The sequence below is a fragment of the Microbispora sitophila genome (assembly GCF_014892245.1).
In the GTDB taxonomy this organism is placed as follows: Bacteria; Actinomycetota; Actinomycetes; order Streptosporangiales; family Streptosporangiaceae; genus Microbispora; species Microbispora siamensis.
In genome coordinates this window covers 114,699-171,257 of sequence record NZ_JADBGC010000017.1, presented here as the reverse complement: position 1 = coordinate 171,257, position 56,559 = coordinate 114,699, and the positions used below count along the sequence as shown (strand labels likewise).

The 56,559-nt window shown below is 72.9% G+C and carries 50 protein-coding genes and 3 pseudogenes (2 of these 53 running past the window's edge); 32 read left to right on the top strand and 21 right to left on the bottom strand.

What is annotated here, in order from left to right; all coding sequences use genetic code 11:
- Both IL992_RS29315 and IL992_RS29310 read left to right on the top strand, forming a co-directional pair.
- Nucleotides 1–200: the end of an MFS transporter gene (locus IL992_RS29315; protein WP_193206590.1), read on the top strand. The gene continues 1,114 nt to the left of window position 1, outside the view; the window shows 200 of its 1,314 coding nt (coding positions 1,115–1,314); its start codon lies off the left edge, out of view; it ends in the stop codon at nt 198–200.
- Entirely contained in the window at nt 187–882 is a 696-nt protein-coding gene (locus IL992_RS29310) for a nitroreductase family protein (protein ID WP_193206589.1), read from the top strand. Before IL992_RS29315 ends, IL992_RS29310 begins: the two co-directional genes overlap by 14 nt.
- 30 nt (nt 883–912) lie before the next feature.
- Here the strand turns inward: IL992_RS29310 and IL992_RS29305 are convergent, their stop codons facing one another.
- Together IL992_RS29305 and IL992_RS29300 are read right to left on the bottom strand one after the other, a co-directional pair.
- A complete protein-coding gene (locus IL992_RS29305; protein ID WP_193206588.1) occupies nt 913–1,350 on the bottom strand; it encodes a hypothetical protein in 438 nt (145 codons plus the stop codon).
- 193 nt (nt 1,351–1,543) lie between these two features.
- Entirely contained in the window at nt 1,544–2,572 is a 1,029-nt protein-coding gene (locus IL992_RS29300) for an aminoglycoside phosphotransferase family protein (protein WP_226873965.1), read from the bottom strand.
- Nucleotides 2,573–2,689: 117 nt separating this feature from the next.
- Here IL992_RS29300 and IL992_RS29295 point away from each other — a divergent pair, with 117 nt between their 5' ends.
- Nucleotides 2,690–3,844 carry an RtcB family protein gene (locus tag IL992_RS29295; protein ID WP_193206587.1) on the top strand — a complete coding sequence of 385 codons (1,155 nt, stop codon included), beginning with the start codon at nt 2,690–2,692 and terminating at the stop codon, nt 3,842–3,844.
- Here IL992_RS29295 and IL992_RS48550 read toward each other — a convergent pair.
- Nucleotides 3,832–4,770 carry a cytochrome P450 gene (locus IL992_RS48550; RefSeq protein WP_319018900.1) on the bottom strand — a complete coding sequence of 313 codons (939 nt, stop codon included), beginning with the start codon at nt 4,768–4,770 and terminating at the stop codon, nt 3,832–3,834. The genes IL992_RS29295 and IL992_RS48550 overlap by 13 nt on opposite strands.
- Before the next feature lie 68 nt (nt 4,771–4,838).
- Here IL992_RS48550 and IL992_RS47860 point away from each other — a divergent pair, with 68 nt between their 5' ends.
- Nucleotides 4,839–4,964 carry a hypothetical protein gene (locus IL992_RS47860; protein WP_264295111.1) on the top strand — a complete coding sequence of 42 codons (126 nt, stop codon included), beginning with the start codon at nt 4,839–4,841 and terminating at the stop codon, nt 4,962–4,964.
- A 219-nt stretch (nt 4,965–5,183) separates the two neighbouring features.
- Here IL992_RS47860 and IL992_RS29285 read toward each other — a convergent pair whose 3' ends face one another.
- Nucleotides 5,184–6,332 (bottom strand): cellulose binding domain-containing protein, encoded by a 1,149-nt coding sequence (locus IL992_RS29285; protein ID WP_193206586.1) that lies wholly within the window; start codon nt 6,330–6,332, stop codon nt 5,184–5,186.
- A 153-nt stretch (nt 6,333–6,485) separates the two neighbouring features.
- On the opposite strand from IL992_RS29285, the gene IL992_RS29280 reads away from it, so the two are divergent.
- A complete protein-coding gene (locus tag IL992_RS29280; RefSeq protein WP_193206585.1) occupies nt 6,486–7,499 on the top strand; it encodes an NAD-dependent epimerase/dehydratase family protein in 1,014 nt (337 codons plus the stop codon).
- A 12-nt stretch (nt 7,500–7,511) separates the two neighbouring features.
- On the opposite strand, the gene IL992_RS29275 is transcribed toward IL992_RS29280, so the two are convergent.
- Nucleotides 7,512–8,789 carry a hypothetical protein gene (locus IL992_RS29275; protein WP_193206584.1) on the bottom strand — a complete coding sequence of 426 codons (1,278 nt, stop codon included), beginning with the start codon at nt 8,787–8,789 and terminating at the stop codon, nt 7,512–7,514.
- A gap of 198 nt (nt 8,790–8,987) precedes the next feature.
- On the opposite strand from IL992_RS29275, the gene IL992_RS29270 reads away from it, so the two are divergent.
- From IL992_RS29270 to IL992_RS29255, 5 genes are all read left to right on the top strand, one after another.
- A complete protein-coding gene (locus IL992_RS29270) occupies nt 8,988–9,476 on the top strand; it encodes an alpha/beta hydrolase (protein WP_226873964.1) in 489 nt (162 codons plus the stop codon).
- A gap of 21 nt (nt 9,477–9,497) precedes the next feature.
- On the top strand, nt 9,498–9,677 hold the full coding sequence (locus IL992_RS46660) for an alpha/beta fold hydrolase (RefSeq protein ID WP_226873963.1): 180 nt from the start codon (nt 9,498–9,500) through the stop codon (nt 9,675–9,677).
- A 140-nt stretch (nt 9,678–9,817) separates the two neighbouring features.
- Nucleotides 9,818–10,462 (top strand): glycosyltransferase family 2 protein, encoded by a 645-nt coding sequence (locus tag IL992_RS29265; RefSeq protein ID WP_193206583.1) that lies wholly within the window; start codon nt 9,818–9,820, stop codon nt 10,460–10,462.
- Nucleotides 10,459–11,112 (top strand): TIGR04282 family arsenosugar biosynthesis glycosyltransferase, encoded by a 654-nt coding sequence (locus IL992_RS29260; RefSeq protein ID WP_193206582.1) that lies wholly within the window; start codon nt 10,459–10,461, stop codon nt 11,110–11,112. Before IL992_RS29265 ends, IL992_RS29260 begins: the two co-directional genes overlap by 4 nt.
- On the top strand, nt 11,109–11,720 hold the full coding sequence (locus tag IL992_RS29255; protein WP_319018899.1) for a methyltransferase domain-containing protein: 612 nt from the start codon (nt 11,109–11,111) through the stop codon (nt 11,718–11,720). The genes IL992_RS29260 and IL992_RS29255 overlap by 4 nt, the downstream gene beginning before the upstream one ends.
- A 60-nt stretch (nt 11,721–11,780) precedes the next feature.
- Here the strand turns inward: IL992_RS29255 and IL992_RS29250 are convergent, their stop codons facing one another.
- The 3 genes from IL992_RS29250 to IL992_RS29240 all read right to left on the bottom strand — a co-directional run bounded on the left by IL992_RS29250 (nt 11,781) and on the right by IL992_RS29240 (nt 16,799).
- A complete protein-coding gene (locus tag IL992_RS29250; protein ID WP_193206581.1) occupies nt 11,781–12,779 on the bottom strand; it encodes an MBL fold metallo-hydrolase in 999 nt (332 codons plus the stop codon).
- On the bottom strand, nt 12,776–14,023 hold the full coding sequence (locus IL992_RS29245) for a M24 family metallopeptidase (RefSeq protein WP_193206580.1): 1,248 nt from the start codon (nt 14,021–14,023) through the stop codon (nt 12,776–12,778). Before IL992_RS29245 ends, IL992_RS29250 begins: the two co-directional genes overlap by 4 nt.
- 79 nt (nt 14,024–14,102) lie before the next feature.
- A complete protein-coding gene (locus tag IL992_RS29240; protein WP_193206579.1) occupies nt 14,103–16,799 on the bottom strand; it encodes a helix-turn-helix transcriptional regulator in 2,697 nt (898 codons plus the stop codon).
- A gap of 237 nt (nt 16,800–17,036) precedes the next feature.
- On the opposite strand from IL992_RS29240, the gene IL992_RS29235 reads away from it, so the two are divergent.
- Nucleotides 17,037–18,506, top strand: a complete 1,470-nt coding sequence (locus IL992_RS29235; protein WP_193206578.1) for a DUF2079 domain-containing protein — start codon at nt 17,037–17,039, stop codon at nt 18,504–18,506.
- 9 nt (nt 18,507–18,515) lie between these two features.
- Here IL992_RS29235 and IL992_RS29230 read toward each other — a convergent pair whose 3' ends face one another.
- Nucleotides 18,516–19,259 (bottom strand): AraC family transcriptional regulator, encoded by a 744-nt coding sequence (locus tag IL992_RS29230; RefSeq protein ID WP_193206577.1) that lies wholly within the window; start codon nt 19,257–19,259, stop codon nt 18,516–18,518.
- Nucleotides 19,260–19,334: 75 nt separating this feature from the next.
- On the opposite strand from IL992_RS29230, the gene IL992_RS29225 reads away from it, so the two are divergent.
- Entirely contained in the window at nt 19,335–20,492 is a 1,158-nt protein-coding gene (locus tag IL992_RS29225) for an MFS transporter (RefSeq protein ID WP_319018898.1), read from the top strand.
- 22 nt (nt 20,493–20,514) lie between these two features.
- On the opposite strand, the gene IL992_RS29220 is transcribed toward IL992_RS29225, so the two are convergent.
- Nucleotides 20,515–21,519, bottom strand: coding sequence for a UbiA family prenyltransferase (locus IL992_RS29220; RefSeq protein ID WP_319018897.1), 1,005 nt, complete (start codon nt 21,517–21,519; stop codon nt 20,515–20,517).
- A gap of 118 nt (nt 21,520–21,637) precedes the next feature.
- On the opposite strand from IL992_RS29220, the gene IL992_RS29215 reads away from it, so the two are divergent.
- The 9 genes from IL992_RS29215 to IL992_RS29175 all read left to right on the top strand — a co-directional run bounded on the left by IL992_RS29215 (nt 21,638) and on the right by IL992_RS29175 (nt 32,307).
- Nucleotides 21,638–22,705, top strand: coding sequence for a type III polyketide synthase (locus IL992_RS29215; protein ID WP_193206576.1), 1,068 nt, complete (start codon nt 21,638–21,640; stop codon nt 22,703–22,705).
- 14 nt (nt 22,706–22,719) lie between these two features.
- Nucleotides 22,720–23,280 carry an isoprenylcysteine carboxyl methyltransferase family protein gene (locus IL992_RS29210; RefSeq protein ID WP_193206575.1) on the top strand — a complete coding sequence of 187 codons (561 nt, stop codon included), beginning with the start codon at nt 22,720–22,722 and terminating at the stop codon, nt 23,278–23,280.
- Nucleotides 23,277–24,368, top strand: a complete 1,092-nt coding sequence (locus IL992_RS29205; protein ID WP_193206574.1) for an NAD(P)/FAD-dependent oxidoreductase — start codon at nt 23,277–23,279, stop codon at nt 24,366–24,368. Before IL992_RS29210 ends, IL992_RS29205 begins: the two co-directional genes overlap by 4 nt.
- A gap of 241 nt (nt 24,369–24,609) precedes the next feature.
- Entirely contained in the window at nt 24,610–25,332 is a 723-nt protein-coding gene (locus tag IL992_RS29200) for a sensor histidine kinase (RefSeq protein ID WP_193206573.1), read from the top strand.
- A 355-nt stretch (nt 25,333–25,687) separates the two neighbouring features.
- On the top strand, nt 25,688–28,303 hold the full coding sequence (lanKC, locus tag IL992_RS29195) for a class III lanthionine synthetase LanKC (protein WP_193206572.1): 2,616 nt from the start codon (nt 25,688–25,690) through the stop codon (nt 28,301–28,303).
- Nucleotides 28,304–28,310: 7 nt separating this feature from the next.
- Entirely contained in the window at nt 28,311–28,439 is a 129-nt protein-coding gene (locus IL992_RS29190) for a SapB/AmfS family lanthipeptide (RefSeq protein WP_193206571.1), read from the top strand.
- Between the two features lie 61 nt (nt 28,440–28,500).
- A complete protein-coding gene (locus IL992_RS29185; protein WP_226873962.1) occupies nt 28,501–28,638 on the top strand; it encodes a SapB/AmfS family lanthipeptide in 138 nt (45 codons plus the stop codon).
- A 124-nt stretch (nt 28,639–28,762) separates the two neighbouring features.
- Nucleotides 28,763–30,508 carry an ABC transporter ATP-binding protein gene (locus tag IL992_RS29180; RefSeq protein ID WP_193206570.1) on the top strand — a complete coding sequence of 582 codons (1,746 nt, stop codon included), beginning with the start codon at nt 28,763–28,765 and terminating at the stop codon, nt 30,506–30,508.
- Complete coding sequence (locus IL992_RS29175; RefSeq protein ID WP_193206569.1) at nt 30,505–32,307, top strand: ATP-binding cassette domain-containing protein; 1,803 nt, start codon at nt 30,505–30,507, stop codon at nt 32,305–32,307. Before IL992_RS29180 ends, IL992_RS29175 begins: the two co-directional genes overlap by 4 nt.
- Here IL992_RS29175 and IL992_RS29170 read toward each other — a convergent pair.
- The 4 genes from IL992_RS29170 to IL992_RS29155 form a co-directional block, all read right to left on the bottom strand.
- On the bottom strand, nt 32,209–32,853 hold the full coding sequence (locus IL992_RS29170; RefSeq protein ID WP_319018896.1) for a response regulator transcription factor: 645 nt from the start codon (nt 32,851–32,853) through the stop codon (nt 32,209–32,211). The two genes, IL992_RS29175 and IL992_RS29170, sit on opposite strands and share 99 nt — an antisense overlap.
- 202 nt (nt 32,854–33,055) lie before the next feature.
- The gene (locus tag IL992_RS29165) at nt 33,056–33,982 is read right to left on the bottom strand and encodes a hypothetical protein (protein WP_193206567.1); all 927 of its coding nucleotides are present in this window, start codon (nt 33,980–33,982) and stop codon (nt 33,056–33,058) included.
- A gap of 170 nt (nt 33,983–34,152) precedes the next feature.
- On the bottom strand, nt 34,153–35,040 hold the full coding sequence (locus tag IL992_RS29160; RefSeq protein ID WP_193206566.1) for a hypothetical protein: 888 nt from the start codon (nt 35,038–35,040) through the stop codon (nt 34,153–34,155).
- A gap of 109 nt (nt 35,041–35,149) precedes the next feature.
- A complete protein-coding gene (locus tag IL992_RS29155; RefSeq protein WP_193206565.1) occupies nt 35,150–36,991 on the bottom strand; it encodes an AMP-dependent synthetase/ligase in 1,842 nt (613 codons plus the stop codon).
- 207 nt (nt 36,992–37,198) lie between these two features.
- Between IL992_RS29155 and IL992_RS29150 the strand changes: the two genes are divergently transcribed.
- On the top strand, nt 37,199–38,677 hold the full coding sequence (locus IL992_RS29150; protein WP_319018895.1) for a peptide MFS transporter: 1,479 nt from the start codon (nt 37,199–37,201) through the stop codon (nt 38,675–38,677).
- 3 nt (nt 38,678–38,680) lie between these two features.
- On the opposite strand, the gene yczR is transcribed toward IL992_RS29150, so the two are convergent.
- Nucleotides 38,681–40,114, bottom strand: coding sequence for a MocR-like transcription factor YczR (gene yczR, locus IL992_RS29145; RefSeq protein ID WP_193206563.1), 1,434 nt, complete (start codon nt 40,112–40,114; stop codon nt 38,681–38,683).
- Nucleotides 40,115–40,178: 64 nt separating this feature from the next.
- On the opposite strand from yczR, the gene yczE reads away from it, so the two are divergent.
- The 5 genes from yczE (at nt 40,179) to IL992_RS29120 (ending at nt 47,933) form a co-directional block, all read left to right on the top strand.
- The gene (gene yczE, locus IL992_RS29140) at nt 40,179–40,817 is read left to right on the top strand and encodes a membrane protein YczE (protein WP_193206562.1); all 639 of its coding nucleotides are present in this window, start codon (nt 40,179–40,181) and stop codon (nt 40,815–40,817) included.
- On the top strand, nt 40,814–41,350 hold the full coding sequence (locus IL992_RS29135; protein WP_193206561.1) for a hypothetical protein: 537 nt from the start codon (nt 40,814–40,816) through the stop codon (nt 41,348–41,350). The genes yczE and IL992_RS29135 overlap by 4 nt, the downstream gene beginning before the upstream one ends.
- Nucleotides 41,351–41,379: 29 nt before the next feature.
- Nucleotides 41,380–43,158 carry a glycoside hydrolase family 15 protein gene (locus IL992_RS29130; RefSeq protein ID WP_193206560.1) on the top strand — a complete coding sequence of 593 codons (1,779 nt, stop codon included), beginning with the start codon at nt 41,380–41,382 and terminating at the stop codon, nt 43,156–43,158.
- A gap of 282 nt (nt 43,159–43,440) precedes the next feature.
- Nucleotides 43,441–45,888 (top strand): metallophosphoesterase, encoded by a 2,448-nt coding sequence (locus tag IL992_RS29125; protein ID WP_193206559.1) that lies wholly within the window; start codon nt 43,441–43,443, stop codon nt 45,886–45,888.
- 260 nt (nt 45,889–46,148) lie between these two features.
- Nucleotides 46,149–47,933, top strand: a complete 1,785-nt coding sequence (locus tag IL992_RS29120) for a glycoside hydrolase family 15 protein (protein ID WP_193206558.1) — start codon at nt 46,149–46,151, stop codon at nt 47,931–47,933.
- Nucleotides 47,934–48,026: 93 nt separating this feature from the next.
- On the opposite strand, the gene IL992_RS46655 is transcribed toward IL992_RS29120, so the two are convergent.
- Nucleotides 48,027–48,335, bottom strand: coding sequence for an ATP-binding cassette domain-containing protein (locus IL992_RS46655; protein ID WP_449843670.1), 309 nt, complete (start codon nt 48,333–48,335; stop codon nt 48,027–48,029).
- 279 nt (nt 48,336–48,614) lie between these two features.
- Nucleotides 48,615–49,085 (bottom strand): transporter substrate-binding domain-containing protein, encoded by a 471-nt coding sequence (locus tag IL992_RS47855; protein ID WP_264295110.1) that lies wholly within the window; start codon nt 49,083–49,085, stop codon nt 48,615–48,617.
- A 2-nt stretch (nt 49,086–49,087) separates the two neighbouring features.
- On the opposite strand from IL992_RS47855, the pseudogene IL992_RS49055 reads away from it, so the two are divergent.
- From IL992_RS49055 to IL992_RS49040, 4 genes and pseudogenes are all read left to right on the top strand, one after another.
- A pseudogene (locus IL992_RS49055) lies at nt 49,088–49,413 on the top strand (FadR/GntR family transcriptional regulator).
- Nucleotides 49,414–49,471: 58 nt separating this feature from the next.
- Nucleotides 49,472–50,212: pseudogene (locus IL992_RS49050) on the top strand (gamma-glutamyltransferase); the annotation flags it as partial.
- A 25-nt stretch (nt 50,213–50,237) separates the two neighbouring features.
- Nucleotides 50,238–50,972: pseudogene (locus IL992_RS49045) on the top strand (gamma-glutamyltransferase); the annotation flags it as partial.
- A 28-nt stretch (nt 50,973–51,000) separates the two neighbouring features.
- Nucleotides 51,001–51,642 carry a sulfite exporter TauE/SafE family protein gene (locus IL992_RS49040; RefSeq protein ID WP_193206555.1) on the top strand — a complete coding sequence of 214 codons (642 nt, stop codon included), beginning with the start codon at nt 51,001–51,003 and terminating at the stop codon, nt 51,640–51,642.
- Nucleotides 51,643–51,851: 209 nt separating this feature from the next.
- Here IL992_RS49040 and IL992_RS29085 read toward each other — a convergent pair whose 3' ends face one another.
- Together IL992_RS29085 and IL992_RS29080 are read right to left on the bottom strand one after the other, a co-directional pair.
- The gene (locus tag IL992_RS29085; protein ID WP_193206554.1) at nt 51,852–52,460 is read right to left on the bottom strand and encodes a TetR/AcrR family transcriptional regulator; all 609 of its coding nucleotides are present in this window, start codon (nt 52,458–52,460) and stop codon (nt 51,852–51,854) included.
- A 255-nt stretch (nt 52,461–52,715) separates the two neighbouring features.
- Complete coding sequence (locus IL992_RS29080) at nt 52,716–54,587, bottom strand: amidohydrolase (protein ID WP_193206553.1); 1,872 nt, start codon at nt 54,585–54,587, stop codon at nt 52,716–52,718.
- A 134-nt stretch (nt 54,588–54,721) separates the two neighbouring features.
- Here IL992_RS29080 and IL992_RS29075 point away from each other — a divergent pair, with 134 nt between their 5' ends.
- Entirely contained in the window at nt 54,722–54,886 is a 165-nt protein-coding gene (locus IL992_RS29075; RefSeq protein ID WP_193206552.1) for a hypothetical protein, read from the top strand.
- Nucleotides 54,887–54,939: 53 nt separating this feature from the next.
- Here the strand turns inward: IL992_RS29075 and IL992_RS29070 are convergent, their stop codons facing one another.
- The gene (locus IL992_RS29070; protein WP_193206551.1) at nt 54,940–55,833 is read right to left on the bottom strand and encodes a GNAT family N-acetyltransferase; all 894 of its coding nucleotides are present in this window, start codon (nt 55,831–55,833) and stop codon (nt 54,940–54,942) included.
- 160 nt (nt 55,834–55,993) lie between these two features.
- Nucleotides 55,994–56,559, bottom strand: the 3' portion of a protein-coding gene (locus IL992_RS29065; protein WP_193206550.1) for an SDR family oxidoreductase. The gene runs 334 nt beyond the window's last position; 566 of the gene's 900 nt are visible here — the last part of the coding sequence; the start codon falls outside the window, past its right edge — the gene reads right to left on this strand; the stop codon is at nt 55,994–55,996.

Below are 56,559 nucleotides of genomic sequence, written 5' to 3'. Positions count from 1 at the left end.
CCGGGCTCAGCGTCACCGCCGGGATCGCCAGCCCCGTCATCACCGGATGGCTGCTGGACCGAGCCGCCACCCCGCAGGCGGGCTACACGACCGCCTTCCTGCTCAGCGGCATCCTGCTCGCCCTCGCCGGAGCCCTGTTCGCCCTTCTGGTCCACCCCGAACGCGACCGCCACACCAGGAGTGACCATGTTCCAGCCTGAAATCCCCCACGACCGCGGCCCGCTGAACCTCACCCCGGACGAACTGCTCAGCACGACCCGCGCGGTACGCCGCAGGCTGGATGTGACCAGACCGGTCCCGCGCGAGGTGCTCCTCGACTGCACCCGCCTGGCCCAGCAGGCCCCCAGCGGACGCAACCGGCAGCGATGGGACTTCGTCTTCGTCACCGACCCCGACCGGCGACGCGCCCTGGCCGACCTGTGGCGACGCGGCCTGACCAGCCCCGCCGCGCCGCAGGCCCACCAGGGCCCCAGCCGCCACGACTTCACCGCCGAGGCGGGCTGGCACGCGATCGCCGACAGCCTGCGCCACCTGGTCGACATCCTGGACCAGGTGCCCGTCCTGCTGGTGCCCTGCATCCGGGTGGGATCGCGGGCAGAGCTCGACGATCCGGCGACGCAGGCCGGCACCTGGGGCTCGGTGCTGCCCGCCGTGTGGAGCTTCATGCTGGCCGCACGCAGCCGCGGGCTCGGTACCGTATGGACCACACCGCACCTCAACTACGAGCGCCAGGCGGCCACACTGCTCGGTCTGCCGTACGAGACGACCGTCCAATGCGCGCTCATCCCCGTCGCCTGGACGATCGGCACCGAATTCAAACCCGCCCGCCGCGTCCCGGTCACCGAGGTCGTCCACTGGAATCACTGGCAGAGCGCTCAGTAGGCGGACGTGGCCCCGCACCCCGCACCCGGGTCAGATCCACCCCAGCAGGACCCAGCCGAGCGCGGCCAGGGTGAGGACCTTCACGGCCTCCAGCGCCACGTAGTACAGGTGCGCCCTCGACCTGTGCCGCGCCGGGTCCTCGCCGGACAGGACGCGGTCGGACCTGCGGTTCAGCGGCGGGCGTACGACGGCGATCTGGATCATCAGGACGGCCGCGGCGACCGCCGTGAGCGCGACCGCGGCGGTGGCGGGTGATCCGGTCGCGACCGCCACGATCACGACGACCGCCAGCACGGCCTCGGCGGCGTTGAGCGCGCGGAAGACGAGCCGGCCGATGCCGAGGCCGATCGGGACCGTCACCCCCGGCGCGCGGAACTTCAGGGGCGCCTCCAGGAAGGAGATCGCCAGCACCATCCCGAGCCAGACGAAGGTGGCCGCGCCGCCCACGGCGGCCGAGGCGGGGTTCATTCTCGCTCTCCTCTCGGGCACGCGAAACCGGCCGGGCGCCCCGGGCGAGTCGTCCCGCCGGTCACGGCTTGCGCCGTCGCCCTCGCCCAGGGTTCCACGCGTCCTGCCCGGTTCCCGATTCAGGGTGACGTGCCGACGGGACCTCGTCAGCAGGACCGCGGGCAGGCGCCCGATCGCGGGCGCGGTCGCCGGGTCATCTCCAGCCGGTCCGCCGCCGCAGCCAGGCCAGCGCCGTCCGGCCCTGCGCGATCTGGAACGCGCGGAGCGTGGGCAGGCCCGGCGGCGAGGGGAGGCTTCCGCGCTGCAGGAAGAAGCCGGTCACGGCGGCCAGGACCGCGGTGACCGCGTCGCCGTCCGCCTTCGCCGCGACCGGGTGGCCGTCGAAGACCTCGGCCGGCGGCGGCCCGCCCTGCATGGCCACACTCGGGAGCATCCCGAGCAGGTCGAACCACGGGGCGGCCAGGCACGCCCAGGGCCAGTCCACCACGTACACGCGTCCGTCCTCGGTGAGCAGCAGGTTGTCGGCCCGGAGGTCGGCGTGGGCCAGCGTGTCGCCCTCCACCGCCCGGTCCCAGGCCGCCTCCAGCTCCGCCAGCCGGTCCAGGTGCCGCCGGGCCCACGCGGCATCGGATCCGTCCACCGTGAGGCCGTCCGGGCCGGCCGCCAGGCGCCGCCATCCCCGGTACTCCTCCGCGAGCCGCTCGGCGGCCGGCGGCACGGCCACGGGCGCGGGGGTGAGCGACTCGGCCAGCTCGGCGATCGCGCCGAGCACGAGGTCCAGCTCCGCCGGAACCCAGGGCTGGGCCGGCGACCGTCCCTCGACGTCCTCGAACAGCAGCACCACCCAGCCGTCCTCGTCGAAGGACGCGAGCAGCCGGGGCGCGGGCGCCGTGGCCGGCAGCGCGGCGGCCACCCGGGCCTCCGCGCGGTGGATGCCGGGGCTGACCGGGTTCGGTTCGGGTCCGACCGCCTTGACGAAGGCCCTGCCGCCGCCCGCGAGCCGCAGGCGGGCGGCCACGCCCGGGGAGAAGCCGCCGGGCTGGGTGACGGCCTCGGTCACGCGGTCCCCGAGGTGTGTCTCGACGGCCAGCCGCAGGTGCGCGGGCACCGCGGTCCACGGCAGTCGTACGCCTCCGGCGGGCGGGGGCGGGTCGTCCTCGCCGCCGCGGCGCCGCCGCTCCTCCTCGTCCTGCCCGCCGGGGTCACGGGAATCGTCGCTCATTTCGGCATGATGGGCGGCGAGCGGGTAGGGCGGCAAACGAGTTTCCGCGCGATATTCGGTTGGGATTCCCGCCCGGTGCGCGGCACAGTGGATCTCGACCGAGGAGGAGATCCAACCATGCCGAAGCACATCGCCCCGAAGGTGCTGTCCTGGGCGAGCGAGATCGACGACGGGACGATCGATCAGGCCGCCCGGGCGGCGCGCCTGCCGTTCGTGCCCGGTCACGTCGCGCTCATGCCGGACGCGCACGTGGGCATCGGCGCGACGGTCGGCTCCGTGATCCCCACGGAGGGCGCGATCATCCCGTCCGCCGTCGGCGTGGACATCGGCTGCGGCATGGTCGCGACCGAGACCACGCTCACGGCCGCCGACCTGCCCGACTCGCTCGACCCGCTGATGCGGCTGGTGGAGCGCCGCATCCCGGCGGGCGTGGGCAAGGGGCACGACGACCGCGCGGTGGACCGCGCGCTCGGTGAGCTGGGCCGGCCGCACACCGCGCTGACACCCAAGCAGGAGAACACGGTCGCCTGCCAGTTCGGGACCCTCGGCTCGGGCAACCACTTCGTGGAGGTCTGCCTCGACGAGCGCGACCGGGTCTGGACCGTGCTGCACTCGGGCTCGCGCGGGATCGGCAACCAGCTCGCCACCGCGCACATCAACGGCGCGAAGCGGCTCATGCGGCGCATGGAGATCGGGCTGGAGGACTACGACCTCGCCTACTTCACCCAGGGCACTCCGGAGTTCACCGCCTACATCGAGGACATGCTGTGGGCGCAGCGCTACGCGATGGCGTCGCGGGCGCGGATGGACAGGGTGCTGAGCGAGGCGCTGTTCCGCGTCGTCGGCACCGGCACGCGGGTCCGGACGATCAACTGTCACCACAATTTCACCCAGATGGAGACCCATCAGGACAAGGAGCTGTGGATCACCCGCAAGGGCGCGATCAAGGCGGACACCGGGGACGAGGGCGTGATCCCGGGCTCGATGGGCACCCGGTCCTACATCGTGCGCGGGCGGGGCAACCCGCTGTCGTACAACTCCTGCTCCCACGGTGCGGGGCGCAGGATGTCGAGGAGCCGGGCCAAGCGTGAGCTGTCGCCGGCCTCGCTCAGGGAGGCGATGCGCGGCCGGACCTGGAACTCCGACCGGGCCGCCGCCCTGGTCGACGAGCACCCCGAGGCGTACAAGCCGATCGACCAGGTCATGGCGGACCAGAAGGACCTCGTCGAGGTCCGGCACACGCTGCGCCAGGTCTTCAACTACAAGGGATGAACGGAGGGGCGCCGCCGTTCCGCCCCCACGGGCTCGCGGGGCACGGCCGCGCCTGCCGGACGCAGGACGAAACCGCTCGCCACCCGGGCCGGGATCCGGTACGGCGAGATGGTGAGGTCCTGCTCCGGCACCGTGTAGTCCAGCCCGGCCAGCCGCGGCGCGAGTGCCTCCAGCAGGCCCACGGTGACCGGCTCGCCCGGGCACCGGTGCCCGGCCGCCGGGTCGCCCCCGCCCTGCGGGATCAGGTCGTACGGGCCGATCTCCCGCCCCATGAAACGTCGCGGGTCGAACGCGCACGGGTTCGGCCACAGCGCCGGGTCGTGGTTCTGGCCCCAGACGTCGAGCAGCACGAGCCAGTCGGCCAGGATCTGCTCGCCCTTCCAGGTGAGGTCCTTGACGGCCTTGCCCGCCACGAACGGCGCGAAGGGATAGAACCGCCGCACCTCATGCGCGAACGCCTCGGCGTACGTGCCGTCGGTGTCCTCGGCCAGGCGGACGCGGTTGACCGGCCAGCAGTGCAGCGCGTGCGCGGCGAACGTGACGAACCAGCTCACGGCGACGGTGGGGCGCACCAGGTTGAGCAGTTCGACCGCCGCGATCCGGGGCGCGAGCGACTCGCCGTCGGGCTCCCGGTGGCGGGCGGCCACGGCGAGCGCCGAGGTGTCCGGCACCCGCAGGGCTCCGCGCCGCACGTCCTCGACCAGTCCCGCCAGCCACGCCTCGCGGCGCCTGCGGGCGGCGCGGGCCCGCCAGTGCCGGGCGCCGGGTGACCCGAAGCCGTCGACCAGCGCGACGAGGTCGGCGGCGAGGGGCCCGATCTCCTCCTCGGTGAGCGGGATGCCCGCCCACCGGCACGCCCCCCGGGTGATGACGCGGGCGGCCTCGTCGAAGAGCACGACGTGTCCCCTGTCCGGCCACGTCGCCACCGCAGCGTCCCACGCCGGCGGTGGTCTCGCCCACCAGGGCGGCGACGCTTTCCGGCGTCATCAGGGACATGAACATGTCCTTGCGCGCCCGGTGCGCGGCCTGGTCGAGCGTGTGCACCGCGCCGTGGCCGAACAGCGTGCTCTTGATCGGCTCGGGCAGCGCGGGCGCCCGCTGGACGTGGTTGTCGTCGTAGAAGAAGCGGACGGCGTCCGGTCCGCGCAGCACGACGGCGCGCTGGCCCATCAGCCGGGTGTGGACCATCTCTCCCTGGGTCTCCCGCCAGCGGGCCGGCAGCCAGGCGTAGCCCTCGAGCAGCAGGAGCAGCGTGGTGTCGAGCAGCGGCATACCGTCCTGCCTGCCCCGATTCGCCCCTCGAAAACGGCCTGGCCCGCGGCCCGGTCGGGTGGGGCGGTCAGCCCCGGATGCAGGCGCCGCCGTTCAGCGTGAAGCCGGTGGGCTCGGGGTTGGCGCCCGTGGAGGTGCCGGTGAAGCCGATCTGCAGGGACGCGCCGGCCTGGATCACCGCGTTCCACGGCGTGTTCGCGGCGGTGACGTCCTTGCCGGACTGGGACCAGGTGGCCGACCAGCCGCTGGTGATCTTCTGTCCCGCGTCGGGGAGGACGAAGCGCAGCGTCCAGCCGTTCATCGCCGTCTGGCCGAGGTTGGTGATCGTCACGGTGGCCGTGAAGCCGCCGCCCCAGGGCCACCAGTCGTACTTGATCTTGCAGCTGACCGGGGGCGGCGTGTACGGCGGGAAGCCGCCCGACGCCACCGTCGTCACCAGGTCGGACGGCAGGCTGAGGTTGCCCGCGGCGTCCTTGGCCACGACGAAGTAGACGTACGACTGACCGGTGACGAGGTTGCCCTCGGTGAAGTACCGGGCGGTGCCGGAGGCCGTGCCCGCCCGCGTCCAGCCCGTGTCGGTGCGCCGGTAGACGTCGTAGCCGGTGACGCCGACGTCATCGGTGGACGGCGTCCAGCAGAACGACGTGCCGCGGAAGTCCGGCAGGCAGTTCGCCAGCATCCCGGCCGGCTTGGTCGGCGGGGTCGTGTCGCCCGTGCCGGGGCTCGGCGAGACGGACATGCCGGTGACCGCCGTGGTGCTGAACGGCGCGGTGGGCGGGCTGGTGTTGCCGTCGGCGTCCTTGGCCACGATAAAGAAGGTGTAGGTGCGGCCGATGGTCAGGCCGGTGATCACGGTAATCGTGGACGTGGTCGAGGTCGCCTTCACGAAACCGTCGGGCGTGAGGCGGTAGACCTCATAGCCGGTGACACCGACGTCGTCGGAGGACGCCGTCCAGCACAGGCCGACCACGCCCTGCGGCGTGCCGCCCGTGGGCAGGGGCGGCGGGCAGGGCCGCACCTCCCCCGGGGTCGTGGGCGTGCCGGCGGAACCGGTCCCGGTCGGCTGCGGCGACGGTTCACCCGCGGAGGCGGAAGCGGCGTATGCCGTCGTCACACTCGTCGCGAGGACGGGCGGCGCGGCGAGGTTGGCCGCCAGCAGCGCGGCGGCGACGGCGCCCGCCGCGGTCCACGCGGCCGGCCACGACAGTCTGGACAAGAGCCACCCTCCGGGACGACGATCCGCCGACGGCATCGCCCGGATCATCGGTCGCCGGGGCGGGCCCGTCAACTCCGCCGCGCGCCTCCGCGCCGGTCGTCCCGTAAGGAATATGAAACTTTCAGCGGGGCGGGCCGTTGTTACCGTCACGGAATGAAGATCGTGGTCACCGGCGCGGCCGGTTTCATCGGGAGCCGCGTCGCCGGCCTGCTGCGGGACGCCGGGCACCAGGTGCGGGGATTCGACCTGCGCGGCGGCGAGGACGTCACGGCCGGTGACGTGCGGGACGAGCACGCCGTCGGCCGCGCCCTCGACGGCGCCGACGCCGTCGTGCATCAGGCGGCCAAGGTCGGCCTCGGCGTCGACGTGCGGGACCTGCCCGCGTACGTGTCGGTCAACGCGCTCGGGACCGCGGTGCTGCTCGCCGCGATGGCGCGGCACGGGGTCGCCCGGCTGGTCCTGGCGTCGTCGATGGTGGTCTACGGCGAGGGCGTCTACGACTGCGCGGAGCACGGCCGCCTGCGCCCCGGCCCCCGGGCCGAGGAGGACCTGGCCGCGGGGCGGTTCGAGCCGCCGTGCCCGCGCTGCGGGCGGGCGCTGACACCGGGGACGGTCGACGAGGACGTCCCGGCCGATCCGCGCAACGCGTACGCCACGAGCAAGCTCGCCCAGGAGCACCTGGCGGCCAACTGGGCCCGCGAGACCGGCGGCGCGGCGGTCGCCCTGCGCTATCACAACGTGTACGGCCCCGGCATGCCGCGCGACACTCCTTACTCGGGCGTGGCCGCGATCTTCCGGTCCGCGCTGGAGGCCGGGCGGGCGCCGCTGGTGTTCGAGGACGGCGGCCAGCGCAGGGACTTCGTCCACGTCGGGGACGTCGCGGCGGCCAACCTCGCCGCGCTTCACGCACTGGAGTCCGCCCCGCCCGGGCGGCTTCGCGCGTACAACGTGGCCAGCGGTGAGCCCCGCACGATCGGCGACCTGGCGGGCGCGCTGAGCGCGGCGCGGGGCGGGCCGGCCCCCGAGGTCACCGGCCGCTACCGGCTCGGCGACGTGCGGCACATCGTGGCCTCCCCGGACCGCGCCGCCGCCGACCTCGGCTTCCGGGCCCGGGTCCGCTTCGCCGACGGCATGGGCGAGTTCGCCCACGCCCCGCTGGCCGGCTGACATACGACCCGTTCACCAGGGCGACCGGACGAACCCCTGCAGCAGCAGGCCTGACACCGCCTGCACGGCGAGCAGGCGGCGGTCTCCCGCACGCCCGGCTGCCGTACGCCCTGCCGCCGCGGCGACCCACAGGGCGTACGGCAGCCAGATCCGCTCCACCTCGCCCCGGGTGACGCCGCTGACGTCGAGGGCGAGCACCGCGGCCAGCGCCGCCACGGGCAGGATCCGCTCCCCGGCCCGCCCCGCCGCCACCAGCCCGACGGCGGTGGCCGGCCCGGTCACCAGGGCGAGCACGGCCAGGTCGGCGACCAGGAAGTACAGGTACGGCCGGGCCGCGCCGGGGTCGGCCGCCCACTCGGCGTGGGTGGCGAGCACTCCGGCGGGCCACCAGAACCCCCCGGCGGCGAACAGGGCGCTCACCGCCGCCATCCCGGCCAGGCAGGCGGCCAGGGTCGTACGCGGCACCTCCGCGGCGACCGCCGCCACGAGGGGGACGAGCAGGTAGGGCACCAGACCGTAGCTGAGGTAGGGCAGCGCGCCCAGGGCGAGCCCCGCGCCGAGGCCGAGCGCCACCCGGCCCGCCCGGCTCCGCGCGCCGAGCACCAGCAGCGCCGTCCCCCACGCCCCCACCCCGGCGAAGAACGCGTCCATGGTCGTCGCGATCCACACCGCGGCCGGGCACAGGGCGAGGTAAGGCAGCGCCCGCCTGGCCGCGTCCTCCCCCGCCACGCGCCGTACGGCCAGCCCGATCGCGATCGTGGCCGAGCACCCGGTCACGACCACGAGGACGGCGGCCCAGAACGGTCCCGGCAGCCCGGCGGCCGCCAGCGCCCACAGCACCAGCACCGGCAGCGGCGGATGGCCGCGTACATGTGTGGGGTAGGCAGGCAGGTCGCGGGTGAATCCGGCGAGCCAGCCGAGGGGGTCGTCGCCCACGGCGCCGAGCCCGGCCAGATATTCCTGGGGGTGGGTGAACGGCCACGCCAGCCCCTCCCCCGACACGGCCAGCAGGACCGTCCACGCGAGCGACGCGGCGAAGGCCGCCGCCAGTGCCGCGCGCATCGGCAGGTGCGCGGTCAGCCGGGGCAGCGCGGGGACCGCGACCGCGGCGAAGGCCGCGGCAGGAAGCAGTGCGAGCGTGGGCAGGCGCGCCAGCGCGTGCAGCGGCGGGAGATGGTCGATGCGCAGCACCCCGCGGGCGTGCAGCAGACCGCCCACCGCGAACGCGCCCGCCACCAGCGCCGCCCAGGCCGCCAGTGCACGCCGTCCCTCGATCGACCGTGCCGTCACGACCGACACGGTAGGCGCGCCGAGCCGCTCTCCCGGTCCCGTGGACGGCCCCGTAGTCACTTCGTAAGAACTGTGCGGCCCCTCCGTCGAACGGATAACGGTCACGTCCGGACGCTGCGCGGCGGCCGGTGGCCTGCGGTCGAAGTGAGACGCAGGCGGCTGGACGAATGGAACAACAACGCGGGAGGATCCTGTTCGATGGCGACCTACGTACTGATCCACGCCGCGGCGGTCGATTCCTGGTATTGGGGACCGCTCTCCGCCGACCTGCGCGACCGGGGCCACGACGTGGTGGCACCGGACCTGCCGTGTGATGACGAGTCGGCCGGGCTCGTGGAGTACGCGGACACGGTGGTCGAGGCGATCGGCGGGCGCACCGATCTGGTCGTCGTCGCCCACTCGTTCGGTGGCTTCACCGGCCCGCTGGTATGTGACCGGGTGCCGGCCGACCTGCTCGTGATGCTCCAGGCTCAGATTCCGGCTCCCGGCGAATCGCCGGGCGAATGGTGGGGCAACACCGGCTACGGGGCGGCACGGGAGGAAGCCGACCGGCGCCGAGGCGTCGCGGGCGGCACGGAGGAGGACACCTTCTCCCTCGTGCTGCACGACACCCCGGCTGACCTGGCCACCGAGTTCGTGGCCGCGCACCAGCGCCACCAGGCGCCTACCCCGTTCGGCAAGCCCTGACCGCCGGCCTCCTGGCCGGGCGTGCCGACCAGGTTCCTGCTGGCCTCCGACGACCGCTTCTTTCCGGCCGAGTTCATGCGCGGGATCGTCGCCGGGCGTCTCGGGTTCCAACCGGACGAAATGCCTGGTGATCACTGTCCGATGCTCGGCCACCCGAAGGAACTGGCCGACCGCCTCGAGGCGTACCGCACCGGGCTCTGACCAGCCCGCTCCCTTCGCGGCGAGACCCTTTGATCATGGAGCGTTCCGTTTCGGAAACCGCCCGCCTGGCCCTGGCGCGGGGCGCAGGCGTAGTCACTTCGTAAGAACTGGGCGGTCCCTGCGGCCCTAGCTTCTGCGGCATGCAGATCGATGTGGTGCTTCCCTGCCTCGACGAGGCGGCGGCGCTGCCCTGGGTGCTCGGCCGGATGCCGGACGGCTGCCGCGCCATCGTGGTGGACAACGGGTCCACCGACGGGTCGGCGGAGGTCGCCGCCCGGCACGGCGCGCTCGTGGTGACCGAGCCCACGCCGGGGTTCGGCGCCGCCTGCCACGCGGGCCTGGCGGCCGCGACCGCCCCCGTCGTGTGCTTCATGGACGCCGACGCCTCCCTCGACCCCCGGCAGGTGCCGTACGTCGCGGAGGGGGTGGTGAGCGGCGCCGCCGACCTGGTGCTGGGCCGCCGCAGGCCCGTCACCGGATCGGCGTGGCCCGCGCACGCCCGGCTGGGCAACCGGGTGCTCGCCTGGCGGCTGCGCCGCCGCACCGGCGCCCCGCTGCACGACCTCGGCCCCATGCGGGCGGCCCGCCGTACGGCGCTGCTCGCCCTGGGCCTGCGGGACCGGCGGTTCGGCTATCCGCTGGAGATGGTGCTGCGGGCGAGCGAGGCGGGCTGGCGCATCGGCGAGGTCGAGGTCGACTACCTGCCGCGGGTGGGCCGCTCGAAGGTGACGGGCACCGTACGCGGCACCGTGCGGACCGTCCGCGACATGTGGCGGGCGGCGTGAAGACCAAGGCCACGACGCAGATCGTCGTCATCGCGAAGGCGCCCGTGCCGGGGGCGGTCAAGACCCGGCTCACGCCGCCCTACACCGCGCGGGAGGCCGCCGCGCTCGCGGAGGCGGCGCTGCGCGACACGCTGTCGGCCGTCGCCGCCGCCCCCGCCGCGCGCCGGGTGCTGGCCCTGCTCGGCGAGCCGGGGCCCTGGCTGCCCGAGGGGTACGACGTGGTCGCGCAGCGGGGGGACGACCTGGCCGCCCGGCTGGCCGCCGCCTTCGCCGACGCGTGGGCGGCCCTTCCCGTCCCGGTCGTGCTGATCGGCATGGACACCCCGCAGGTCACCCCCGCTCTGCTGGCCGAGGCGGGGCGATCGCTGGGCGGGCACGAGGTCGTGGTCGGCCCGGCCGCCGACGGCGGATTCTGGCTGCTCGGGCAGCGCAGGCCCGACCCCGCCCTGCTGGCCGGGCTGCCGATGTCGCGGCCGGACACCGGGGCGCTGCTGCTGGAGCGGATCCGCGCCGCGGGCGTGCGAGCCGCCCTGCTGCCCGAGCTGACCGACGTGGACACCGCCGCCGACGCACGCGCGGTGGCCGCGCGGGTTCCCTCCTCGCGGTTCGCGGCGACGCTGGCGGCCCTCGGCGCGGACGTCCCCGCGTGATCGGCCCCCTCTACGCCGAGTCGCTGGACGGCGCGCGGGTCGAGGTCGAGTCGGCCGACGGCAGGACATGGCCGCTGGAGGCATGGCGCTGGCTCGACGGCGCCGAGGGGGACGAGGCCATGCTCGCCCGCTGCGCCGACCCCACCCTCGACGTGGGCTCGGGGCCGGGGCGGCTGACCGTGGCGCTGACGAGGCGCGGCGTGCGGGCGCTCGGCATCGACGTCACCCCCCGGGCCGTACGGCTCACCCGCCTGGCCGGCGGGCGGGCCCTGTGCCGCGACGTGTTCGGCCACGTGCCCGGCGCCGGCCGCTGGGGCACCGTGCTGCTGGCCGACGGCAACATCGGCATCGGCGGCGACCCGGACGCCCTGCTGCGGCGGGTCCGCGAGCTGCTGCGGCCCGGCGGCGAGGTCGTCGCCGAGCTCGATCCGCCCGGCGCCGCGACCCGCACCGAGCGGGTCCGCCTTCGCCGGGAGGGCAGGGTCACCGGATGGTTCGCCTGGGCGCGGGTCAGCGCGTCCGGCATCGGGCCGCTCGCCCGGCGCACCGGCTTCCGCCCGGTGGAGGTGTGGACCGAGGCCGGACGCTGGTTCTCCGTCCTGCGCTGAACCGCGTACGGCGACCGTTCGCCCCCGGGTCATCCGATCGTGCCGCCTCGAAAGACCGGTTCAGGAACGGGTGTAGAGACGGTAGGCGGCCAGGATGTTGAGCCGGTGCAGGTTCCGGCACAGGTCGAGCATGCCGCGCCGGGCCGCGTCCTGAGGGATGCGATACCGCGCGAGCGCGGCGGACAGCTCCGGGTCCAGGCCCTCCGCCCACGGGTCGGTGCACGCCTCCGTGGTCTCCTCCACGGTACGGCCCGCCTCCACGGCTCCGAGCACCTCGTCATGCAGCCGCTCGAGATAGGCGAGCAGCGCGTCGATGGCCGCATGCCCGTCCCCGGAGGGCCCGTGACCCGGCACGATGGTCACCAGATCGGGCAGCGCCTCCTTCATCCGGCGGAGGGTGCCGATGTACGGCTCGGGACCGCCCTGCAGCAGCATGTGGGCGATGCCCGCGTGACACAGGAGGTTTCCCGTCCAGGCGACGCGGGCGTCGGGCACGTACACGACCGTGTCGCCGGGCCCGTTCCCGGGGCCGAAGTGCCACAGCTGCACGGCTCGCCCGCCCAGGTCGATCTCAGCGAAGCCGTCGAACACGAGGTCGGGAGTGCGCCATCGGGTCACCGTGTCGAAGAGCGCCTCGTCGCCGTACATGTTGCCCGACCTGACCTGCTTCTCGTAGTCGAGGTCGGTCATGTTCTCCTTGTTCTGCCGCGACGACACGATGACGGTGCCGGCAGGGAACGCCATGTTCCCGAAGGTGTGGTCACCGTGGTAGGTGGTGTTGACCAGGAACCGCAACGGCCGGTCGGTCAGCTCGGTGACCAGCCCCAGGATCCGCCCGGACACCTCCGGGGTGATTCCCGCGTCCACGACGAGGGCGGCGTCGCGGCCGGCGACGAGCCCGTTGTTGTCCTTGGGCGGAATGGCCGCCATGAGCGCGTGGACGCCGTCCGCGAGGGTATGAGGGATCAGCCGCAGGCCCGTGGGCGAGAGGTTCGGCCCCGCGTATCCGCTCGGCCGCTCGGCGAGCTCGCGTTCCGGAATGTGCGTCGTCTTGTTCATCCCTCGCTCCTCAGCAGGCGGGCGGTGAAGGGGTTGAGCTCGATGGGGCCGTCCTCGCCGATGACGACGGTGCCGCCGAGATTGGTCAGGCGACCGCCGATGACGGCGTTGGGTTCGAAGGCGAAGGTCATCCCGGGCATCAGGGGGAGCTGGCCGCCCATGGTCGGCAGGTCGAACAGCCGGCCGTACCGCGCCGCCTCGGGCAGCCCGCGCAGGCCGGCGCCGAAGCCGCCGACGGGGCCCATCGGATTGAGCGTGTGCACCAGCGGGTGGACGTTCCACGCGCCGGCGTCGCGCAGCGGCCCCTGCATGGCCTCCACCAGGTCGCCGAAGATGGTGCCCGGACGCGCCGCGGCCAGACCGGCTTCGTAGCTGGCGCGGGCCACCTTCGCCCCGGTCTCGATGTCCGGGTGCGGCTCGCCCACGGCGATGGCCACCTGGTGCTGGGTCTCCTTCATCCCGAAGCGGCAGAACACCTCGGCCATGACGACGTCGCCCTCCTCGACGACGCGCGGCGCCTGGGGCCGGTAGGACCAGGGGGGCGGGCCCCAGGAGACGAAGCCCGGCCCGGACGACAGCAACATGCCCGGGGCGGCCAGGCCGCGCCGGAACGCCACCGCCATGCCGGCCGCGTAGATCTCCGCCTCACTCACCCCCGGCCGGGCGGCCTCCAGCATGGCCTCGGCCATCGCGTCGCCCGTCTCGGCCGAATACCGGATGACCGCGAGTTCCTCCTCCGACTGCCGGATGGTGGCGAGCAGGTAGTTCAACCCGACGGGTTTGAAGGTCACTTCCGGCAACTCGGTCAGCACCTGGGACCACAGCCCGTACGGCATGATCGGATTGATGTGGAACGGCGGGTAGGGGTCCAGCCCCAGCACCCCGACGGACGCCGTCTCCAGGTGGTGCTCCCTGAGGACCTCCGCCACGCCTGCCGCGTGCTTGGCCACCCGGATGCGCTCCGGGGGGATCCACAGGTCCTCGCCCCGCCTGCTCGCCTGGATGTGGTCGGCGACGGGGAGCGTCGACCAGGTCAGCTCGACGGGGTCGGCGTCCCGGCAGAAGATCACAATGCTGCCGGGCCGGTCGTTGGTGAAGTAGGCGTCCGGGGCGAAGGGGGCGAGATCCACGCACTCGTGCTCGCCGTACGCGATGAGCGCCTGCACGCCCTCGGACTCCATAAGGCCGCGGGCGAGCGCCCAGCGGCGGTCCCGCTCCGCCAGTGAGTAGGTGGGAATGTTCATGCCGCCGAGGCTAGGAACGGACGCGGCCGTGCCGCCTCCGTCATGTGACGGTAGTGGCGGGCACGTCACCCGGGTCCGCTTAGGTCATCACGAACCTGGCGAGCTCGGCGCGCGAGGTGATGCCCAGCTTGGGGAACGCCTTGTACAGGTGGTAGGCGACCGTGCGCGGGCTCAGGAAGAGCTGCGTGCCGATTTCCCGGTTCGACGCTCCGCCCGCCGCCAGCCGCACCACGTGGAGCTCCTGCGGGGTGAGCGTGGCCAGCGGGTCGCGGCCGTGGTCGCGGGGGGACGACGAGACGCCGGTGGCACGCAGCTCGGCCGCCGCGCGGGCGGACCACGAAGCCGCGCCGAGGCGGGCGAACGCCTCCATGGCGGCGTTCAGCCGGGTGCGGGCCTCGGCGCGGCGCTGGTGGCGTCGCAGCCATTCGCCGTACAGCAACTCCGTGCGGGCCTGCTCGAAGGGGTGATCGGCCTCGCGATGCAGGGCCAGCGCCCGCTCGTACGCCGCGCCGTCGCCGGTCATCAGCGCATCACAGCGCTCCAGTACGGCGAGCGCCCATGGCTGCCCGATGGCACGCGCCCACGTGGTGAAGCGGTCGAGCGCGTCGCGCGCCCGGTCGGGGTCGCCCACCCGGACGGCCGCCTCGACGTAGTCGGGGTAGGCGTACCGCCAGATGAAGGCGTGCCGTCCGGGCCCGGTCATGCGCTCGTCCATGCGCTCGAGCACCGACGTGTAGCGGGCCGCCCCCAGGTCCAGCATGATGGCCGCGTACGTGGCCCAGGTGGTGCCGGTCATCCACGTCTCGGGCGCGCGTGCCTGCGCCATGAGCGTGCGGCACTCCTCCTCCGCCCCGGCCACCGCCGCGAGCCAGGCGGAGACGCCGGTGAGGTAGTTGTCCCAGTACGGCTGGTCGTTGTCCGCCGCGATCTGCAGGCCTTCGCTCACGCCGGCCCGCGCGGCGCGGTGGCGCCCGTTGAGGATCTGCGCCACGGCCTGGAGCAGCATGGCCTGCGGGAGGCGGCCGACCCGCCCGGACTGGCGGCATTCGGCGACCAGGCCGCTGGCGTCCTCCAGCATCATGCGCTGCCGGCCGTGGACGAAGCCGAGGTAGGTCTTTATGGCGCGCAGCTCGAACGGAAGCGCCGCCTGATGCTGCCCCAGCCTGGAGTACGGCATGCCGAACACGGCCGTGTCGTCGCCCTCAAGCAGGTGGACCACGTCCATGCTGAACTCTTTGAGCACGCTGAGGGGGCCCTCGACGAGCGGCGTCAGGTCCGCGATACGGCGGGCCAGGCCGACCTGGTCGGGATGCGGACTGCTGCTCCATATGTAGACGCCGGCCATGCTCACCATCGGCAGCGCGGCCTCGGGGTCGACCGGGACCAGAGCCTCGACGCCGTCCAGGATCAGCCGGGTCGCCTCCAGCGGCCGGCCCGCCTCGAAGGCCAGCGTGGCCCGCACCCGCGCCAGCTCGGCCACCACCGCGGGGTCCGGCGCCCCCGGAGAGGCCCGGTGGGTGAGCTCCTCGGCGCGCCGCCGCAGCCCGGCGTCCAGGGCCGCCGCCGCGGCGGCGGCCCAGCGCCGCGCCGCGGCCGGCGGATCGGCGGAAAGCCGCGCCGCCCGCTCGTACCCCGCCGACGCCGCCGCCTGGCCGCTGCGCCTCGCAGCACGGATCGCGGCCTCCTCCAGCTCCCCCGCCACCCGCTCGTCGGGCCCGGTGGCCACCGCCGCCAGGTGCCAGGCGCGGCGGTCCTCGTCCGTGGCCCCGGCCAGGGCGTGGTGCGCGGCGACGCGCTGCGCGACGTCCGCCGCCAGCCGCGCCGCCGTACGCACCAGAGGGTGGCGGAAGGCCACGCGCATGGGGGTGACCCCGACCAGCCCCGCGCGTTCGGCGGGCGCGAAGTCGGTGAGCGAGACGCCCATGCCGTGCAAGGCGCGGTTGAGCGTGTCGATGTCGCCGCTGTCGTCCAGCGCCGCCACCAGCAGACATGACCTGGTCGCGGCGGGAAGCTCCAGGATCGCGGCACGGAAGCCCGCCAGCACCCGGCCGGAGACCGGCTCGGCGCCGCCGAGGGAGAAGGCCGATGGCCCGATGGCTCCGGCCCGTTGCTCGGCGGTGAGCGTACGCGGCAGCTCCAGCAGCGCCAGGGGGTTGCCCTGCGCCTCGTCCACGACGAGCTCGCGTACGGCCAGTGGGAGGCCGCCGGCGCGCTCGGCGAGCAGGCTCGCGGCCGGTCGCCGGGCCAGCCCGGTCAGCCAGAGCTCCGGCTGCCCGGGGGCGGGAAAGGACGTCCCGTCGTCCCGCGCCGCGAAGAGCAGCGCGATGGGCTCGGCGTGCAGGCGGCGGGCCGTGAACAGCAACGCGTCCGCCGACTCCTGGTCCAGCCACTGGGCGTCGTCCACCAGACAGACCAGCGGCTGGTCGGCCGCCAGCTCGGTCAGCAGGCTCAGGGTGGCGAGCCGGACGAGGAAGCGGTCACCGGGCGCCGCCCGTCCCAGCCCCAGGGCGCTCATCAGGGCGTCCGCCTGCTGGTCCGGCAGCGCCGCGATGCGGTCGAGCATCGGGCGCAGCAGCAGGTGCAGAGCGGCGAACGGCAGCTCCGCCTCCGACTCGACCCCGCTCACCCGCAGGACGCGGCCCTCGGCCACGGAGGCCGCGTACTCCAGCAGCGCGGTCTTCCCGATCCCCGCCTCGCCCCGGAGGATCAGCACACCGGTGCGATCAGCCAGCAGCCGATCGATCTCCGCCTGTTCCGCTTCGCGGCCGTGGAGCATGCCTCATAGTCTGCCGCACACCGTTGCCGGGTGATCCACTCGCCGGCCTTGCCCGGGTCCCCATTTCGAGTCCGCTGGTCACGCGTGTGCTTCCGGTCCGCGCCGGGGCGGCGTGGATAGGCTGCCGCGGGAAGCAGGCGGAAGCGAACGGGGCGGATGGCGGGGATCGCGCGAGCAGTCGCACGGCTGGTCGCAGGAGTTGTCGCAGGATGGTCGCGGGCGCGGCGCGGCGACGGCATGGGCGGGAACGGCGCCACCGGACACCTCGCCACCGGACGCGTGGCCGGCGGGGACCTCGCCTGCGTCTCGGCCCTCACCGTCGCGGCGGCCGCGCTCTACGCGTTCTATTCGTGCGTCACGCTGGCGCGGTTCCGGGCGGGCGCGTACGACCTGGTGATATTCGACCAGGCGATCCGCTCGTACGCGCGTTTCCAGCCGCCCGTCTCGATGCTGAAGGGAGTGCACAACGGGTTCGGGCCGGGGTTCTGCGTGCTCGGCGACCACTGGTCTCCGGCGCTCGCGCTGCTGGCGCCGCTGTACTGGATCCACGACGGGCCCGCGACGCTGCTCGTCGCCCAGGCCGTCCTGCTCGCGCTGTCGATCCCGTTCGTGTGGGCCTACGCCTTCCGCGCCTCCTCGGCGATCACGGCCGGGCGCCGCGTCGCCTATCCCGTCGCGGTCGCCTACGCCCTGTCGTGGCCGATCACCGAGGCCGTGGCCTTCGACTTCCACGAGGCGGCGTTCGCGCCGCTGCTCACGGCGGCCGCGCTGGAGCGATACCAGGCCGGGCGCAGACGGGCGGCGCTCCTCGCGGGGCTGGCACTTCTGCTGGTCAAGGAGGACATGGGCCTGCTGCTGACCGGGTTCGGGCTGTTCCTCCTCACCCGCCGCCGCGACCGGAGGCCGGGCGCGCTGCTCGTCGTCGGCGGCGTCGCCGCGACCCTGGTGGCGACGCGGGTCCTCATCCCGCACTTCGGCGGCAGGGCCGGCTACTACTGGGCGTACTGGACGCTGGGCCCGGACCTGCGCCGGGCCGTGCTGCACGCCGTCACACGGCCCGGCGAGGTCGCCGCGCTACTCGCCGACCCGCCGCTGAAGCTGCGCATGCTCCTGCTGACGCTCGCTCCCGTGCTGTTCACCGCCGTGCTGTCCCCGCTGGGCCTCGCCCTGCTGCCGCCGCTGCTGGAACGCATGCTCGCCAGCACCTACCCGAACTGGTGGACGCCGAGATACCACTACACGGCCTTCGTCGTCGCGGTCGTCTTCGCCGCCGGGATCGACGGGGCGCTGCGGGCGGCCTCCCGTTTTCCCCGACGGCCCGGAAGGCTCGTGCGCGGATGGGCGCTGCTCGTGCTCGCCACCGCGCTCGCGCTCGTGCCGTTCTTCTCGTTCGGCGCGCTGTTCACGCCCTCGTTCTACGCGGAGACGGCACGGACGCGCGCGGCCGGGCGCGCCGTCGCGGCCGTGCCCGACGGCGTGCTGGTCGAGGCGGCCGGCTCCCTCGCCCCGGCCCTGTCGCCGCGTACGCGGACCCTGCTGTGGGACCGCACACCGCGCGGAGCGCCGTGGGTCGCGGCCGACGTGGGAGCCAGGGACTTCCCCTTCGACTCGGTCCGCCGGCAGATCGCCAGGGTCGAGACGCTGCTGCGGCAGGGCTACCGGGTGGTGTTCCGGGAGGCCGGCTACGTGGTGCTCACCCGGTCGTAGCCGGCCGTCTCAGGAGCGCACGTACGCGTGCGGGGTCGTGCCGAAGGCGTGCTTGAACGCCTGGATGAACGCGCTGGGGCCGCTGTAGCCGCAGGCGGCGGCCGTCGAGGTCACCGACCGGCCGCCGGCCAGCAGGATGAGCGCGCGATGCAGCCGTAGCTGGGTGCGCCACTGCGGGAAGCTCATGCCGGTCTCGGCGCGGAACAGCCTGCTGAGCGTGCGTTCCGAGGCTCCCACCGCCGCGCCCAGCTCGGCGAGCGTCCGGCCGTCCGCCGGGTCCGCCTCCAGGATCGCGGCCACGTCGCGCAGCCGGGCATCGGACGGCGCCGGCAGGCACAGCGGCAGCGCCTCGACCTCGCGGAGCTGGTCGAGCAGCACGCGTTCCAGGTTGGCCCGCTGCGTCGCCGTCAGCTCGTCGTCGCCGGTGAGGGCGACCACCACCTCCCGCAGCAGCGGCGTGATCGCCAGGACCGTGGGCCGGTCCAGCCGCAGAGGGTTGACCGGGGGATCGAAGACCAGCGCCCGCATCTCGGTCGGCCCGTACGCCTCGTGCGCGTGCGCCACCCCTGCCGGTATCCACACGCCCCGATGCGGCGGCACCACCCAGTCGCCGATCGGGGTCGAGATCCGCAGCACCCCGCGGTGCGGATGGATGAGCTGGTGCGAGGCGTGGTCGTGCCAGTCGATCCGCTCGCGGTGGGCCAGCGGCACGCGGGACGGGCCGCCGCTCCTTGAATGGCGGGTTGCCGACATGAGTCGGCAGAGTATCGCTAGTTCGCCGACTCGGTCCTCCGGGATGCTCGACGGAGCCTCTCGAGGAGACGATCAGTGACACAGACATCCGTTCAGGCACCGGCGGCGCGGGCGACGTCCGCGTGGCGGCGCATGTGGCTGTGGGCGGCCGCGCACGCCGTCGACGACCTCTACCAGGGACTGGTGCCGGCCTGCGTGCCCTACTTCGTGCTCGACCGGCACTACGGCTACGTGGCGGCCTCCGGGCTGACGCTGGCCGCGGCCCTGGGCAGCTCGATCCCGCAGCCGTTCATCGGGCTGGCGGTCGACCGTTTCCGCCTGGGCTGGCTGGCCGCCGCCGGCGTCGCGCTGGCCGGGCTCGGCCTCGGCCTGTCCGGGCTGGTGGAGCCGTACGCCGCGGTCTGGACCCTCGTCCTGCTGTCCGGGCTCGGGGTGGCCATGTTCCACCCGGCGGCGGGCAAGGGGGCCAGGGAGACGGCGGGAGACAGCGCCACCGCCATGAGCGTCTTCGCGGCGGGCGGGAGCGTCGGCTTCTTCCTCGCGCCGGTGCTGGCCACGCCCGCCCTGATCTCGATGGGCGTCGGTGCCACGGCGCTGTTCATCCCGCCGGGCCTGCTCGTGGCGTTCGCGCTGCTCAGGAAGCGGCCCTCGGCTCAGGCGGCCACGGCGGGCGCGCGCGCCGGCACCGACAGGTGGGCGCCGTTCATGGTCCTCACCGGCATCGAGGTCGTCAGGTCGGTGACGTTCTTCGGCGTGCTCACCTTCATCGAGCTGTTCTGGATCAGGCACCTGGACGCCGGACGCGGCCTCGCGGGCGCGGCCCTGGCCGCCTTCCTGGTCGGCGGGGTCGCGGGCACGCTGATCGGGGGGCGCCTCGCCGACCGGATCGGGCTCGTGCGGACGGTGCAGATCGGCGGCCTGCTGGCCATACCCGCGCTCGCCGGGCTGCGCCTGCTCCCGGGGCCCTACCTGCCGCTGCTGTTGGCCGTGCTGGCGGGCATCGCGATCAACATCCCGTTCGCCGTGCTGGTGAAGCTGGGCCAGGACTATCTGCCGAACCGGCCGGGCACCGCGGCCGGCGTCACGCTCGGGCTCGCCGTGAGCGTCGGCGGGCTCGCCGCGCCGGTGCTCGGCGTCGCGGCGGAGGCGTACGGCCCGCAGGGCGTCTTCACGATCCTCTGCCTGGTGCCGATCGCCGGCGTGGGACTGGGACTGCTCCTCCCCCGCAGGTGATCCCCGCAGGTGCTGCCAGGCCTCACCCCGGAGTGACGACGCCCGGCGTGGCGGCGAGCAGCAGGACGTCGATGCCGGCGGCGCCGATGGCGGCGGCGAAGGGCGCCACGGGCACGCGCCGGCCGAGTAGCAGGCCTGCCGCGGCGCACGCGGCCACCCCGGCGAACGCGAGCCACCCGGCCGGGCTCGCGGGTCCCGGAGGCCCGACCACCAGCAGCGCGGACGCGGCCAGCAGCGGCAGTGGCAGGACGACCCGCACCCGGGCCGCGCCGAGACGCTGCGGCCAGCCCCGCACCCCCGTGGCGACGTCCGTCTCGATGTCGGGCAGCACGTTGGCGAGGTGCGCCGCGCAGCCGAGCAGCGCCGCGGCGAGCACGACCCACCACGCCGGCAGCAGGGCCGGCGGTGAGACCTGCAGGGCGTGGCCCGGCGTTCCTGCCGTCACGAACACCGGCACCGCGCCGAACCCGGCCGCGTACGGCGCCCACGAGGCCGCCGTGCCCTTGAGCCACAGGTTGTAGACCCAGGCCGCGGCGACGGCGAACAGGTGCGTCGCCCCGGCCACCACGCCGCAGGCCAGCGAGAGCGGCACGCACGCCGCCAGCGCGGCGAACGCCGCGACACGCACCGTACGCGCGGACACCAGGCCCGCGACGATCGGCTTGGCGGTCCGCCCGCCCGCGGCGTCGCTGGCGGCGTCCACGGCGTCGTTGCACCAGCCCACGGACAACTGGCCGGTCAGCACGGCGAGAGCCGTCAGCGCCGTCCCCGCCGGGCCCCACCCGGCGACCGCCGCGAGCGCCGTGACCAGGGTCGTCACCGCCGCGGTCGGACCCGGGTGGCACGCCCGGGCCAGCCCGGCCGCCGTCCGCGCCGGCGTTCTGGCCGCCCGGCGGCGCTCATCGGCCGCCTCGCCCGCGATGTCCGGCGAGGCGAGGTCCGCGCGACGCGCGCGGCGGAGCGGCACGGCGGCACCCGGGCGGCCGCCGGCCGCGGTGTCGTCGGACAGCTCCTCTGAACCGGTCACGATCCCGAGCGTAACCGGGCATCCCGGGTACAGATCACGATTAGCCCCGGAAGGTATGCAGCGGCCACCAACGGGCAAGAGAGACTTGTCACGGTTTTCGCCGGCACGGGGATGTGAGATGACGCGGATCGCGGCCGTCCATGGTGTCGTTCCCCCTCATCGCCACTCGCAGGCGGAGATCGCTGACGCGCTGGCGAGGGTCTGCATTCCGCCGGGCGGCGATCGCCGGCTCCTCGACCGGCTGCACACCAGTGCCCGGGTGGAGCACCGCAACCTGGTGCTGCCGCTCGACCAGTACGGCAAGCTCGACGGCTTCGGCGCGGCCAACGACCTGTTCATCGAGGCCGCGCTCGACCTGGGCGCGCAGGCCGTCACGGGGGCGCTGGAGGCGGCCGGCCTCACCCCGGCGGACGTCGACATGATCATGTGCACGTCGGTCACCGGTGTCGCCGCGCCGTCGCTGGACGCCCGCTTGGCCAATCGGATCGGATTCCGCCCGGACGTGAAGCGGGTGCCGGTGTTCGGCCTCGGGTGCGTGGCGGGCGCGGCGGGCATCTCCCGGCTGCACGACTACCTGCGCGGCTGGCCCGGCCACGTGGCGGTGCTGCTCTCGGTCGAGCTGTGCTCGCTCACGTTGCAACGCGACGACACCTCCACAGCCAACCTCGTGGCGGGCGCCCTGTTCGGGGACGGCGCCGCCGCCGTGGTCGCGTACGGGGACGAGCGGGAGCCGCCCGGGGCGGACGCGGCGGGACCCGTGGTGACGGCGACGCGCAGCCGTCTGTATCCCGGCTCGGAACGCGTGATGGGCTGGGACGTCCGCGACAGCGGCTTCCGGGTCGTACTGGACGCCGGGGTGCCCGACGTGGTCCGCACCTACCTGGGTGACGACGTGCACGGATTCCTCGCCGACCACGGCCTGACCGCCGGCGACGTCACCGCCTGGGTCTGCCACCCCGGCGGTCCCAAGGTGCTGGAGGCCGTCGCGGAGACGCTCGCGCTCCCGGACGGCGCGCTCGCCCTCACCTGGCGTTCGCTGGCCGCCAACGGGAACCTGTCGTCGGCCTCGGTGCTGCACGTGCTGCGCGACACCCTCGTCCTGCGGCCCCCGCCGCGGGGCACGCCGGGCCTGCTGCTGGCGATGGGCCCGGGGTTCTGCTCCGAACTCGTCCTGCTGCGCTGGTAGGGAGGACCTGGCCCGTGTCACCCTGGTACGTGCTGCTCGTCGCGCTCGTCGCGGTGGAGCGCATCGCCGAACTGGTCGTCACCCGCCGCAACGCCCGCTGGAGCCTCGGCCGGGGCGGCGTGGTGTACGGCAGGGGCCACTATCCCTGGATGGTCGCCCTGCACACCGGCCTGCTGGCCGGATGCCTGCTGGAGGTGTGGCTGGCGGGCCGGCCGTTCGTCCCCGGCCTGGGCTGGCCGATGCTCGGGCTGGTCCTGGCCGCGCAGGCGCTGCGCTGGTGGTGCGTCGCCACGCTCGGCCCCCAGTGGAACACCCAGGTCATCGTCGTGCCCGGCCTGCCGCTCGTGCGGCGCGGGCCGTACCGGTTCGGGTGGCTGCGCCACCCCAACTACGTCGCCGTGGCGGTGGAGGGCGCGGCGCTGCCGCTCGTGCACTCCGCCTGGCTGACCGCGCTGGCCTTCACCCTGCTCAACGTGCCGCTCATGGCCGTGCGCCTGCGCTGCGAGAACGCCGCCCTCGCCACCGCGGCCCCCGGTTCCGCCGCGCCTGACGCCGGGGCGGGGACCGCCGCGTGATCGACGTGCTGGTGGCCGGCGGCGGGCCCGCCGGGCTGGCCACGGCCATCCACGCGGCGCTGGCCGGCATGGAGGCGGTCGTGGTCGAACCGCGGTCCTGCCCGGTCGACAAGGCGTGCGGGGAGGGCCTGATGCCCACCGGCGCCGCCGCCCTGGCGGACCTCGGGGTGACGGTGCCGGAGGGCAGGCCGTTCCGCGGCATCCGCTACGTGGACGGGCGGCACCGGGTGCAGGCGGAGTTCCGGGACGGCCCCGGGCTGGGCGTGCGCCGCACGGCCCTGCACGCCGCGCTCGCCCTCCGCGCCCGGGACCTCGGCGTCCGCGTGGTGTCCGGCCGGGTGGACGCGGTGCGCGCCGCCGGCGAGGGCGTGCACGCCCGCGTGACGGGCGGCCCGGACCTGTGCGGGCCTGAGCTGTGTGGCCCGGACCTGTGTGAGCGGGAACTGTGTGGCCCGGAATTGGGCGCGCGGTGGCTGGTCGCGGCCGACGGGCTGCACTCGCCGATCAGGGCGCGGCTCGGGCTCGACCAGCCGTCCGGCGGCCCCCGCAGATATGGCCTGCGCCGCCACTACCGGGTCGCGCCGTGGACGGACTTCGTGGAGGTGCACTGGGCGCCCGGCGGCGAGGCGTACGTCACGCCGGTGGGCGACGACATGGTCGGCGTCGCCGTGCTGAGCAGCGAGCGGCGGCCCTACGACGAACACCTGGCGCGGTTTCCCGACCTGCTCGCCCGGCTGGACGGCCCGCCCGTCACCCCCGTGCGCGGGGCCGGGCCGCTGCGCCAGCGGGTGCGGCGGCGGGTGGCCGGGCGGGTGCTGCTCGTCGGCGACGCCGCGGGCTACGTGGACGCGCTCACCGGCGAGGGGGTCTCGCTCGCGCTGCTGTCGGCCCGTGCCCTGGTCGGCTGCCTGCGGGAGGGCCGCCCCGAGGAGTACGAGGCCGCCTGGCGGCGCCTGTCGCGGCGTTCCCGGCTGCTGACGTCCGCGCTCGTGCGGGCCCGGCGGCATCCTCCCGCGGCCCGGATGATCGTGCCCGCCGCGCGGCGCCTGCCCGCGGTGTTCGGGGCGGCGGTGCGGTCGCTCGCCTGAGTCCCCACGCCTTCCGCGCTCCCCGACACCCTCTGCGCGCGTCCGTGAATTGTTACAGCCGGATTCACAGTTCATGAACGCCCGTTTTTAGGGCGCCCCCGGAGCCTCTATACGCGGCGGTAATAGAACCTACTTCGAGATTGGTGAAGTGGCCATATTTCGTGACCGGTATGCAAAGATCTAGCGTGTGTACCGAATGGCGAGGCCGATGTTACGGCAAGGATGACTGGAGGGTCGTCACTTGCCCTACTTGCCGCACATCGCCCTGCTCGCCCTGCTAGCCCTGCTCGGTACGCTCCTGATCGCCGCGCTGGTCGTCCTCGCGGTCCGCCTGCGACGGCTGCGCGCCATGCAGGCCGAGGCCGTACGGCAGGCGGCGGCCGAAGCGCGCGAGCAGTTCGGCCGCGACGTGCACGACCTCGTGAGCAGCCGCCTGTGGCTGGCCACCCTGCGCAGCGAACTCGCCTACCGGCTGGCGGACGACGACAGCCCCCTGCGCCCGGCGCTGGCCGACGTGGTGCAGTCGATCCGCCAGGCGTCCGCCGACATCCGCAACGTGACCCGCTCCTTCCGGGACGTCTCACTCGCCTCGGAACTGGCCAACGCGCGGGCCGTGCTCCGGGCGTACGGAACCGACTGCAAGGTCGAGGCGACCGAGGCGGACCTGGGCGAGGAGGTGAGCGCGGTGCTCGCGATCATGGTGCGGGAGGCGGTGACCAACGTCCTGCGCCACAGCAGGGCGACCCTGTGCACGATCGAGATCGTCGTGCGGGGCGGCGTGGCGACGCTCACCGTCGCCAACGACGGCGTCGACCCCTCCGTGCCGCCCGGCGACGGCTCCGGGCTGGACAACCTCCGCAACCGGGCGGCGGCGCTCGACGGCATGGTGGGAACGGTCCTCGACCCGGACGGCTGGTTCCGCCTCATCGCCGAGATCCCTCGCAAGGGCGGGGACCGCCGCTGACGCCGGCCGCGCCCGGCCGTCCGGCGGACCGGCGTCCGGAGCACCGATCCGTGCCGGAGCCGCCTCGAAACCCCGCGCGTCCCTCCACAGATCTCTGAGCGCCCGCCGGACGTGCGCGTGCGCCGCCCTTCACCCGTTCGCCCCTCCCACAGGCCCGCGCGACGTTTGACCAGCCCCTTGACCGAATGCCGCACGCGGCATTCCCGGAAGCGGCCGTGAACAGCATCACCATCGACCCATGACTGCGTCATGGTTTTTTATGTGCAGATTTCACATAGCGCAGTTGACGGGCGTAACTTGGCCCTTCTCTTCATTTCCGGAATTCTTTGACGTGACCGGCCTAAGGGGACATCTGGTGATTAGTAAGTACGAGATTTACTGCCTCGCAGATCCCTTGTTCTACGACACCCTCGACACCAAGCGCGCGGAGCATCCCGACTTCGCCCTCGCCGCCCGGCCCACGCCCGACGGGTGGGCGCACGCCGAGAGCGAGACCTGGCTGCACTACGCGCCGGCCGGCGCGGCCCTGCCCACACAGGGCTGGAAGATCCACATCTCCTCCTCCGTGCCCGACGCGGAGCGGGTGATCGCGGCGGCCTGGGACTACTGCGTGCCCCGCGGGCTGGCCTTCAAGTTCCTGCGCGGCCGGCGCGTGATGACGATGCAGAACTCCAAGTACGCCTTCCGCGGGTCGAGCGGCAAGCTGGTCACCATCTATCCGGTGGACGAGGCCCAGCTGGAGCTGACGCTCAAGGAGCTCGCCGAGATCCTCGACGGCGTCGAGGGCCCGTACATCCTCAGCGACCTGCGTTACGGCGACGGACCCCTGTTCGTCCGCTACGGCGGGTTCGCCGAGCGCCACTGCCTCGACGACAACGGCGAGCGGGTGCTGGCGATCGAGGACGCCCACGGCAACCTCGTCCCCGACGTGCGCGGTCCCGCGTTCGCCCTGCCCTCCTGGGTGACCCTGCCGGCGTTCCTCGAACCGCACCTGGCCGCCCGCAACGCGGTGACGCTCGAAGGCGTGCCGTACGAGGTGGACAGCGTCCTGCACTTCTCCAACGGCGGCGGCGTCTACCTGGGGCGCGACAGGCGCACCGGCGAGAAGGTGGTGCTGAAGGAGGCCCGCCCGCACGCCGGGCTCGACGTCGAGGGACGCGACGCCGTCACCCGCCTGCGGCACGAGGCCGCGATCATGGAGCGCCTGGCCGGCCTCGACGTCGTGCCGGCGCTGCGCGACTACTTCACGGTCGGCGAGCACCACTTCCTGGTGCAGGAGTACGTCGACGGCACCTCGCTCAGCCAGCTCATCGCCCAGAAGCATCCCCTCACGCGAGCCGACCGCACCCCCGAACTGGACGCGGGCTACGCCGAGTGGGCCATCGGGATGCTCGCCAAGGTGCGCGCCGCGGTCTCGGCGCTGCACGAGCGCGGCGTGGTGTTCGGCGACCTGCACCCCTTCAACATCCTGGTGGACGGCGACCGCGTGGTGCTGATCGACTTCGAGGTCTCCTCACCGGTCGAAGAACGCAGGCGGCCCACGCTCGCCAACCCCGGCTTCGTGCCCCCGCGGGAGCTGGCCGGCGTCGAGGCCGACGAGTACGCGCTGGCCTGCCTGCACCTGGGCGTGTTCGCCCCGATGACCACCATGCTGCTGCAGCTCCACCGGCCCAAGGCCGCCCAGCTCGGCCGGCTGATCGTCGAGACGTTCCCGGTGCCCCCCGCGCTGATCGAGGGAGCCGTACGGACGATCCTCGGGCAGGATCCGCCCGCGCCGGAGCCGAGCAGGCTCCCCCAGCCGGGCCGGCTCAGCCAGGACTGGCCCGCCGTCCGGGAGGCGCTGGCGAAGGCGATCCTCGCCTCGGCCACCCCCGGCCGCGAGGACCGGCTGTTCCCCGGCGACATCGTGCAGTTCGAGCCCGGCGGCGGGGTGAGCCTCGCCAACGGCGCGGCCGGCGTCCTGTACGCGCTGGCGGCGACCGGGGCCGGGCGCTTCCCCGAGCACGAGGAGTGGCTGCTCAAGCAGGCCGCGAAACCCGGCATCGGGCCCGGCTTCTACAACGGCCTGCACGGCGTGGCGTACGCGCTGGAGGCGCTCGGCCGCCGCGAGGACGCGCTCGACATGGCGCGGCGATGCGCGCCGGAGCTGCGGGAAGGGCTCGACTTGAGCCTCTACCGCGGCCTGTCCGGCATCGCCCTCGCCCTGATGCACCTGCACGACGCGACCGGTGAGCCGGAGCTCCGCGAGTGGGCCGCGCGTGTCGTGGCGCTGGTGGCCGACCGGCTCGGCGGCCCGGACGACGTGCCCGAGATCAGCGGCGGGAAATACCCGCACGCGGGGCTGATGTACGGCTCGTCGGGACCCGCTCTGATGTTCCTGCACGCCTACGAGCGCACCGGCGACCCCGGGCTGCTCGACCTCGCGGCCACCGCGCTGCGGCAGGACCTGCGCCGGTGCGTCGGCCGCGAGGACGGCCAGCTCCAGGTGCAGCAGGGCTGGCGGACCAACCCCTACCTCGACGAGGGATCGGCCGGCATCGGCCTGGTGCTGGACCGCTACCTGACCCACCGGCACGACGAGACCTTCGCCGAGTCGCTGGCCGCCATCCGGCCGGTCACGACACTGCACTACTACGTCCAGTCGGGGCTGTTCGCGGGCCGGGCCGGCATGATCGCCTGCCTGTCGTCCGGCTCGCGCCCCGACCCCGAGGCCACCGCGGCACAGATCGCCCGGCTGGCCTGGCACGAGCTTCCCTACCAGGGCGGGCTGGCCTTCCCCGGGGCCCAGTTGCTCCGCCTGTCCATGGATCTCGCCACCGGGAGCGCCGGCGTGCTGCTCGCGCTCGGCACCGCGCTGCACGACGAGCCGGTCCACCTCCCGTTCCTCGAGCCCCCCGGACGGTCCCAGGCGCAGGGGCCCCTGCGCACCGCCGCCGGGTCGAACGTCCCGACCAGCCCCGGAAGGAGGTGAACGCGCAATGGCGCTCCTCGACCTGCAGACCCTCGAGGCCCCCGGTGGTCACACCGGCGGCGGTGGCGGCAGCAACCTGAGCCTGCTCGGGTGCACCCCGCACGAGAACAGCAGCCTCAGCATCATCTGCGGCTGACGACCCTCCGGTGAACACGAACTTCAGCCTCATCCCCGGCTGATGGAACCCATACAAGGAGATGATCCAAATGGCGCTTCTCGACCTGCAGACCCTCGAGGTCCCCGGCGGCCACACCGGCGGCGGTGGCGGCAGCAACCTGAGCCTGCTGGGCTGCACCCCGCACGAGAACAGCAGCCTCAGCATCATCTGCGGCTGATAGCACGCTGAGGGAGTCCTGGGCGGTCGTCGCGGCCGCCCAGGCTTCCGCGTTTCCGGCCCCGGCCGGCCGCGGGAGCCGTCCCGTCCCCGTCCTGTCCGGCCTTTCACCTCTGGAGGACCCGGTGAGCTCTCGTCCGGCGGACCTGCTGATCGCGCGGGCCGTACGGCGCGGCGGCCCGTGGCTTGCGGCGCTCGCGGCGACGGCGCTGCTGGGCGCCGCGGCCGACCTGCTGCTCCCGGCGGCGCTCGGCCGCGCCGTCGACGCCGTGGTGCGGATCCAGGCGCGGGCCGGAGCGGGGGCCGAGGCGGGTTTCGGGCTCACCGGCCCGCTCACGACCGCCGCGCTGCTGGTCGCGCTGGTCGTCGCGTGCGACGCGCTGGGCGTGCTCGCGGCCGGCGTGAGCGGCGCGCGGGCCGCGCGGTGGCTGCGCTCCCGGGTGGTGGCCCACACCCTGTCGGTCGGCGCCGGCATGACCCGCCACTTCACGCCGGGTGAGATCGTCACCCGCGCCGGGGTGAACGTGGAGGAGGCCGGGCGGACCCCCGAGGCGGTGGTCACCGCCGCCACGCTGATCGTCCCGGCGGCCGGCAGCGTCGTCGCCCTCGCGCTGATCGACCCGTGGCTCGCGGTCACGCTGGTGGCCGGTCTGCTCCTGATCGTGGCCGTGCTGCGCGCGTTCATGCGCAGGACCACGGCGGCCTCCGGCGGCTACCAGCAGGCCCAGGGGGAGATCGCGGGCATGCTGGTGGGCGCGCTCGCCGGGGCCCGCACCATCACCGCGGCCGGGACCGAGGACCGGGAGGCCGCGCGCGTGCTCGCCCCGCTCCCCCGCCTGCGCGCCCACGGCCTGGCGCTGTGGCGGCTGCAGGCGCGGGCCGGCGTCCAGGCCGCCGTCGTCGTCCCGCTCCTGGAGATCGCCGTGCTCGCGGTCGGCGGGCTGCGCCTGTCGGCCGGCGGCCTCACCGTCGGGGAACTGCTCGCCGCCGCGCGCTACGTCGTGCTCGGGGCGGGCCTGGGGTCGGCGCTCGGGTACGCGGCCCGCATCGCCCGCGCCCGGTCGGCCGCCCAGCGCCTGGAGCAGTTGTTCGCGGTGCCGCCGCCCGCGTACGGGGACCGGCCGCTGCCGCCGGGCCCGGGCACCCTGGAGCTTCGCGACGTGACCGTGCGGGCCGACGGCGTGCGGCTGCTGAGCGGTGTCAGCCTGGTCGTGCCCGGCGGCACGTGCACGGCGGTGGTGGGCCGCTCGGGCTCGGGCAAGTCGTCGCTGGCCGCCGTCGCCGGCCGGCTCGTCGATCCCGAACGCGGCGCGGTCCTGCTGGACGGCGTGCCCCTGCGCGAGATCGCCCGGGAGCCGCTGCGCCGCGCGGTCGGCTACGCGTTCGAGCGGCCCGCGCTGTTCGGCGAGACGCTGGGCGAGGCCGTGGCCTTCGGTCTCGGCGTGCGGGACGCCGCAGGCGAGCGAGGCGCGGACGCGGTGCGGGCGGCCGCGGCCGCCGCCCGCGCCGACGCCTTCATCCGGCGGCTGCCGCTCGGATACGCCACCCCGGTCGGCGAGGCGCCGATGTCCGGGGGCGAGATCCAGCGGGTCGGCCTGGCCCGCGCGTTCGCCCAGGCCGGCCGGTTGCTGATCCTGGACGACGCCATGTCGAGCCTGGACACGGTGACCGAGCGGCAGGTCGGGCGTGCGCTCACCGGGAGCCTGTCCGACCGCACCCGCCTGGTGGTGGCCCATCGCGTGACGACGGCGGCGCAGGCCGACCAGGTCGTGTGGCTGGAGAACGGGCGGATCCGGGCGACCGGCACGCACGAGCGGCTGTGGGACGACCCCGGCTACCGCGCGGTCTTCCGCGCCGAGGAGGCGTCGTGACGCGCCGCGGCGGAGAGCGGCCGGGAGCGGCGGCGCGGCGGGTGGTCGTGGACACGCTGCGGCGCGAACCCTCCCGGCTGCTGTGGCTGGCCTGCTGGTCGGTGGCGGAGGCCCTGCCCGCGCTGACGGGCGGGTACGCGATCGCGCGGGCCGTGGACGACGGCTTCGCCGCGGGGCGGCCCGCCGCCGGCCTGATGTGGCTGGGCGTGCTCGCCGCCGCGTGGGCGGTGGCCGCGGTGGCCGCCCGGCAGGTGCTGCTGCTCATCGCCGGGATCGTCGAGCCGTTCCGCGACGTCCTGCTGGAGCGTGTGGTGACCGGGGCGCTGCGGGCCGGGCGGGGCGGCGACAGCGCGGCCGTCGCCCGGATGAACCATCAGGTCGAGCTGGCCAGGGACGCATTCGGCGCGATCATCACGGTGGTCAGGACCTTCGTGTTCACACTGGCCGGCGTGGCGGTGGGGCTGACGACCCTGGCTCCGGAGGTCGTCCCGCTCGTGCTGGCGCCGGTGGCCCTGGGGCTCGGGCTGTTCCTCGTCTCCCTGCCCGCCCTGGCCCGGCGTCAGCGGGAGTTCATCGTCGCCGACGAGCGTACGGCCGCCGCGGTGGCCGCGATGGCGGGCGGCCTGCGGGACGTGACCGCCTGCGGCGGCGAGGCGCGCGTCGCCGCGAGCGTCGGGCGGGAGGTCTCCCGGCAGGCGAGGGCCGCGCGGGCGCTGGCCCGGGTGACGGCGTCGCGGACGCTGTCGCTGGCGGTGGGAGCGTGGCTGCCGGTGGTGCTCCTGCTGGCGGGCGCGCCCTGGCTGGTGCGCCAGGGGATCACCGGCGGGGTGATCCTCGGCTCGCTGACCTACGTGATGCAGTCGCTCTCTCCCGCGCTGGGCGGCCTGGTGCAGGGCCTCGGCGTCAGCGGCGTCCGCCTGGCCGTCACGCTGGAGCGCATCCTGCACGCGCCCGGCCCGCCCGTGCCGCACGGCGACCGGACGCCTGACGGGGTCCGGCTGGAGCTGCGCGGGGTGCGCTTCGCCTACGGCACGTCCGGGCGGAAGGCCGCCGAGCCGGTGATCGACGGCCTGGACCTCGACGTGCCCGAGGGCGACCACCTGGCCGTCGTCGGCCCGAGCGGGATCGGCAAGTCCACGCTGGCCGCGCTCGTCGCCGGCCTGCTGGCCCCGGACGACGGCGAGGTCCTCGTCGGCGGCGTCCAGGCCGCCCGGGTCCATCCGGCCGCCCGCGCGCTGATCCCGCAGGAGGCGTACGTCTTCCCCGGCACCCTGGCGGAGAACCTCACGTACCTCGCGCCGGGGACGCCTCCGGAGCGGGTGGACGAGGCGGTGGCGGCGTTCGGGCTGGCGGAGCTCGCGCAGCGCACCGCGGGCGGCCCGCTCGACCCGGCCGAGCTGTCGGCGGGCGAGCGGCAGCTCGTCGCGCTCGCCAGGACCTACCTGTCCCCCGCCCGGCTGGTCGTGCTCGACGAGGCGACCTGCCATCTCGACCCCGCGGCGGAGGCGCGGGCGGAGGCGGCGTTCGCGGCGCGCGAGGGCACGGTGATCGTCGTGGCGCACCGGATCTCCTCGGCCCTGCGGGCCCGGCGGGTGCTCGTCATGGACGGCACCCGCGTCCTGCTCGGCACGCACGAGGAGATGGTGGCCTCCTCACCGCTGTACGCCGACCTGGTGGGCCACTGGGAGGGCCCGGGAAGGCTACCGGCGGGGGCGGTAGCGCAGGATGCCGATGTCGCGGCCGGCCGCGGGCCAGAGCCAGCCGCACTCGGAGGCGATCTGGATCGCCTCGACGCGTGAGCGGGCGCCGACCTTGGTGAGGATGCGGGACAGGTAGTTGCGGACCGTCCCCCGCGACAGCGACAGGCGGTCGGCGATCTCGCCGACGGTGGCGCCGCCGGCCGCGGTCTCCAGCACATCGAGTTCACGTGCGGTCAGCGGGTTGCTGTCCGCGTCGAGCGTGGCCACCGCGAGCTCGGGGTCGATGACCCGCTCCCCCTTCGCCACGCGGCGGATGCAGTCCACGAGGTGGCCCGGCGAGGCGTCCTTCACGACGAAGCCGCGCACGTTGGCGTCCAGCGCCTTGCGCAGCGCCATGGGCGTCCCGAGCCCGGTGAGGACGACGGTCTTGCAGGAGGGTAATCGGCGGTGCAGCTCGGCCGCCGCGGTGAGGCCGTCGACACCGGGCATCCCGATGTCGAGCACCGCGACGTCGGGACGCCGCAGGCAGCCGAGCCGGACGATGTCCTCACCCTTGTCCGCCTCGGCCACCACCTCGAGGTCGTCCTCGCTCGACAGCAGAGCGACCAGCGCCTTGCGGATGAGGTGCATGTCCTCGGCGAGCATCAGTCGGATCAAACCCAGACCCCCCTACACGCGGTGCGAGCGGATGCTCGCCGTTGGTGACCGCGGCGCTTCACTCACTATGAAGGTTCCACACGCACGCCGGGACCTCTCTACCCGAACTGTCACCTTTAATCAGGAACCGCGTCAGAGAAAAGCCGGACGCCCGGCCCCTTACGGGAGCCGGGCGTCACAGCCGGGTGTGCTAACGCTGCCAGCGCCAGACCTTGACGTAGTCGGTCGCCTCGGAGCCCTTGAGACGGCGGTTGCCATCGAACCGCACCGCCCAGGTGCCGGACCGCCAGGCCCGGACCGTGGTGGCGAAGTCGCCGTCGTCGTCGGTCTCGATGGTGTCCACGTACTGCCACCTGCCGGAGCCGGAGGGCTGGAAGTAGACCTCGATGTCCTGGGAGCCCAGCCAGTGCCAGTCGTGCCAGTAGTCGCGGCCCTCGTAGCAGTAGCGGTCGCCGCCGCGACGGCCGGAGAAGTCGTCCCAGTCGTCGTAGTACCAGTCGCCCCAGCACTGGGCGACCTGCAGCGTGCCCTTCAGGGTCAGCGCGCGGCCCTTGCGGACCGGCTCGGGCGTGGCGTCGAAGCCGGCGATGCGGGTCGCCTTCGGGCTCGTCGGACGCGGCCCGTGCCACTCCCTCCGCTTCACCGTGAAGGAGCGGTCCTCGGTGTACTTCTTGCCGTCGAGGCCGATCGCCTCGACGTGCACCTTGTAGGTGCCCGCCCGGTCGCTCCAGTCGAAGCTCCAGGACCGCGAGGTGCGGTCGAACTTCGGACCGTCGTTCGGGCCGCCCTTCCGCTTGCCGAACCAGTGGTCGCCGCCGTCGTCGCCGCGGCCCCTCGGACCCCACAGGTCGATGTCCACGCTCTGGACGTCCTTGGTTGTGACCCTGGCGGTGACCCGGGCGGACCCGCCCCTGCTGACCACGACCACGTCGGGGTCGACGTCGACCGACACGATGCGCGGGTCGGGCGTGTACGGCGTGCGGGCGGTGTCCCCAGCGGTGGGGCTCGGCGTGGGCGACGGCGAAGGCGCGACATCGTCCGCGTACGCGGGCGCAGTCGCGAGCGCCGTGGCGCCCATGGCGACCGCTACCAGGGTGGTAGCAGCTCGTTTCACCATGAGGGTAAATCCTCTCCCCGTCTAGGAACGCGCCCCCGGTTTGGGGCGCGCCTACGTCATAGACGTCACAAGGGAAAGAAAAGTTGCCTCACCTCTCCAGAAAAGAGATTACAAAACGATAACTGTCCTTTATGACTCATTTATCCGAATCTGGGGTTTTGAAGGCTAGTTCACGCTTCTCGTTGCGGGCTGGCATCGGCGGCATATCTGGACGTACCTGCATATTCGGCACGCCACGCGCCCTCGCCATCCGCGCGGACCCGGGCGGTGAACCAGCCGTCCCTGCGGGTGACCGCCTCCCCCACGGTCTTCCAGCGGGACGACCCGGCGGGACGGAAGCAGATCCTGACCCGCTGTCCGGCGAAGGGCCGGTAGTCGACCTTTCCGACCGGGTCCACCCGCAGCAGCGTCCCGGTGACGCGCACGCCGTCCCCGTCGCGCACCACCTTGAGCCCCTCGATCTCGGTCGCCCGGCGCAGGTTGAACCCCACCCGGGCGACGGCCCGCTCGCCCCGCGCGTTCACCGCGGTCGCGGTGACCGTCCACGGGCCGCTCGGATACCACCGCGACAGCGGCTTGTCCGGGAAGAACCGCCAGGTCTCCCACTCCCCCGACGAGACCCGCCGGGCCGGCCGGCCGTCGCGCGACGCGCCCATCACGCCGGGCATCGCGGCGGACGCCAGCCCGCCCAGGCCCGGCAGCGGCACGGCCGCGGGTACGGCGGGGCCCGGGGGAACCATCGGATCCGGGGAGACGGACGGCACCGGCACGGCGTCCCCGGACGGCGGCGAGGGGGTCGCGTCCGGCTCGGGCTCCCCTCCGGCGTCGTCCCCTCCCGAGGGGGCGCGGCCGGGTTCCAGGACGACGGAGACGCGGTCCGCGCCGCGCGCCACCACGTCGACGACCAGCCGCACCGACCCGCTCGGGCCGACCACGGGGTCGGACGGGCGCACCTCGACCGAGCGGATGGCCAGGTCGCCGGAGGCGGGGGCCGGCGCGGCCGCCGCCGCCGTCGTCGCGGTCGCGAGGACCAGCGTCGCGAGCAGAGGTCTCATCATGCCCCGTGACCGTACGCACGCCCGCGCGCCGTCCCGCCCCCGACACACTCCCGTCCCGGTAAAAACTCGGTCCGGCGAGAATTCGGCCCGGCGAGGACCCGCCTCGTGGTCAGCCGGTCGTGTAGAGCTCCTCGATCACCTCGGCGTACCTGGCGTGGACCACCCGGCGCTTGAGCTTGAGGCTGGGGGTGAGCTCCGCGGTCTCGGCCGTCCACTCGACGGGCAGCAGCCGCCACCGCTTGACCTGCTGCACCCGGGCGAGCTTGCGGTTGGCCGACTCGATCGCCGCCTCGACCTCCTTGAGCACGTCCGGGTGCTCGGCCAGGTCGGCCAGGGAGCCGAAGGCGATGCCGCGCGCCCGCGCCCACTCCGGCGCCACCTCGCCGTCCAGGGTGAGGATCGCCACCGGGTACGGCCGGCGGTCCCCGTACGCGAGGGCCTGCCCGATGAGCGGGTGCTCCTTCAGGTGGCCCTCGATGGCGGCCGGGGAGACGTTCTCCCCGCCCGAGGTGATGAACAGCTCCTTCTTGCGGTCGACGATGCGGACGAAGCCGTCCTCGTCGATCGACCCCACGTCGCCGGTGTGCAGCCAGCCGTCGTCGTCGAGGAGCTCGGCGGTGGCCTCGGGCAGGCCGAGGTAGCCGCGGGTGTTGAGCGGGCTGCGGGTGAGGATCTCGCCGTCCTCGGCGATCCGCACCTCGACGCCCGGCTCGGCCCGGCCCACGGTCCCGAGCTTGAATACGTCCGGCGAGTTGACGGTGAAGGCGCCGGTCGTCTCGGTCATGCCGTACACGTCGATGACCTTCAGGCCGAGGCCGGCGAAGAACCGCTGCACCTCTTCCGGCATCGGCGCGGCGGCGGTGGCGCACCAGCGGGCCTGGTCGAGCCCGATCAGGCCGCGGACGACCGACAGCAGCGCGGCGTCGGCCCGCTCGTAGGCCTCCCGCACCTCGGGCGTGACCGTGTGGCCGTACTGCAGCCCCTCGACGTAGGCGAGCCCGGCGGCCATCGCCGCGCGCACGCTCTCCTGCTGCTCGGGCGGCTGGGTGGCCAGCAGCGCCTGCAGCCGGGCCATCATCTTCTCCCAGACGCGGGGGACGCCGAAGAACAGCACCGGGCGCACCCGGCCGAGCGTGGGGCCGAGGTTCGCCATGTCCGTGCAGAAGTAGACGTGGTTGACCTTGACCAGCGGCAGGTACAGGCTGAGCACCCGCTCGGCGATGTGGGCGTAGGTGAGGTAGGAGATCTGCGTGCCGTGGGTGGGCAGGCCGATCATCCGCTGGGTCGTGGCGATCTCGAACAGCACGTTGGCGTGCGTCAGCGGGACGCCCTTGGGGTTGCCCGTCGTCCCCGAGGTGTAGAGGACGGCCAGCGTGTCCTGCGGGGTCACCGCGCGCCAGCGCGACTCCACCGCGGCCGGGTCGGCGGCCAGCGCGTCGGCGCCGAGCCTCAGGAACGCCTCCCAGCTCAGGAAGCGCTCGTCGCCTTCGGGGGCGCCCTCCAGCATCACGATCCTCGTGAGCGCCGGCAGCTCGCCGAGCACCGGCTCCCAGCGGGCCAGGTCGGCCGGGCCGCCGAGCACCGCGATCCGCGCCCCGACGTCGCGGGCGACGTACGCGATCTGCTCGGGGGCGAAGGTCGCGTAGATGGAGCAGGGGACGGCGCCCGCGTGGACGGCCCCGAGGTCGGCCAGCACGTGCTCGCTGCGGTTCACCAGCATCAGCGCGACGGCGTCGCCCGGCCGCAGGCCCAGCGCGGCGTAGCCCGCGGCGATCTGCAGCACCCTCCTCCGCGCCTCGGCGTAGGTCAGCGTCGTCCAGCCGTCGCCGGCGGGATCGGAGTAGGCCGGCGAGTCCGGATGCTCCTGCGCCGCCCACCTGAGCTGCTCGCACACCGTCCTGCCCTCGATCTCCCGCTCGATCGCGGCCCGTTCCTCGAATACGCCGGTCATCGCGCCTCCCAACGGGCATCTCGCACGCGTGGCATGCATCGCACCACACGAGATCACCGAGGACAAGACCCCGATGGTGGTAAGCACGGCGGGGTGTGCTATAGACGGCCATCATAATCGGACAAACAAGACATAAAGGCAGGTAAGGTACACGGGATGATGCGTGATCGGGGGGATCGCATGGCATCCGGAAGATCGGGTCCGCCGGTGGGCGATCGGACGTTCTTCGGCCATCCACGGGGGCTGGCCACGCTGTTCGGCACGGAGATGTGGGAGCGCTTCAGCTACTACGGCATGCGCGCCATCCTCGTGCTGTTCCTGACCGCGCCCGTCACGCGCGGCGGCATGGGCCTGCCCGAGACGACCGCGGTCGGCATCTACGGCGTCTACATCGCCTCGGTCTACCTGCTCGCCCTCGCGGGCGGCTGGCTCGCCGACCGGTTGCTCGGGGCGCGCAGGACCGTGCTGTGCGGCGCCCTGGTCATCATGGGCGGCCACGTCAGCATGGCGATGCCCATGGGCGGCGGGTTCGTCTGGCTCGGCCTCGTACTGATCGCGCTGGGCAGCGGGCTTCTCAAGCCCAACATGTCGGCGCTGGTGGGCGAGCTGTACCGGCACGAGGACGACGCCCGGCGCGACTCCGGCTACACGATCTTCTACATGGGCATCAACCTGGGCGCCTTCCTCGGCATCATGATCGTGCCCTGGCTCCAGACGGGCGGCCGCTGGCACCTCGCCTTCGGCGCGGCGGCGGTCGGCATGGCCCTCGGCCTGACGCAGTACGTGCGAGGCCGGGCCACCCTGTGCGGCGCCGGCGAGGAGCCGGACCACCGCCTGACACCGGACGAGGAGCGGCGCGTCAAGGTCGTCGCGGGCGTCTCGCTCTCCGTCGGCGGGGGCGCGCTGGCCCTGTGGGCGCTCAGCGGCACGCTCACCGTGGACCGCTTCGCCCTCGTGCTCACGGTCGTGACGGCGGCGGTGCCGGTCGCGTACTTCGCCTTCCTGTTCTCCTCGCGCGAGGTCACCGCGGAGGAGCGGACCGGGCTGTTCGCGTACGTGTGGCTGTTCCTGGGCGCCGCGATCTTCTGGCTCGTCTACGACCAGGCCGGGAGCGCGCTGCTGCTGTTCGCGAAGAACGACACCGACCTGAACGTGCTCGGCTTCGCGGTCCCCCCGGGCTGGGTGGGCAACGTCAACTCGCTCGCGATCATCATCGTGGCCCCCCTCTTCGCGGAGATGTTCCTCAAGGCGGGCACCCGCATCAGCACACCGCTCAAGTTCGCTGTCGGCCTGGTGATCGTCGGCCTGAGCTTCGTCGTCATGTCGGTCGCGGCCGGCGTCGCCTCCGGCGGGGTGAAGGTCTCGATCATGTGGCTGCTGTCGGTCTACCTCATCCAGACCGTCGCCGAGCTGTTCCTCAGCCCGGCCGGGCTGTCGGTCACCAACAAGCTCGCCCCCCGGGCGTTCGAGAACCAGCTCATGGGCCTGTGGTTCCTCGCGATGGCCCTCGGCGACTCCGTCGGTGGCCAGGCCTACCGGCTGACCAAGGTCGTGCCGATGCCCGTGTACTTCCTCGTCCTCGCGCTCGCCGCGGTCGCGGCGGGGCTCGTCATGCTGCTGTTCGTCCGCAAACTCCGCACGCTGATGGCCGAGCACCACGTGCCGCCCGTGCCCACGCCGAGCTGACGCTCACAGGGTCGGCGTGAGCGGCGTACACGGGCGATAACCGGCGGGGTCGCGGGCGATGCGGCGCACCGCCTCCTCCATCACGGCCGGTGGCTGGGTGAACGGCAGCCGCAGGTAGCGCTCCAGCGTGCCGTCCACGCCGAACCACGGGCCCGGAGCCAGCCGTACGCCGCGGGCGGCGGCGGCCTCGGCGACCGAGCTCGCCACCGGCCCGTCGAGCCGCACCCACAGCGAGCCGCCGCCGCGCGGCGCCGTGAACGCCCAGCCGGGCAGTTCCTCGCGCAGGACCGCGGCGAGCGCCGCGCACGACGCGCCGAGCGCCCGGCGGCGCTCGGCGCGCGCCTCCTCGGTCCGCTCGAACAGGCGCGCCACCACGAGCTGCTCGAAGACCGCGCCCGCGATGTCCACGGCGGCCCGCAGCCCGGCCAGGCGGCGGATGGTCGCGGCGCCGGCCCGGATCCAGCCGACCCGCAGGCCGCCCCACCACAGCTTCGAGGCCGAGCCCACGCTGATCACCCGGTCGCCGATGCCGAACGCGGCCAGCGGCGCCGCCCGCGCCGTCTCGTCCAGCGCGATCTCCGCCCAGCTCTCGTCGGCGATCAGCGTGACTCCGTGCCGGCGGGCCGCCTCCACCAGTTCGGCGCGAGCGGCGTCGGCCATCAGGTGGCCGGTCGGGTTCTGGAAGTCGGGGATGACGTAGGCGAGGCGGGCCGCCGACTGGCGCATCGCGCTGCTCATCAGGTCGAGGTGCCAGCCGTCCTCCTGGACGCCGACCGGCACCAGGCGGGCTCCCCGCATCCGGGCCGCGTCGATCGCGTGCGGGTAGGTCGGCGACTCGACCAGCACCGGGTCGCGTGGCCCGACGAACGCCGACATCAGCAGGTGGATGGCCTGCTGGGCCCCGGCCGTGACGAGGATCTGCTCGGGCCGGGTGGGCAGCCCCCGCTCGCCGTACCTGCGGGCGATCGCCTCACGCAGCGGCGCGAGCCCGGCCGGGTGGTAGCCCATGCCCAGCGCGTACCGGTGGTAGGCCCGGCCCGCCTCCTCGATGGCCTCCCCGAGCAGGGCGCTGGCCGGGGGCGCGGCGGAGTGCAGCGGCAGCAGCCCGTCGTCGTCGGACGCGAGCCACGGGTTGTCGGTCCCGAGCGCGCCCGCGTCGGGCAGGGCCGCGCGGCTGCCGGATCCCTGCCTGCTCTCCAGGTAGCCCTGCTCGCGCAGCCGGTCGTACGCGGCGGTCACCGTGGTGCGGCTCACGCCGAGGGCCTCGGCCAGGTGCCGCTCGGCCGGCAGGCGCACCCCCACGGCGAGCCTCCCGTCGAGGACCAGGCCGCGTACGGCTTCCGCGAGCGCCCGGTAGTAGGGCCGCGCCTCCGGCGTGCCTCCCGCACCGTTCCGGACGAGCCGGGCGAGCTGAGGGGCGCTGAGATGCCGGTCCATGAAGGCCAATTTCTCCGATTGGCTCTTTTCCCGCAACCCCACCGGCCTGCACGATGGCCCGACTATGACCGAACTCTCCCTCCCCCGCCCCCGTTCGCTCCCCCTGCGGCTCTTCCGCCTCTACACCGGCCTGGCGCTGTACGGCGCCGGAATCGCCCTGCTCGTCAGGTCCGGACTGGGACTCGACCCCTGGGAGGTCTTCCACCAGGGCATGTCGGTGCGCACCGGGTGGTCGATCGGCCTGTGCATCAACCTGGTGGGCGCGCTGGTGCTGCTGCTGTGGATCCCCCTGCGGCAACGGCCCGGTCTCGGCACGATCAGCAACGTCCTGGTGGTCGGCACCAGCGCCGACGGGGTGATGGCGCTGGTCCCCGCGCCCGCGGCCTGGCCGGTCCAGTGGGCCTTCCTCCTGGGCGGCATCGTCGCCATCGCCGCCGCCTCCGGGCTCTACATCCACGCGGGCTTCGGCCCGGGGCCGCGCGACGGCCTGATGACGGGCCTCAACCGGCTCGGCCTGTCGATCCGGCTCGCCCGCACGGTCGTCGAGATCAGCGTGCTTGCCGTGGGCTGGCTGCTCGGTGGCACGGTCGGGATCGGCACGGTGGTGTTCGCCCTGACGATCGGCCCGGTGACGCAGGTCTTCATGAAGCTGTGGGCTCCCGCCGGGGACACCGCCCGGCCACCGGGTACGAAGCCGTCATGATGAGGCGAGCGCTCTGGGAAGGCCTGGTCGCCGGGGCGGCCGGGGCTGCGGTGATGACCCTCGGCGAGAAGGTGGAGCAGCGCCTGACCGGGCGGCCCGGCTCCTACGTGCCTGCGCGGGTCCTCGAACGCCTGACCGGCATGGCCGAGCGGTCCGGGCGCGCGTCCGACGCCGTGAACTGGGCCATGCACTACGGCGAGGGCGCCCTGCTGGGGGTCCTGCGCTCCGTCATGGCCCACGCCGGGCTGCGGGGCCCGTGGTCGTCGGCCAAGTTCGCCGTGGTGCGGCTCACCAACGACCAGATCCTGGAGAACGCCACGGGGGTCGGCGCGCCGCCCCCGACCTGGCCCCGCCTCGAACTCGGCGTCGACCTGCTCCACAAGGCCGTCTACGCCTTCGCGACCGGGGTCGTGGCCGACGCCCTGGCGGGCCGTACGGGACCGGGCCCCGGGCAGCGGCACGCGCGGGTGCGCCCGGGCCGGCAGGCCGACGTGGGACCGCTGCCGAGGGAGGAAGCCCACGCCCGGCGCTGAAGGGGATCTGAGCGCGGGGAGGTGAGCGCATGCGGATCGAGGACTACGCCCTGATCGGGGACACGCAGTCGGCCGCCCTGATCGGCGTGGACGGCTCGATCGACTGGCTGTGCCTGCCGCGGTTCGACTCCCCCTCCTGCTTCGCCCGGCTGCTCGGCGACGAGCACAACGGCTTCTGGCGGCTGGCCGCCGCGGGACGCGACAGGGCTGCCCGGCGGGCGTACGTCGAGGACTCGCTGGTGCTCGCGACCGACTGGGAGACCTCCACCGGGACGGCCAGGGTGGTCGACTTCATGCCGGTCCGCTCCGGCAACCCGGACCTGGTCCGGGTGGTGGAGGGCCTGTCCGGGGTCGTGGAGATGACCACGGAGATCCGCATCCGCTTCGACTACGGCCGGATCGTGCCGTGGGCACGCCGGGCGGGCGGCCATCTGCACGCCGTCGGCGGCCCCGACTCGGTGTGGATCCACTCGCCCGTCCCGCTGTGGGGCGGCGACTACCGGCACGAGGCGACGTTCAGGGTCGCCGCCGGGCAGCGGCTGCCGTTCGTGTTCACCTGGAACCCCTCCCACCAGCCGCAACCCCAGGCCATCGACCCCTTCGCCGAGCTCGGCCTGACCATCCGGCTATGGCAGGACTGGGCCGCCCGGTGCGGCTACCGGGGCCGCTGGCGCGACGCCGTGGTCCGCTCGCTGATCACGCTCAAGGCGCTGACTTACAGCCCGACCGGCGGCATCGTGGCCGCGCCGACCACGTCGCTGCCCGAGCACGTCGGCGGGGTGCGCAACTGGGACTACCGCTACTGCTGGCTGCGCGACGCATCCATGACGCTCGACGCGCTCCTGCGGGCCGGGTACCTCGAGGAGGCGGACGCCTGGCGCGTGTGGCTGCTGCGCGCCATCGCCGGCCGCCCCGAGGACCACCAGATCATGTACGGCGTGGCCGGAGAACGCCGCCTGCCGGAGATGACGCTCGACTGGCTGCCCGGGTACGAGGGCTCACGCCCCGTCCGCATCGGCAACAGCGCCGCCGGCCAGTTCCAGCTCGACGTCTACGGCCAGGTGGCCAACGCCCTCTACCGGGCGCGCAAGCAGGGGATGCCGCCCGACGACTACACCTGGTCGCTGCTGGCGAAAGGGGCCGTGTTCCTCGAGCACAACTGGGACCGGCCCGACGAGGGACTGTGGGAGGTGCGCGGCCCCCGCCGCCACTTCGTCCACTCCAAGATCATGGCCTGGCTGGCGATGGACCGCATGACCCGGGGGGCCGCGGAGCTGGGCCGTACCGGGCCGTTCGACCGGTGGGGTGGCCTGCGCGACCGCATCCACGCCCAGGTCTGCGACAAGGGCTACGACCCCGAACGCAACACCTTCACCCAGTCCTACGGCTCCCGCGAACTGGACGCCGCCCTCCTGCAGATCCCCATCGTCGGCTTCCTGCCCCCCGACGACCCCCGCGTCATCGGCACCGTCGAGGCCATCGAACGCGAACTCATGACCGACGGCTTCGTCCTGCGCTACCCACTGGCAGAGGACAACCCCGTGGACGGCCTCCCCGGCGGCGAAGGCGCCTTCCTCGCCTGCAGCTTCTGGCTCGCCCAGGCCAGAGCCATGACCGGCCGCCACGACGACGCGGTCGAACTGTTCGAACGCCTCGTCGCCCTGTCCAACGACGTCGGCCTCCTCGCCGAGGAATACGACCCCAGAACACGCCGCCAACTCGGCAACTTCCCCCAGGCCTTCAGCCACATCCACCTGATCCACACCGCCCAGGCACTGAGCGGGGACCTGGCTCGGCTCACCGCCTGATGCCGGTCCGCGATGTCCGGAGGAGCATCGGTCCCTCACCCCGCGGTCCCGCCGCGCGGACCGTCGGCCGCAGAGGGCTCCTCGCGGGGAGCGGCCCGGGCTGTTGGCGGCTCCAGTCTCCGGAGTGACTCCGCCAGGAGCGCGGCCAGGTGCATCCCCCTGCCGGCCGGGCGTTATCTGTTCGAATAGCCATGTTCATACCTCTTTCAACTCTTCGTCGGAGAGGTGATTTAGCGTCCGATGTGATCATCTTTGTGCCTATTGGGGAGTGTGAGGCGGAACGTGTCACTCGCGACGAGGCTGTTGTCACCACTGGCCGCGGCCGCCACGGCGATCATCTCGGTGGCGCCCCAGCCGGTGCAGGCGGCGGGGGACGAACTCGAGCGGATCACGGCTGCGGTGGATCCCGCTCGGCCGCCCCAGGACCAGATGGTTCTCGCGGTGATCGGCGATTACGGCGGCTGCGGTGTGGACCGTACCTGCGCCGAGGAGTACCAGGTGGCCGACATGGTGCACTCGTGGAATCCCTCCGCCATCCTGACCGTCGGCGACAACACCTACCAGCAAGGATTGCCCGATGAGGTGGTGAAGGCCCAGGCGCCGTACAAGGCCGACATCGACGCGGGCCGCTTCTTCCCGATCATGGGTAACCATGATTACGGCAACGGATGCAGCCCGGAGAGCGTCCAGCCCAGCGTGGACCACTTCAAGGTCCCGGTGGCCTACGTGGCGGGCTTCGGCAACGGCCTGGTCGACTTCGTCAACCCCGACGCCAACTGCCAGCAGTCGTCGGGCGCCACGATGCCGCCCATCTACGACCGCTACAAGAACACGGTCACCCGCAGCACCGCCGAGTGGGTGCTCACCGGCGAGCACCAGCCGATCTTCTCTTCCGGCAAGGCCGGCAACAACCCCGATCGGTCGTGGGTGAAGCTGCCCGAGGTCGACCTGATCCTGGCGGGCCACGATCACCACGCCGAGCACATCGTCACGGCAGACGGTTACAACATCGCAATCACCGGAAACGGCGGCGCGGGCCTTACGCCCATCTTCAGCGTCGCTCCCGGCAGCAAGTTCCGTGATGCCGAGCACTTCGGGGCCATGCGGCTCACGGTCACGAAGGAGTCGCTGAAGGCCGAGTACCTGTCCCTGGGCGGCAAGGTGGACTACTACTTCATCCTGAAGAAGGACGCCCAGGGCAGGGCCTACATGGCCGAGCGCTCCGACTGGGCCGATCCGGATCCGCCCGTGAAGAACCCCGTGCCCAACAAGACCTCCGTCTCCTTCGACGTGGCGGCAGGCAAGAGCGACGGGCTGACGTACAGCGACTACGAGGACGGTCCTTTCCGCGAGACCACCGTCGACGACCGCAAGGCGCTCGAACTGCAGAAGAACCCGTTCGGCGGTGCCAACCAGCTGTACATGTTCGTCGACGACGCGGCGATCTCCGGCGGACCCTACAAGGTCAAGGCCACGATCAGCTATCGCTCCCCCGTCGCTGGGTCGTTCTTCCTCCAGTACGACTCGGCGAACAGCGGATCCGCCTACCAGAAGTCGACGCCGGTCTCGATCGGCGCCGACCAGGTGAGCCGGTGGCAGACCACTACGATCGAGATCCCCGACATCCGATTCACCAACCGCCAGAACGGAGGCGCCGACCTGCGCCTGTCCGCTCCGGCCAACCTGCAGCTCGCCATCTCGGCCATGAAGATCGACGTCGTCCCGCCCGCGCCCCGGGTGACCCATGTCTCCATGGACTTCTCCGGCGAGTCCGACGGTCTGACCTGGATTCCCTACGAGAGCGGTCCGGCGCACGAGATCACCGTCGACGGCCGCCGCGCCCTGCAGGTGGACAAGAACCCCTTCAACAGCGGCAACAATCTCTACCTCGGGATCGACGACGCACACATCAGCGGAGGCCCGTACGACGCCAAGGCGACAGTCGAGTACCGCTCTCCGGTGGCCGGCTCGTTCGTCCTGCAGTACGACTCCGCGGCCACCGGGTCCGCCTACCAGAGCGCGTCGCGGGTGCAGATCACCCAGGCCATGGTGAACACCTGGCAGACCGTGACACTCGACCTGCCCCAGGCCATGTTCCGCAACCGGCAGAACGGCAACGCCGACATGCGAATCGTCGGCGCCAGCAACCTGCCCTTCATCATCGGGTCGATGAGCATCGACCTCACCGCGGGCCAGGAGGAGGCGCTGAAGGCGGCCAAGGACGCGGTGGCCGCCGCGGAGGCGGACCCGTCGGCCGCGAACGCCCGGGCCGCCGAGACCGCCATCGCCAAGCTTCCCGCCGGTGCCGACGCCGACGCGCTGACCCAGCGACTCGCGGTGGTGAAGACGATCGTCCAGGCGAAGGACCTGCTCGCGGGAATCGCCTCCAGCGGCCTCACCGATTCCGGTGAGATCGACATGGCCGTCGCCGACCTCGGCACGGTGACGGAAATCATCGATCGGCTGCCCGCGGACCGTCGTGGTTCCCTGCCGGAAGCCGCCGCGGCGGCCGGGCGGCGGATCGCCGAGGGCATCACGGCATACCTCGGCCGGCCGCCCCACGGCAAGCCGGGCGGCATCCCCCGGCCCTGGCTCGACCTGTTGATCTCCGACGTCTACGACCGGTACGGCGTCGACGACCTGCATGGCCGGGTCATGCGGGTCGTGACCGGCCACGCCACCGGTAAGGAGGTCACGGCAGCCATCGCGGACTTCCTCGCCACGCGATGACCTGTCCGGCCTTCTGACGGGCGGGCCGCGTCGCCTGCCCCCGGACACCCCGTTTCACGGGGACCGTCGGGGCGCCTCCCGCAACGGGAGGCGGCCCCTTCTTCCGGCACTCGGACCGGTCAGGTGGCCGGGGGACCACCGAGCCTCGATTCCCGACCGTTTCGGCGCGCGGGCTCCGGCATTCCGCCCGGAATACATTTTTCGACGGACGTGAGCGATCACGGATGAGACGGCTGCCTGCTCCGGGTAGCGTGACGGGCATGCGGATCGAGGACTACGCCCTGGTGGGCGACATGCAGTCGGCCGCCCTCGTCGGCCGGGACGGCTCGATCGACTGGCTGTGCCTGCCGCGGTTCGACTCCCCCTCCTGCTTCACGCGGCTGCTCGGCGACGAGTCCAACGGCTTCTGGCGCCTGGCCCCCGCTGGACACGAGCAGGCCACGCGCCGCGCGTACGTCGAGGACACGCTCATCCTGGAGACCGTCTGGGAGACGCCCACGGGCGCGGTCAAAGTGATCGACTTCATGCCGCCCCGGCACGCCAACCCCGATCTCGTACGGATCGTGGAGGGCCTGTCCGGCACCGTGGAGATGACGACGGAGATCCGCATCCGCTTCGACTACGGCCGCATCGTCCCCTGGGTGCGCCGCAGGAACGGGCACCTGCACGCCATCGGCGGCCCCGACTCGGTCTGGATCCACTCCGGCGTCCCGCTCCGCGGCGGCGACTACCGGCACGAGGCGACGTTCACGGTGACCGCCGGGCAGCGGGTGCCGTTCGTGTTCACCTGGCACCCGTCCCACCAGTCGGAGCCGGAGCGGATCGACCCGCTGGAGCAGCTCGCCGAGACCAGGCTCCTGTGGCAGGAGTGGGTCTCGCGGTGCGGTCACCAGGGCCGCTGGCGCGAGGCCGTGGTCCGCTCGCTGATCACGCTCAAGGCGCTGACTTACAGCCCGACCGGCGGCATCGTGGCCGCGCCGACCACCTCGCTGCCCGAGCACGTCGGCGGGGTGCGCAACTGGGACTACCGCTACTGCTGGCTGCGCGACGCCTCCATGACGCTCGACGCGCTGACCGGCGCCGGGTACGTCGAGGAGGCCGCCGCCTGGCGTTCCTGGCTGCTGCGCGCCATCGCCGGCCGCCCCGAGGACGTCCAGGTCCTGTACGGCGTGGCCGGAGAACGCCGCCTGCCGGAGATGACCCTCGACTGGCTGCCGGGCTACGAGAACTCGGCGCCCGTGCGGATCGGCAACGGCGCGGCGACCCAGCTCCAACTCGACATCTACGGGGAGTTCGTCGACGCCCTCTACCAGGCGCGCAAGCAGGGCATGCCGCCGGACGACCACGCCTGGGCCCTGGTCACGAAGATCATGGAGTTCTTCGAGCACAACTGGGACCAGCCCGACGAGGGACTGTGGGAGGTGCGCGGCCCCCGCCGCCACTTCGTCCACTCCAAGGTCATGGCCTGGGTCGCGGCCGACCGCATGGTCCGCGTCATCGAGGAGCTGGGCCGGCGCGGCGACGTGGAGCGCTGGCGTGCCCTGCGCGACCGCATCCACACCGAGGTCTGCGACAAGGGCTACGACCCCGAACGCAACACCTTCACCCAGTCCTACGGCTCCCGCGAACTGGACGCCGCCCTCCTGCAGATCCCCATCGTCGGCTTCCTGCCCCCCGACGACCCCCGCGTCATCGGCACCGTCGAGGCCATCGAACGCGAACTCATGACCGACGGCTTCGTCCTGCGCTACCCACTGGCAGAGGACAACCCCGTCGACGGCCTCCCCGGCGGCGAAGGCGCCTTCCTCGCCTGCAGCTTCTGGCTCGCCCAGGCCAGAGCCATGATCGGCCGCCACGACGACGCGGTCGAACTGTTCGAACGCCTCGTCGCCCTGTCCAACGACGTCGGCCTCCTCGCCGAGGAATACGACCCCAGAACACGCCGCCAACTCGGCAACTTCCCTCAGGCGTTCACCCACATCCACCTGATCCGCACGGCCCAGGCACTGAACGGAGCCGGCCGGTCGATCGGTTCACCATGCTGACGCCACCGAAGAGAAGCCCGATGGAAGCGGTGGCGAGCAGAACGGCGACAGCGAGGACCAGGCTGATGCGCAGGCCGTGACGGAGGAAGTCGATCAATGGACGATCTGCGTGAGAAAGCGCCGGGTCCGGTCGTGCACGGGGGCGCTGATCATCTGCTCGGCGGGGCCTTCCTCGAGGATCCGGCCAGCAGCGTCCATCATGACGATACGGTCGGCCGCAGCCCGGGCGAAACCCATCTCATGCGTGACGACGACCATGGTCATCCCTTCGTCGGCACGCTCGCGGATGACGGCGATGACCTCCCCGACCATCTCGGGGTCGAGCGCACTCGTCGGTTCGTCGAAGAGCATGACCGCTGGACGCATCGCGAGGGCCCGCGCGATGGCGACCCGCTGCTGCACCGAACGGCTCCCCCGCCGTGACGAACTGGCCGGGCTGCTGCTTCATGACGTAGGCCGCGGTCTCGAGGGTTGTCGCGTAGGCGTCCACGAGACCGAGCTTGAGCTGCTGCAGGGCGTCCGAGTCCTTGGCGAACAGCCGAATGTCGATGGCTCCGCCACCGGATGACGTGCACTTGGAGTTCGCCTGCTTCAGATGGTCGGCCACGGTGGTGCCGGTCTGAGCCGCGGCCTTCTTGCCGCAGAGGCCGTCCAGTCCCGTGACCGCCGAGCCTCCGGCCTTCACGACAACCGTGTTCGAGCTGTTGAGGTACGGAACGAAGTCGACGACCTTCTCCCGCTCGGGCTTGATGAACAGCTGTGCGACAAAGTGGCGTCGCACTGCTTGGCCTGCAGCGCCGGGATAATGCCGTTGAAGCCGGTGTTCGCCCAGACCGCCTTGACCCCCATCGCCTTCGCGAGGGCCTCGCCGAGTTCGATTTCGGCGCCGGCCGGCTTCTGATTCGCATCGAGGAACTCGAGCGGCGGGGCGCTGACGTCGGAGCAGAAGGTGATCTCACCATCCTTCAGCAGCGCGCCCGCCGGTACGGATACGGCCCCCGTTCCCGCGGCCGGCGCCGCGTCGGCGCCGGTTGACGCCCCTGCGCCGGCGGACGCCCCGGTCGAGCTCGATCCGCTCCCGCATGCCGCGAGCAGGGTCGCGGCGAGGGCGACGCAGGCCGCGCGTGCACCGTGCGACTGCAGTTTAGTCATCGGTGTCGCCCCCGGCCGAGATCGACGCGCTTCGCACCCTCTTGGAGGAAAGCGAGGCCGCGGCGCGAAACGGCGATCAGTCCTTCGAGCGGTATGCCGTCCTCGACGTGGATTTCCATCTCGCGCGGGCCCGGATGACGCACAACCCGCTGCTGAGCCGAAGTCACGGCAGGCGGCGCTGCAGTCGGCGCGCCGGGTTCAGGTATCCCTGGCCGCGCACAAGAAGATCTACGCCGCCGTCGCCGACCGCGACCCGGAGTCCGCTGCGGCGGCGATGCGCGAACACCTGGAGCAGATCCAACAGCTCATCGTCGCCCACGTCCGCTGAACTTCGTCTCCCGGTGTCCCCCGAAACGCCTGTCATCGCCCGAAGGGCCTTGTGAACCGTGTTTTCTCCCTCCGTGGCACCCGGTGACCTCCCCGTGCCGCCCCGCGAGGCATCGGGCCGATACGCCATCGCCAGCCCGCACGAACTCGCCTCTCAGGCGGGCGCGGACGTGCTCCACGGCGGGGGCAACGCGGTCGACGCCGCGCTCGACGCAGCGGCCGTCCTGGCCGTCGTCTACCCGAACCAGTGCTCCGTCGGGGGTGATCTCATCGCCCTCGTCGGCCTGCCGGACGGGACCGCCCACGTGCTCAACGCGAGCGGGCGTGCCCCCAGGGATGCCGACATCGACGCTCTGCGCTCGCGGTACACCCACCTGCCGGTCGACGGCGCTCTGGCCGTGACGGTGCCCGGGGTCGTCGACGGCTGGCACGAGCTCGCCCGGCTCTGGGGGACCAGGCCGGTGTCCGCCGCCCTCGCTCCGGCTGCGATGCTCGCCCGGGACGGGGTCCCGGTGAGTGAGGGTCTCGCCCGCGACCTCGCCCGGGAAGCCGCCCGGATCGCCGCCGACCCCGGCCTGTCGGGGGTGCTCGTCAGGGAAGGGGCAGTCCTCGGCCCCGGCGCGACGATGCTCCAGCCGCGACTGGCCGACACGCTCGAACTCATCGCCGCGCACGGGCCGGAGGCGTTCTACACAGGGGAGGTCGCGGCTTCGCTCGTACGGCTGCTGCGCGACAACGGCTCAGCGATGACCGTCGGGGATTTCGCGGCGCACCACTCGACGCTGAAGCAAGCCGCTCGCGGCGCGTTTCGGACCGGAGGAGTACCTGGCGAGCGCAGGCAACACCCAGGGGGGCTTCTTCCTCGCCGGCCTGCGGGTGATCGACGTGCTCGCCGAGCGGCTCGAGCACATCCTCGACCCGCTCGGAGCCGACACGGGCCCGCTCGCTCGAACCCTCGCCCGGCTCGCCGTCGAGCGGGACCTGCGGCTCGGCGATCCCGGGCAGGACGGTGCGATGGACCCGTGGACGGCGTCCATCCTCGAATCGCCCACAGCAGCGGAGCGCCTCGCGGACCACATAGTCGCCAACCCAGCGACGCCGCCCCTGGCCAAGACGCCCAAGCCGCTCGGCGACACCGTCGCCGTCGTCGCCGCGGACGGTTCCGGGCAGTGGGCCTGTCTCATCCAAAGCGTCTTCCACGCGTTCGGATCTGGCCTGCTCGACCCTGGGACGGGTGTACTGCTGCACAACCGCGGCGCCGCGTTCAACCTCACACCAGGCTCCGCCGGTGTCCTTGCCGGCGGACGTCGTCCACCCCACACTCTCATGCCCGTGCTCGTGCGGGACGCCACAACCGGGCGGCTGGTCGGTGCGCACGGCACGATGGGCGGCCGGGCACAGCCGCAGATCCACACCCACCTCGCGCTCAACCTCGCCCTGGGACGCGGCCCGTACGAGTCGGTCGCCTCACCGCGCTGGGTCGTCGGGGCGATGGAAGCCGGCAAGGTCGGCGCGCCCGTCGTCCAGTGCGAGACCGACGTGCCCGAGACGGCACAACGGGCGCTCACCGCCAACGTCACCAACACCCTTGGTCTCATACGGGGTCCTTCATGGGCGCTCACGGCTACAGGGCCGATCTCACCGGGCAGCGATCGCTGGTCGTCTGGCTGGGCTCGGCCTCGATCATCGGGGCGATCCTCGGCGCCGCGCTGCTGCTCGCCCTTCCCCCGAGGCGTTCAAGGCGATCGTCCCGGTACTCATCACGCTTGCCCTGGTTCTCGTAGTCGCCGGCCCCGCCATCAACCGCCGGCTCGCGGCCCGCCACGCGTCACGGGGGCACAAGCCGCGTCTTACCCTCCTGTGGGCGACGGCCGGTGCCGGAACGTACGGAGGTTACTTCGGCGCCGCTCAGGGAGTGCTGCTCATGGGCCTGCTGGGGGCTCTGCACGGCGGGGACGTCCAACGCAACAACGCCGTCAAGAACCTCCTCACTGGAGCCGTCAACCTCGTCGCGGCGGTCGTGTTTGTCACCATCGCCGCACTGCCGGACGTCGCGCTCATCGCGACTGGGTCGGCCCTGGGCGGGGTGATCGGGGCCCGTGTCGGACGCCGGCTGCCACCGTGGGTGCTGCGCGGCCTGATCGTCGTGGTCGGGATCGTCGCGATCGTCAAGCTCCTCGCGTCCTGCCCCAGAGCGGGACACCTCGCGCGAGGCCGGCGCCGACGGTGACGAGTATCAGGGAGCTCTCCTACCACTGATCGTCGGGGACGCGTCCGAGGCGGGCGCGGCACGCGTACGGAGCCACCTGCTGTGCTGGGGCGGCCTCGTGACGTGGCCGCCGCTCGGACCGAGCGGGCCATCGCCGGCTCGTCAGCAGGCCGGTTCGAGAAAGGAGCGGTCGAGTCGGCGGACGGCAGGAAGTGGCCGTCGGGCGGGCCTCACGACGTCGGCACGACGCCCAGTTCGTCGCCGGCGTGCCTCAGGGCGGCCCGTACGGCTTGCGCGCGGCTGAGCCTCCCGATGAGCACGTGGACCGCCAGCCCGTCCAGCAGCGCGTTGAACCACGGCAGGAACTCCTCGACGGCGATCGAGCGGAACACTCCGCTCGCGGCGCCGTCACCGATGATCGCCGCCAGATCCCGCAGCCAGCCGCTGTCGATCTCCTCCGCCGTGCGCCTCATCTCGTCGTTCGTTCCCGAACGAAGCCAGGCCTCCAGCCAGAGCTTCCAGGAGACGTCGCGGCTGTCGACGGGCAGGTAGAGCTGGACGTAGCGGTCGAGCCTCTCCTGGGGGTCGACGATCTCGCTCAGCTCGCTCGCGCGGCGCTCGGTCAGCAGACGTTCGGTCCAACGGAACGTCTCGGCGAGGATGCGGTCGCGGGACTCGAAGTAGTAAAGCACTCGCGCGGGGCTCATCCCGGCCCGCTCGGCGATCCGCTGGACCTGGATGTCGGCGACGGGATGTTCCGCGATCTCGGCGAGCGCGGCCTCAAGCACCTTGAGCCGGGCCTGGCGGCCGCGCTCCTGCGTCTTGGTCCGGTCAGCCATCCCGCCCGTCACTATGAAGGAGGAAACCCTGTGAAGGATATCTTTCCCTATCGGAGGATCGGCCAGATGGCGCGTCCCGAAGCGGAGCTCTGGGCGACCCAGGACGCGGTGGACCAGCAGCCGTCTTCCATGGACGGTCAAGGCGGGCATCACGGTGGGACACGAAGACCTCCGTGCGTGGTGTGGAGCCTAGACACCTCCACCACACCGGAGGTCTTCCTATCGATCAAGCTGAAGCGTTGACAACGCTCGTGGTCACTGCACCTGGAACCTCCGGTCGACCCAGACCTTCCTGCCTCCGACCATGGTCATCAGGACGTCCGTCTTGGAGATGTCGTCGAGCGGCACCTTGGTGATGTTCTGGTTGAGGACGACGAGGTCGGCCAGCTTGCCTGGCTCCAGCGAGCCGGTGACCTTCTCCTGGTGCATCTGGTAGGCGCCGTTGATGGTGACCGCGCGGATCGCCTCGGGCAGCGAGAGGCCCGGCAGAGCGTTGACCTTCCCCGCGTACTGCGGGAAGTCCTTGCCCCAGTCGGCCTCACGCAGGATGGACACCTCCAAGCCGAACCACTCGTCGAACGGATCGAGGCAGCAGTCGCTGCCCAACGAGACCTTCCCGCCCCCGCGCGTGATCGGCTCGGTGGGTTCGTACAGGTCGAATCGCTTGCCAAGATATGGCTTGACCGCCTCTGTGGAGTCCGGTGCGGGCTTGGCCCACTGCAGACCCATCGACGCGGTCACGTCCAGGGTGCCGAACCGCTTGTAGTCGGCGGGGTCGACCACTTCCGCGTGGGCGATGGTCTGATGCGCCCTGAGGGAGGGGTTCGCTTTGCGCGCCGCCTCGAACGCGTCCAGCGCGGTCCTGACCGCCCGGTCGCCGATGGCGTGGATGTGAGCCTGATACCCCTGCCGCTCGAGCTCGGTGACGACCGGGTTGAGCAGCCTGCCGTCGATGTACAGTTCCCCGCGGGCCGACTTCCCCGTGCGCGGCTTGCCCTTGACGTCCAGGTACGGCTTCAGCATGGCCGCGGTCTGCGCCGGGTACTGGGCGATGCCGTCGAGGAAGATCTTCACACCGTCGACGGAGATGCCGGGCTCCGCCACCAGACGTGGCCCCTTCTGCTTGCCCGGACGCCAGGAGCGCACCGAGACGGGGATCTCCCGGGGGTGCTCCAGTTCCTTGCGGATCGCGGCGAGGCGCTTGTACAGCGTCTTGGGTTTGCGCAGCTCACCGACGTCTGTGAAGATCGCGAAGTGCGCGCGGGCGGTCAGACCACCGTCTTTCCTGAGTTGCTGGAAGGTCCTGATGGTGTCGGGATCGCTCCCCGGCACGAAGAAGCTGGTGATGCCCTCTTTGCTGAAGTCCCGCATCCGCAGGGCCGCCAATTCGACGGTGCGCTTGGCGGAGATGGGGGGCGGTGGCGGGATCAGCTTGGTCACCAGGTCGGCGGCGGCATCTTCGAGCAGGCCGTTCGGCTCGCCGTTCTTGTCGTGGTTGATCCGCCCGGCCGGGGGGTCGGGTGTGTCCTTGGTGATCCCGGCCAGGTCCAACGCCTTCTGATTGACCAAGATGGTATGCCCGGTGACCGCCGCACTGACGACGATAGGTCGCTCGGTGCCGAGCGCGTCGAGCATGCGTTTGTGCGGCGTGGTGCCCGCCGGCCGCAGGAACTGCATGTAGAGGTTCGTCACCTGGAGGAAGTCGTCTGGCTTGCTGCCCAGTTCGGGATCGGCCAGGCAGTCCCCGACCCGGCTCTGGAACTGCTCGACCGTCAGCGGCTCGGCCTTGAGGTCGCAGGTCTTCTGGTCGCTGCGGCTGATGTCATGTATGTGCCCCTCGTGTAGGCCCGGCATCACCATGCGGCCCTTGAGGTCGATCACCTCGGTCTTCCTGCCGATGAAGCGCCGCACGCCCGCGTCGTCACCGACATAGATGATCTTCCCTTCGTCGATCGCCATCGCCTGGGCGACGCTGTCACGCGCATCCACCGTGTAGATGAACCCGTGACGCAGCACGGTGTCCGCACCGATCGCCGGGAGGGTCTCTGCACCTGCGGGAATGGCAGTGCCGACGACCAGGGGAAGTGCCGCCGACATCCCGAGCCGGCGCCACCTGTCTTTTCGCATGGATTACTCCGATCGGTCCCACAGGCCTGAATTTGAATCAAATTAAGAAGCATGCGAGGGGGACGTCAAGGGCCGGCGTGCTCCCGCCGACCGGACGGCAGCCGCCGCTCCAAGGGCGAGTCCACGGCAACGGCATGACCTGGCTCGCGCCGCTTGTCGACGTCAGCCGCGGTGGTACACGTTCCAGCGCTCTGATCGTGGCCCGGTTCGGCATCGGCTGTGTGTTCGGCCCGATGGTCACGGTCGCAATGCACGCGGAGTCCAGGACGGCCGGGGCTGCCTCTGACGTGCTGAACTGAACGCAATCAGGCGGATCGGCATGATCACCGGCAGCGCCGACCGCGCTGGCCCGCTACGCCGAGCGGCGGTAGCCGAGGCTCCTGGCGCACTCGCGGAACCCGAGCGACCGGTACAGCCGGGCGGGCACCGGATAGGCGTCGTCGCCGCGCGGGCTCACCACGGCCCGCCGTGCGCCCGCCCGTCGCACCGCGTGCAGCGCGGCCAGGCAGACGGCCCGGGCGAGGCCGCGCCGGCGGTGGCCCGGTGCGGTGCCCGCCGGTTCGATCCGGGCGGCCCGGTTGGCCTCGTCCAGCCAGACCAGGCAGAACGCCGCGGCGCGCCCGTCCGGCGCCGCGGCGACCCAGTCCAGATCCGGCCGGTACGGCCAGGCCCGCCGGACCGCACGGTAGCTCTCCTCGGTCACCCTGGACGGATGGAACGCCGCCCGGTGCGCGGCGACGCGCTGGGGGACGTCGGCGTCGCCCACCGCGCGCAGGCGGTATCCGGCGGGCGGGCTCGGCTCGGGCAGGCCGTCGGCCAGGTCCATGACCATGTGCACAAAGAAGGGCCCCTCGCCCGTACGGCGGTAGCCGTGCCGGTCGAGCGCCGGGAACAGGTGCGTCTCGGTGCTGGAGACCGTGACCGTCCGGGCCGGCCGGGGTGCGGTAGCAGGTGCTGTCGCGGCGAACCAGTCCAGGACCTCGTCGGCCAGTGAGGGGTGCCCCGGATCGGCCACCAGGCCGAGGTGGCCGGAGTCGGCCCATCCCCACGCGGCGGTCGTGCCGCCGGCGTCCCAGAGCATGGTCCGCCACTCGTGCTCCCTCCCCGCGTGCTGGAAGCGTTCCCACGCCAGGTCGCCGACGTGCCAGGTCGCTCCCGGCGACCACAACCGGCCGGCGAGGTCCTGCATGGCCCGCAGGTCCTCTGCCCCGGCGTACGGTCTGCGGTCGAAGCGCGCGCTCGTCATGCCGATCAGTCTCACCCCGGCCGGCGTGTCCCCGCACATGATTTCCCGCGCGACCATACGGGCGGCGCGGTCCGGACGGTGCGCTTCGGGCGAAGAACGGCGGAGGGGCTTCCGGCCGTAGGCCGGAAGCCCCTCCGAAGAGGTGCGGTCGTACCAGTCCTCAGTTGCCGCTGGACGTGACGGTGAGGAGGTCGGCCAGGCCGACGCGGGTGAGGAACTCGCGGCGGATACGGTCGGCCACTTCGGAGACTTCCTCGGAGCCGTCGTTAGCCGGGTCGATGTGGACGCGGTAGGGACGCCGACCGGCCGGCAGGGCCACGATGCGAGCGATCTCAGCGGAGACCATCGAGGCGTCGGCGTCCGCAGGGAAGAGGCCCGCGAGCTTCTTGGCGACCTGGTCCACAAGCCCGGGGTACTTGGTCTCGTACGCGGCCTCGACGTCGGTGTCCTTGGGCCTGCCGGAGTGGGCGAAGTGGTTGGTGCCGCTGGTGAACGACCCGGGCACGACGATCGAGGTCTCCACGCCCCAGCGGGCCAGCTCGGCGGCGTAGCTGACGGCAAGGGAGTCCATGCCCGCCTTGGCCGCGAAGTAGGGACCCAGGTACGGCGGGGTGCCACCCTTGACGCTGGAGCTGGACACCCAGATGACCAGCCCGCGGCCGGCGGCGCGCAGGTGGGGAAGAGCGGCCCGGTTGACGCGCTGGGTGGACAGGACGTTGACGTCGT

What these genes read in the sequence shown, in the direction of transcription:
- IL992_RS29310 (WP_193206589.1), top strand. Translation starts at nt 187, where the DNA reads ATGTTCCAGCCTGAAATCCCCCACGACCGCGGCCCGCTGAACCTCACC.
- IL992_RS29305 (WP_193206588.1), bottom strand. Translation starts at nt 1,350, where the DNA reads ATGAACCCCGCCTCGGCCGCCGTGGGCGGCGCGGCCACCTTCGTCTGG.
- IL992_RS29300 (WP_226873965.1), bottom strand. Translation starts at nt 2,572, where the DNA reads ATGAGCGACGATTCCCGTGACCCCGGCGGGCAGGACGAGGAGGAGCGG.
- IL992_RS29295 (WP_193206587.1), top strand. Translation starts at nt 2,690, where the DNA reads ATGCCGAAGCACATCGCCCCGAAGGTGCTGTCCTGGGCGAGCGAGATC.
- IL992_RS47860 (WP_264295111.1), top strand. Translation starts at nt 4,839, where the DNA reads ATGAACATGTCCTTGCGCGCCCGGTGCGCGGCCTGGTCGAGCGTGTGC.
- IL992_RS29280 (WP_193206585.1), top strand. Translation starts at nt 6,486, where the DNA reads ATGAAGATCGTGGTCACCGGCGCGGCCGGTTTCATCGGGAGCCGCGTC.
- IL992_RS29270 (WP_226873964.1), top strand. Translation starts at nt 8,988, where the DNA reads ATGGCGACCTACGTACTGATCCACGCCGCGGCGGTCGATTCCTGGTAT.
- IL992_RS29265 (WP_193206583.1), top strand. Translation starts at nt 9,818, where the DNA reads ATGCAGATCGATGTGGTGCTTCCCTGCCTCGACGAGGCGGCGGCGCTG.
- IL992_RS29250 (WP_193206581.1), bottom strand. Translation starts at nt 12,779, where the DNA reads ATGAACAAGACGACGCACATTCCGGAACGCGAGCTCGCCGAGCGGCCG.
- IL992_RS29245 (WP_193206580.1), bottom strand. Translation starts at nt 14,023, where the DNA reads ATGAACATTCCCACCTACTCACTGGCGGAGCGGGACCGCCGCTGGGCG.
- IL992_RS29240 (WP_193206579.1), bottom strand. Translation starts at nt 16,799, where the DNA reads ATGCTCCACGGCCGCGAAGCGGAACAGGCGGAGATCGATCGGCTGCTG.
- IL992_RS29235 (WP_193206578.1), top strand. Translation starts at nt 17,037, where the DNA reads ATGGGCGGGAACGGCGCCACCGGACACCTCGCCACCGGACGCGTGGCC.
- IL992_RS29230 (WP_193206577.1), bottom strand. Translation starts at nt 19,259, where the DNA reads ATGTCGGCAACCCGCCATTCAAGGAGCGGCGGCCCGTCCCGCGTGCCG.
- IL992_RS29215 (WP_193206576.1), top strand. Translation starts at nt 21,638, where the DNA reads ATGACGCGGATCGCGGCCGTCCATGGTGTCGTTCCCCCTCATCGCCAC.
- IL992_RS29190 (WP_193206571.1), top strand. Translation starts at nt 28,311, where the DNA reads ATGGCGCTCCTCGACCTGCAGACCCTCGAGGCCCCCGGTGGTCACACC.
- IL992_RS29185 (WP_226873962.1), top strand. Translation starts at nt 28,501, where the DNA reads ATGATCCAAATGGCGCTTCTCGACCTGCAGACCCTCGAGGTCCCCGGC.
- IL992_RS29170 (WP_319018896.1), bottom strand. Translation starts at nt 32,853, where the DNA reads ATGCTCGCCGAGGACATGCACCTCATCCGCAAGGCGCTGGTCGCTCTG.
- IL992_RS29165 (WP_193206567.1), bottom strand. Translation starts at nt 33,982, where the DNA reads ATGGTGAAACGAGCTGCTACCACCCTGGTAGCGGTCGCCATGGGCGCC.
- IL992_RS29160 (WP_193206566.1), bottom strand. Translation starts at nt 35,040, where the DNA reads ATGATGAGACCTCTGCTCGCGACGCTGGTCCTCGCGACCGCGACGACG.
- IL992_RS29155 (WP_193206565.1), bottom strand. Translation starts at nt 36,991, where the DNA reads ATGACCGGCGTATTCGAGGAACGGGCCGCGATCGAGCGGGAGATCGAG.
- yczR (WP_193206563.1), bottom strand. Translation starts at nt 40,114, where the DNA reads ATGGACCGGCATCTCAGCGCCCCTCAGCTCGCCCGGCTCGTCCGGAAC.
- yczE (WP_193206562.1), top strand. Translation starts at nt 40,179, where the DNA reads ATGACCGAACTCTCCCTCCCCCGCCCCCGTTCGCTCCCCCTGCGGCTC.
- IL992_RS29135 (WP_193206561.1), top strand. Translation starts at nt 40,814, where the DNA reads ATGATGAGGCGAGCGCTCTGGGAAGGCCTGGTCGCCGGGGCGGCCGGG.
- IL992_RS29130 (WP_193206560.1), top strand. Translation starts at nt 41,380, where the DNA reads ATGCGGATCGAGGACTACGCCCTGATCGGGGACACGCAGTCGGCCGCC.
- IL992_RS29120 (WP_193206558.1), top strand. Translation starts at nt 46,149, where the DNA reads ATGCGGATCGAGGACTACGCCCTGGTGGGCGACATGCAGTCGGCCGCC.
- IL992_RS47855 (WP_264295110.1), bottom strand. Translation starts at nt 49,085, where the DNA reads ATGACTAAACTGCAGTCGCACGGTGCACGCGCGGCCTGCGTCGCCCTC.
- IL992_RS29085 (WP_193206554.1), bottom strand. Translation starts at nt 52,460, where the DNA reads ATGGCTGACCGGACCAAGACGCAGGAGCGCGGCCGCCAGGCCCGGCTC.
- IL992_RS29080 (WP_193206553.1), bottom strand. Translation starts at nt 54,587, where the DNA reads ATGCGAAAAGACAGGTGGCGCCGGCTCGGGATGTCGGCGGCACTTCCC.
- IL992_RS29075 (WP_193206552.1), top strand. Translation starts at nt 54,722, where the DNA reads ATGACCTGGCTCGCGCCGCTTGTCGACGTCAGCCGCGGTGGTACACGT.
- IL992_RS29070 (WP_193206551.1), bottom strand. Translation starts at nt 55,833, where the DNA reads ATGACGAGCGCGCGCTTCGACCGCAGACCGTACGCCGGGGCAGAGGAC.